General features: G+C 60.6%; 53 protein-coding genes and 4 tRNA genes (2 of these 57 cut by a window edge). 34 read left to right on the forward strand and 23 right to left on the reverse strand.

The annotated features are described in order from the left end of the window. From ACW9UO_RS03800 to pdxH, 5 genes are all read right to left on the reverse strand, one after another. Positions 1-544, reverse strand: partial view of a vitamin B12-dependent ribonucleotide reductase gene (locus ACW9UO_RS03800; RefSeq protein WP_457087654.1) — the 5' portion only. It extends 3,122 nt beyond the left edge of the window; only the first 544 of its 3,666 coding nucleotides appear in the window; it begins with the start codon at positions 542-544; its stop codon lies off the left edge, out of view. 595 nt (positions 545-1,139) lie between these two features. After that, positions 1,140-1,216 (reverse strand) — tRNA-Pro (locus ACW9UO_RS03805). Positions 1,217-1,343: 127 nt separating this feature from the next. Further along, a complete protein-coding gene (locus ACW9UO_RS03810) occupies positions 1,344-1,724 on the reverse strand; it encodes a DUF192 domain-containing protein (RefSeq protein ID WP_457087655.1) in 381 nt (126 codons plus the stop codon). Positions 1,725-1,795: 71 nt separating this feature from the next. Next, positions 1,796-2,326 carry a cold-shock protein gene (locus ACW9UO_RS03815; RefSeq protein WP_457087656.1) on the reverse strand — a complete coding sequence of 177 codons (531 nt, stop codon included), beginning with the start codon at positions 2,324-2,326 and terminating at the stop codon, positions 1,796-1,798. 111 nt (positions 2,327-2,437) lie between these two features. Beyond that, positions 2,438-3,043: a pyridoxamine 5'-phosphate oxidase gene (gene pdxH, locus ACW9UO_RS03820; protein WP_457087657.1), complete on the reverse strand. Its 606-nt coding sequence runs from the start codon at positions 3,041-3,043 to the stop codon at positions 2,438-2,440. Between the two features lie 130 nt (positions 3,044-3,173). Here pdxH and fabI point away from each other — a divergent pair, with 130 nt between their 5' ends. From fabI to ACW9UO_RS03860, 8 genes are all read left to right on the forward strand, one after another. Beyond that, on the forward strand, positions 3,174-3,980 hold the full coding sequence (gene fabI / locus ACW9UO_RS03825) for an enoyl-ACP reductase FabI (protein WP_457087658.1): 807 nt from the start codon (positions 3,174-3,176) through the stop codon (positions 3,978-3,980). Between the two features lie 17 nt (positions 3,981-3,997). Continuing rightward, the gene (locus ACW9UO_RS03830) at positions 3,998-4,603 is read left to right on the forward strand and encodes a LysE family translocator (RefSeq protein ID WP_457087659.1); all 606 of its coding nucleotides are present in this window, start codon (positions 3,998-4,000) and stop codon (positions 4,601-4,603) included. A gap of 90 nt (positions 4,604-4,693) precedes the next feature. Next, complete coding sequence (gpt, locus tag ACW9UO_RS03835; RefSeq protein ID WP_457087660.1) at positions 4,694-5,197, forward strand: xanthine phosphoribosyltransferase; 504 nt, start codon at positions 4,694-4,696, stop codon at positions 5,195-5,197. A gap of 130 nt (positions 5,198-5,327) precedes the next feature. Next, positions 5,328-7,172: a SurA N-terminal domain-containing protein gene (locus ACW9UO_RS03840; RefSeq protein ID WP_457087661.1), complete on the forward strand. Its 1,845-nt coding sequence runs from the start codon at positions 5,328-5,330 to the stop codon at positions 7,170-7,172. A gap of 9 nt (positions 7,173-7,181) precedes the next feature. After that, complete coding sequence (gene trpE, locus ACW9UO_RS03845) at positions 7,182-8,693, forward strand: anthranilate synthase component I (RefSeq protein ID WP_457087662.1); 1,512 nt, start codon at positions 7,182-7,184, stop codon at positions 8,691-8,693. A 591-nt stretch (positions 8,694-9,284) separates the two neighbouring features. Then, a tRNA-Asp gene (locus ACW9UO_RS03850) sits at positions 9,285-9,361 on the forward strand. 459 nt (positions 9,362-9,820) lie between these two features. Beyond that, positions 9,821-9,895 (forward strand) — tRNA-Val (locus ACW9UO_RS03855). Positions 9,896-10,037: 142 nt separating this feature from the next. Beyond that, positions 10,038-10,113, forward strand: a tRNA-Val gene (locus ACW9UO_RS03860). Positions 10,114-10,402: 289 nt separating this feature from the next. On the opposite strand, the gene lon is transcribed toward ACW9UO_RS03860, so the two are convergent. Then, entirely contained in the window at positions 10,403-12,811 is a 2,409-nt protein-coding gene (gene lon, locus ACW9UO_RS03865; RefSeq protein WP_457087663.1) for an endopeptidase La, read from the reverse strand. Positions 12,812-13,168: 357 nt separating this feature from the next. Between lon and ACW9UO_RS03870 the strand changes: the two genes are divergently transcribed. From ACW9UO_RS03870 to ACW9UO_RS03920, 11 genes are all read left to right on the forward strand, one after another. After that, positions 13,169-14,035 carry a hypothetical protein gene (locus ACW9UO_RS03870; protein ID WP_457087664.1) on the forward strand — a complete coding sequence of 289 codons (867 nt, stop codon included), beginning with the start codon at positions 13,169-13,171 and terminating at the stop codon, positions 14,033-14,035. A 113-nt stretch (positions 14,036-14,148) separates the two neighbouring features. Further along, a complete protein-coding gene (locus ACW9UO_RS03875; protein WP_457087665.1) occupies positions 14,149-15,120 on the forward strand; it encodes a zinc-binding metallopeptidase family protein in 972 nt (323 codons plus the stop codon). A gap of 226 nt (positions 15,121-15,346) precedes the next feature. Beyond that, positions 15,347-16,927, forward strand: a complete 1,581-nt coding sequence (locus ACW9UO_RS03880) for an ABC transporter substrate-binding protein (RefSeq protein WP_457087666.1) — start codon at positions 15,347-15,349, stop codon at positions 16,925-16,927. 249 nt (positions 16,928-17,176) lie between these two features. Next, a complete protein-coding gene (locus ACW9UO_RS03885) occupies positions 17,177-18,742 on the forward strand; it encodes an ABC transporter substrate-binding protein (RefSeq protein WP_457087667.1) in 1,566 nt (521 codons plus the stop codon). Between the two features lie 308 nt (positions 18,743-19,050). Beyond that, the gene (locus tag ACW9UO_RS03890; RefSeq protein WP_457087668.1) at positions 19,051-20,031 is read left to right on the forward strand and encodes an ABC transporter permease; all 981 of its coding nucleotides are present in this window, start codon (positions 19,051-19,053) and stop codon (positions 20,029-20,031) included. Position 20,032: 1 nt separating this feature from the next. Then, positions 20,033-20,989, forward strand: a complete 957-nt coding sequence (locus ACW9UO_RS03895) for an ABC transporter permease (RefSeq protein WP_457087669.1) — start codon at positions 20,033-20,035, stop codon at positions 20,987-20,989. 169 nt (positions 20,990-21,158) lie between these two features. Further along, positions 21,159-21,509 (forward strand): hypothetical protein, encoded by a 351-nt coding sequence (locus tag ACW9UO_RS03900; protein ID WP_457087670.1) that lies wholly within the window; start codon positions 21,159-21,161, stop codon positions 21,507-21,509. Then, positions 21,506-22,495, forward strand: a complete 990-nt coding sequence (locus ACW9UO_RS03905) for an ABC transporter ATP-binding protein (protein ID WP_457087671.1) — start codon at positions 21,506-21,508, stop codon at positions 22,493-22,495. Before ACW9UO_RS03900 ends, ACW9UO_RS03905 begins: the two co-directional genes overlap by 4 nt. After that, the gene (locus tag ACW9UO_RS03910; RefSeq protein ID WP_457087672.1) at positions 22,495-23,457 is read left to right on the forward strand and encodes an ABC transporter ATP-binding protein; all 963 of its coding nucleotides are present in this window, start codon (positions 22,495-22,497) and stop codon (positions 23,455-23,457) included. Before ACW9UO_RS03905 ends, ACW9UO_RS03910 begins: the two co-directional genes overlap by 1 nt. 100 nt (positions 23,458-23,557) lie before the next feature. Further along, on the forward strand, positions 23,558-24,499 hold the full coding sequence (locus ACW9UO_RS03915) for an HlyD family secretion protein (RefSeq protein WP_457087673.1): 942 nt from the start codon (positions 23,558-23,560) through the stop codon (positions 24,497-24,499). Positions 24,500-24,580: 81 nt separating this feature from the next. After that, positions 24,581-26,470 carry an OmpA family protein gene (locus ACW9UO_RS03920; RefSeq protein WP_457087674.1) on the forward strand — a complete coding sequence of 630 codons (1,890 nt, stop codon included), beginning with the start codon at positions 24,581-24,583 and terminating at the stop codon, positions 26,468-26,470. A gap of 84 nt (positions 26,471-26,554) precedes the next feature. On the opposite strand, the gene tgt is transcribed toward ACW9UO_RS03920, so the two are convergent. Beyond that, a complete protein-coding gene (gene tgt, locus ACW9UO_RS03925) occupies positions 26,555-27,682 on the reverse strand; it encodes a tRNA guanosine(34) transglycosylase Tgt (protein ID WP_457087675.1) in 1,128 nt (375 codons plus the stop codon). Positions 27,683-27,848: 166 nt separating this feature from the next. Here tgt and rimK point away from each other — a divergent pair, with 166 nt between their 5' ends. The 3 genes from rimK to ACW9UO_RS03940 all read left to right on the forward strand — a co-directional run bounded on the left by rimK (position 27,849) and on the right by ACW9UO_RS03940 (position 30,478). Next, on the forward strand, positions 27,849-29,240 hold the full coding sequence (gene rimK / locus ACW9UO_RS03930) for a 30S ribosomal protein S6--L-glutamate ligase (RefSeq protein WP_457087676.1): 1,392 nt from the start codon (positions 27,849-27,851) through the stop codon (positions 29,238-29,240). A gap of 75 nt (positions 29,241-29,315) precedes the next feature. Then, positions 29,316-30,203 carry an SPFH domain-containing protein gene (locus ACW9UO_RS03935; protein ID WP_457087677.1) on the forward strand — a complete coding sequence of 296 codons (888 nt, stop codon included), beginning with the start codon at positions 29,316-29,318 and terminating at the stop codon, positions 30,201-30,203. Beyond that, complete coding sequence (locus ACW9UO_RS03940; protein WP_457087678.1) at positions 30,203-30,478, forward strand: NfeD family protein; 276 nt, start codon at positions 30,203-30,205, stop codon at positions 30,476-30,478. Before ACW9UO_RS03935 ends, ACW9UO_RS03940 begins: the two co-directional genes overlap by 1 nt. A gap of 31 nt (positions 30,479-30,509) precedes the next feature. Here ACW9UO_RS03940 and ACW9UO_RS03945 read toward each other — a convergent pair whose 3' ends face one another. Then, a complete protein-coding gene (locus ACW9UO_RS03945; protein WP_457087679.1) occupies positions 30,510-31,166 on the reverse strand; it encodes a site-2 protease family protein in 657 nt (218 codons plus the stop codon). Between the two features lie 223 nt (positions 31,167-31,389). Here ACW9UO_RS03945 and ACW9UO_RS03950 point away from each other — a divergent pair, with 223 nt between their 5' ends. From ACW9UO_RS03950 to ACW9UO_RS03960, 3 genes are read left to right on the forward strand one after another with little or no spacing between them, the layout of a single operon-like run. Beyond that, positions 31,390-31,752 (forward strand): SUF system Fe-S cluster assembly protein, encoded by a 363-nt coding sequence (locus ACW9UO_RS03950; RefSeq protein ID WP_457087680.1) that lies wholly within the window; start codon positions 31,390-31,392, stop codon positions 31,750-31,752. Between the two features lie 7 nt (positions 31,753-31,759). Further along, positions 31,760-32,326 carry a sugar O-acetyltransferase gene (locus ACW9UO_RS03955; protein ID WP_457087681.1) on the forward strand — a complete coding sequence of 189 codons (567 nt, stop codon included), beginning with the start codon at positions 31,760-31,762 and terminating at the stop codon, positions 32,324-32,326. 24 nt (positions 32,327-32,350) lie between these two features. Further along, positions 32,351-32,746, forward strand: coding sequence for a HesB/IscA family protein (locus ACW9UO_RS03960; protein WP_457087682.1), 396 nt, complete (start codon positions 32,351-32,353; stop codon positions 32,744-32,746). 104 nt (positions 32,747-32,850) lie between these two features. On the opposite strand, the gene ACW9UO_RS03965 is transcribed toward ACW9UO_RS03960, so the two are convergent. Then, entirely contained in the window at positions 32,851-33,759 is a 909-nt protein-coding gene (locus tag ACW9UO_RS03965; RefSeq protein ID WP_457087683.1) for an isopenicillin N synthase family dioxygenase, read from the reverse strand. Between the two features lie 115 nt (positions 33,760-33,874). Here ACW9UO_RS03965 and tpiA point away from each other — a divergent pair, with 115 nt between their 5' ends. Next, positions 33,875-34,630 (forward strand): triose-phosphate isomerase, encoded by a 756-nt coding sequence (gene tpiA / locus ACW9UO_RS03970; protein WP_457087684.1) that lies wholly within the window; start codon positions 33,875-33,877, stop codon positions 34,628-34,630. Positions 34,631-34,705: 75 nt separating this feature from the next. Here the strand turns inward: tpiA and ACW9UO_RS03975 are convergent, their stop codons facing one another. The 8 genes from ACW9UO_RS03975 to ACW9UO_RS04010 form a co-directional block, all read right to left on the reverse strand. Beyond that, positions 34,706-36,082 carry a TRAP transporter large permease gene (locus ACW9UO_RS03975; protein ID WP_457087685.1) on the reverse strand — a complete coding sequence of 459 codons (1,377 nt, stop codon included), beginning with the start codon at positions 36,080-36,082 and terminating at the stop codon, positions 34,706-34,708. 4 nt (positions 36,083-36,086) lie between these two features. Then, positions 36,087-36,776 (reverse strand): TRAP transporter small permease, encoded by a 690-nt coding sequence (locus tag ACW9UO_RS03980; protein ID WP_457087686.1) that lies wholly within the window; start codon positions 36,774-36,776, stop codon positions 36,087-36,089. Between the two features lie 161 nt (positions 36,777-36,937). Then, positions 36,938-37,945, reverse strand: a complete 1,008-nt coding sequence (locus ACW9UO_RS03985) for a DctP family TRAP transporter solute-binding subunit (protein WP_457087687.1) — start codon at positions 37,943-37,945, stop codon at positions 36,938-36,940. Positions 37,946-38,327: 382 nt separating this feature from the next. Then, positions 38,328-38,771, reverse strand: a complete 444-nt coding sequence (gene ccmE / locus ACW9UO_RS03990; protein WP_457087688.1) for a cytochrome c maturation protein CcmE — start codon at positions 38,769-38,771, stop codon at positions 38,328-38,330. Between the two features lie 10 nt (positions 38,772-38,781). Continuing rightward, positions 38,782-39,810 carry an N-acetyl-gamma-glutamyl-phosphate reductase gene (argC, locus tag ACW9UO_RS03995; RefSeq protein WP_457087689.1) on the reverse strand — a complete coding sequence of 343 codons (1,029 nt, stop codon included), beginning with the start codon at positions 39,808-39,810 and terminating at the stop codon, positions 38,782-38,784. Between the two features lie 84 nt (positions 39,811-39,894). Beyond that, positions 39,895-40,707 carry a glutamate racemase gene (locus ACW9UO_RS04000; protein WP_457087690.1) on the reverse strand — a complete coding sequence of 271 codons (813 nt, stop codon included), beginning with the start codon at positions 40,705-40,707 and terminating at the stop codon, positions 39,895-39,897. A 6-nt stretch (positions 40,708-40,713) separates the two neighbouring features. Continuing rightward, positions 40,714-41,592, reverse strand: coding sequence for a lysophospholipid acyltransferase family protein (locus ACW9UO_RS04005; RefSeq protein WP_457087691.1), 879 nt, complete (start codon positions 41,590-41,592; stop codon positions 40,714-40,716). A gap of 73 nt (positions 41,593-41,665) precedes the next feature. Next, positions 41,666-45,085, reverse strand: a complete 3,420-nt coding sequence (locus tag ACW9UO_RS04010) for an indolepyruvate ferredoxin oxidoreductase family protein (RefSeq protein WP_457087692.1) — start codon at positions 45,083-45,085, stop codon at positions 41,666-41,668. Positions 45,086-45,252: 167 nt separating this feature from the next. Between ACW9UO_RS04010 and ACW9UO_RS04015 the strand changes: the two genes are divergently transcribed. After that, complete coding sequence (locus ACW9UO_RS04015; protein WP_457087693.1) at positions 45,253-46,152, forward strand: LysR family transcriptional regulator; 900 nt, start codon at positions 45,253-45,255, stop codon at positions 46,150-46,152. Between the two features lie 227 nt (positions 46,153-46,379). Here ACW9UO_RS04015 and ACW9UO_RS04020 read toward each other — a convergent pair whose 3' ends face one another. Further along, complete coding sequence (locus tag ACW9UO_RS04020; RefSeq protein WP_457087694.1) at positions 46,380-47,129, reverse strand: maleate cis-trans isomerase family protein; 750 nt, start codon at positions 47,127-47,129, stop codon at positions 46,380-46,382. Between the two features lie 141 nt (positions 47,130-47,270). Here ACW9UO_RS04020 and purL point away from each other — a divergent pair, with 141 nt between their 5' ends. From purL to grxD, 5 genes are all read left to right on the forward strand, one after another. Next, positions 47,271-49,430 carry a phosphoribosylformylglycinamidine synthase subunit PurL gene (gene purL, locus ACW9UO_RS04025; protein WP_457087695.1) on the forward strand — a complete coding sequence of 720 codons (2,160 nt, stop codon included), beginning with the start codon at positions 47,271-47,273 and terminating at the stop codon, positions 49,428-49,430. Between the two features lie 5 nt (positions 49,431-49,435). Next, positions 49,436-50,305: a hypothetical protein gene (locus ACW9UO_RS04030; protein ID WP_457087696.1), complete on the forward strand. Its 870-nt coding sequence runs from the start codon at positions 49,436-49,438 to the stop codon at positions 50,303-50,305. A 70-nt stretch (positions 50,306-50,375) separates the two neighbouring features. Beyond that, complete coding sequence (locus ACW9UO_RS04035; protein ID WP_457087697.1) at positions 50,376-50,606, forward strand: BolA/IbaG family iron-sulfur metabolism protein; 231 nt, start codon at positions 50,376-50,378, stop codon at positions 50,604-50,606. Between the two features lie 2 nt (positions 50,607-50,608). Continuing rightward, positions 50,609-50,848 carry a hypothetical protein gene (locus ACW9UO_RS04040; RefSeq protein ID WP_457087698.1) on the forward strand — a complete coding sequence of 80 codons (240 nt, stop codon included), beginning with the start codon at positions 50,609-50,611 and terminating at the stop codon, positions 50,846-50,848. After that, positions 50,845-51,207 carry a Grx4 family monothiol glutaredoxin gene (gene grxD / locus ACW9UO_RS04045; RefSeq protein ID WP_457087699.1) on the forward strand — a complete coding sequence of 121 codons (363 nt, stop codon included), beginning with the start codon at positions 50,845-50,847 and terminating at the stop codon, positions 51,205-51,207. Before ACW9UO_RS04040 ends, grxD begins: the two co-directional genes overlap by 4 nt. Before the next feature lie 77 nt (positions 51,208-51,284). On the opposite strand, the gene ACW9UO_RS04050 is transcribed toward grxD, so the two are convergent. Then, the gene (locus tag ACW9UO_RS04050) at positions 51,285-51,683 is read right to left on the reverse strand and encodes a cell division protein ZapA (RefSeq protein ID WP_457087700.1); all 399 of its coding nucleotides are present in this window, start codon (positions 51,681-51,683) and stop codon (positions 51,285-51,287) included. Continuing rightward, complete coding sequence (locus ACW9UO_RS04055) at positions 51,683-52,201, reverse strand: hypothetical protein (protein ID WP_457087701.1); 519 nt, start codon at positions 52,199-52,201, stop codon at positions 51,683-51,685. Before ACW9UO_RS04055 ends, ACW9UO_RS04050 begins: the two co-directional genes overlap by 1 nt. Positions 52,202-52,420: 219 nt before the next feature. On the opposite strand from ACW9UO_RS04055, the gene tkt reads away from it, so the two are divergent. Beyond that, on the forward strand, positions 52,421-54,442 hold the full coding sequence (tkt, locus tag ACW9UO_RS04060; RefSeq protein WP_457087702.1) for a transketolase: 2,022 nt from the start codon (positions 52,421-52,423) through the stop codon (positions 54,440-54,442). Between the two features lie 49 nt (positions 54,443-54,491). On the opposite strand, the gene ACW9UO_RS04065 is transcribed toward tkt, so the two are convergent. The 3 genes from ACW9UO_RS04065 to ACW9UO_RS04075 are packed head-to-tail and all read right to left on the reverse strand — an operon-like array spanning position 54,492 to position 56,248. After that, positions 54,492-54,803 (reverse strand): N-(5'-phosphoribosyl)anthranilate isomerase, encoded by a 312-nt coding sequence (locus tag ACW9UO_RS04065; protein WP_457087703.1) that lies wholly within the window; start codon positions 54,801-54,803, stop codon positions 54,492-54,494. A gap of 56 nt (positions 54,804-54,859) precedes the next feature. Then, on the reverse strand, positions 54,860-55,831 hold the full coding sequence (locus ACW9UO_RS04070; protein ID WP_457087704.1) for a DUF808 domain-containing protein: 972 nt from the start codon (positions 55,829-55,831) through the stop codon (positions 54,860-54,862). Positions 55,832-55,867: 36 nt separating this feature from the next. Next, entirely contained in the window at positions 55,868-56,248 is a 381-nt protein-coding gene (locus tag ACW9UO_RS04075; protein WP_457087705.1) for a DoxX family protein, read from the reverse strand. A 204-nt stretch (positions 56,249-56,452) separates the two neighbouring features. On the opposite strand from ACW9UO_RS04075, the gene gap reads away from it, so the two are divergent. After that, positions 56,453-57,177, forward strand: partial view of a type I glyceraldehyde-3-phosphate dehydrogenase gene (gene gap, locus ACW9UO_RS04080; RefSeq protein ID WP_457087706.1) — the 5' portion only. 280 nt of this gene lie beyond the right edge of the window; 725 of the gene's 1,005 nt are visible here — the first part of the coding sequence; it begins with the start codon at positions 56,453-56,455; the stop codon falls past the right edge of the window.

A 57,177-nucleotide genomic window follows, 5' to 3' on the forward strand; every position in this document is an offset into this window, starting at 1 on the left:
AGGTCGAACGGGTCAGCTTGCCCGTCTTGAAATCCACGTAATGGTGGCCCTGACCGGGGCCATCGATGCCGTAGGCCCAGTGCAGACCGGTGTTGAACCACTGCGGGCTGTTGGGCGCGGCGCGCTGGGTCGCCAGCATATTGCGCATCTCGTCGTAATAGGCTTGGGCGTCTTCCTCGGTGGTGAAATAGCCACCCTTCCAACCCCAATAGGCCCAGGCGCCGGCCAGACGGTCAAACACCTGCTTGGACGAGGTTTCGCCAGTGCGCGGGGTATCGTCGGACGCCGGAACCGAGCGCCACAGAAACTCGGGCACATCTTTTTCGCGCACTTTTTTAAGCTCGGTGGGCACACCGGCCTTGCGGAAGTATTTCTGAGCGATGACATCGCTCGCCACTTGCGACCACGACGCAGGCACTTCGACGCCATCGAGGCGGAAGACGATAGTGCCATCAGGATTGCGGATCTCGGACGCGGTCGTCACGAATTCAATCTCTGCATAGGCATCGCGCCCTGCCTTGGTGAAGCGTCTATCGATTTTCATTGTCTTACCTTGCCTCTTCAAGCTTGTTTCCGGCCTGCGGCCGAGGCGGCCGTGCCACCCTATTTCCGTGCAAAACGCAATCTGCTGCGATGCCGAAAGCACCGCGCAGCATGCAGGCCCTGATCTGGGCAGAATCTCGTGGGCAGCAGATGCCCCTGTTGGTGATGGTTGTCGTCTGTCCCCGTTACCGTTGCGTCACTATATGTAGTGTTTTTCGCAGCGGTGACCACAATCTGACGTATATCACCATACACCGTCAACATCGATTTTTTGCTAAAATGCCAGAAAAATACCTTGACCGTCTCGGGGTGAAAACTGTCCCTGATTCAGCCGCGTCTAACCCACAGGATTGCCCACAGGGCAGGCCGCCAAGTTTTTCTGTGATTTACAGCACATTTAGCCGCTGCTCACACCCTGCCGGGCCGACTTATCCCCTGCTGTGATGCCGCCAAACGGCCCTGCCCCTCTCGCAGCTGCAGAAAAATCAACTTGTCTGAAGAATGTGTGAAAAAGCCACATGCAACCACAGTCTGCGTAGAATAGCAGCAGGGTCCGCACGGAGGCGGACCACTATATCTGGTGTATGTAGGAAAGTTGGTCGGGACGGCAAGATTCGAACTTGCGACCTACGGTACCCAAAACCGTCGCGCTACCAGGCTGCGCTACGCCCCGAAACCTCAGGCTTCTTAATCGGACTGCGCGGTAATGAAAAGCACGAAAAGCATCCTTTTTGCGTCAAAGCCGGATCCATTGATGGATCCGTCCCGATCTGAAGACAGATCGGCCCGCGCGCGACAGATCAGCAGGGCCAAGCGGCGTTGGTTTGGGGCAATTCCGCGTGTCGCACCACGGTTCCGGGGCGAATGCCCAACCGCGCGGCAAGTCCGCCGTTGATTTCAAGCACGCTGCGAATCGGATAATCGCTGGGAATGCTGGTGGTGTCATGCGGCACCGCCTTGGCATGCACCTTCTTCACCACGCCGCGCGCGTCGATAAACACCATGTCGAGCGGAATGAAGGTGTTTTTCATCCAGAACGAGACTTTGCGCGTTTCACCATAGATGAACAGCATGCCCTGGTTGTCCGCCATGTCCTTGACGTACATAAGGCCGCGCGATTGCTCCATAAAGTCATCGGCCACGGCAACGCCAAAGTTCACCTTGCCCTGATCGGTTGCCACTTCCAACTGGCCGGGCCGGCACGCAGCCTGCGCAGATGTCGCGGCCCAGAGGCCGCACAGAGCCGCAGCAATTACTCGAATTTCGACGCGCTTTCCCATGGACACACCTCTACAGCCATCCTGCCGCGCTTGCCATCAATGGCGCGCAAACCAAGCGCCTCGCCCGATTGCACATCGGCCAAACCGGCACGGCGCAGCACCTCAACATGCAAGAACACATCCTCAGGCAAGCCAAAGACATTGGCAAACCCAAATCCCTTGGCCTTATCGAACCACTTCACCCGAGCAGGCGTAAGTTCTGCCGCGGCAATCACCTCTGGATCGACCACTTCGAAATCCGCCAAGGGCGGCGAGCCGTCATCCTCGGGCGGGAAAATTTCGGCCACTGCCACGGCCTGAATGCCGCGTGGCGTTTCCTGAATGTCGATAATGATCCGCGCGCCGTCCGCAACCGAGCTTTGCCCGTAGTTGCGCAACACGTTGGAATGCAACAGGATATCGGGCCCGCCTTCATCAGCGAGCACAAAGCCGAAGCCTTTGAGCGGATCGAACCATTTTACTCGGCCTTCAACCCGCCTGGGTTGGTGTTCTGCTTGTTCCAAGTCGCACTCTGTTTTCTTCTCATCCCAAATAACACTTGCATGGAACGGGGTCTGAAATGCAAGCGCATATACCTGTTTTTTTTACATATTGCATTTCACGATGCGGGAAATTCAGGGGTTTAAGCGCTCAATTTTCCACGCATTATCAATATCAGAGCGCCGCCATACAATCCTGTCGTGCAATCGAAACGCGCCATCGGCCCAGAACTCGATTTCGACGGGTGTGATCCGCCAGCCCCCCCAAAACGGCGGCCGCGCGGGGTTTGGCCCCTTCTGCGCTGTGACCTTGGCCACCTCTGCCATCAGTACACTGCGCGACGACAAGGGCCGCGATTGCGCCGAAGCCCAGGCCCCCAACCGGCTTTTGAGCGAGCGCGACGCATAATAGTCATCCGCCTGCGGCCCGTCCTCGCGGGTGACATGGCCACGCACACGCACCTGACGGCGCAGGCTTTTCCAATGCATCACAAAAGCAGCGGTGCCGGTCGCGGCAATCTCCTGGCTCTTGGCGCTGTCGTAATTGGTGTAAAACACAAAGGCATCGTCTTCGATGTCCTTGAGCAGCACCATACGCACATTCGGCAAGCCGTCGCCGTCCACCGTGGCCAGCGCAATGGCGTTGGGATCGTTGATCTCTTGCGTTTCGGCCTCGGCCAGCCAGCGCTGGGTGATTTCGAACGGGGAGTCGCCAGCAAAAATGCCGCTACGGTCTGACATGATGATCTCCTTTGGTCTTTTTTCCCCTGCCGGCGCGCAACAGGCAAGCCCGCAATGCCTCACGCTGACTTGATGCGCCGTTCCGGATACCCTAAGCGTCTGTTTCAAGACACTTGGTGGAGGTTTCGGGATGTCAAATTCATTAATGGCCGGTAAGCGAGGCCTGATCATGGGTCTTGCCAACGACAAGTCAATTGCTTGGGGCATTGCAAAGGCATTGGCCGACGCGGGCGCAGAGCTTGCGTTTTCCTATCAGGGCGAAGCTCTGAAAAAGCGGGTCGGCCCACTGGCCGCACAGTTGGGCAGCGACATTGTTCTGCCCTGCGATGTGGGTGATGAGGCCTCGGTGGATGAACTGTTCGCCGCGCTGCAAGAAAAGTGGGGCAAGCTTGACTTCCTCGTGCATGCGATTGGCTTTTCCGACAAGAACGAACTGCGCGGGCGGTACGTTGATACCAGCCGCAACAATTTCACCATGTCGATGGATATCTCGGTCTACAGCTTCACCTCGGTGATGCAGCGCGCCGAAAAGATGATGGCCCCCGGCTCCTCGGCCTTGACGCTGACGTATTACGGTGCCGAACGTGTCATGCCGCATTACAATGTGATGGGCGTGGCCAAAGCGGCGCTGGAAGCCTCGGTGCGCTATCTGGCCGAAGACCTTGGCAAGGACGGCATCCGCGTCAATTCCATCTCCGCCGGCCCGATCAAGACGCTGGCGGCCTCCGGTATTGGCGATTTCCGCTACATCATGAAGTGGAACGAGTACAATTCGCCGCTGCGCCGCAATGTGACCATCGACGATGTCGGCGGCTCGGCGCTGTATCTGCTGTCTGATCTCGGCTCGGGTGTGACCGGCGAGAACCTGCATGTGGACGCGGGCTATCATGTTGTCGGCATGAAGGCGGTCGACGCGCCTGACATGTCTAAAACCTAACATGTTCAACACCTAAGATGGGCTGGGAGCATATCCTTGCGTTCAACCTGACGCTCCTCGCAGCGCTGGCCTCACCGGGTCCGGCGCTGCTTTTGGCTCTGCGCACCTCGCTGGTCTCTGGTCCGCGCGCCGGGATTGCCACCGGGCTGGGCCTTGGCACGATGGCCGCGCTCTGGACCTTGCTGGCGCTGGCCGGGCTGGATGCGGTGTTTGCGCTGGTCCCTTGGGCCTATCTCGGGATCAAGATCACCGGCGCGCTTTACCTTATGTATATTGCTTGGGGCATGTGGCGCGACGCGCGCAAACCGCTGGCCCCCGGCACCGTACAGCCCGGAAAACAGGCGTTTCGCAGCGGGTTTCTGGTCAACATGAGCAATCCCAAGTCGGTGCTCTTCGCCTCGGCGGTGCTTTTGGTGATCTTCCCCCCCGATCTGAGCCTTGCTGAGCGCGCCCTTATCATTGCCAACCACCTGATGGTGGAATTCGCCGCCTACACCGCCTTTGCGATGGCACTGTCGACCCGCCCGGCGCGCGACGGATACCTACGGCTTAAACATGTGTTTGACCGGGTGGCGGCGGTTGTCTTGGGCCTGCTCGGACTGCGACTGATCTTTGGGCGCTAAACCGAAACAGCCCAAACCCCGGAAATTCGTACACAGACTTTCTTTTGTGCCGCACTTGGGCTAGACGCGAAAAAAAACGGAGTTCCGGACATGAGCGATCGTCTGCCACACGAAAAAGGCTTTCACGTCAGCTGGGATCAGCTGCACCGCGACGCGCGCGCTTTGGCGTGGCGGCTCGATGGCCACGGGCCAGACAATGGCGCATGGCGCGCGGTTGTCGCGATCACCCGTGGCGGCATGGCCCCGGCGATGATCGTCGCGCGCGAGCTTGATATTCGCATCGTCGATACGATTTCGGTCAAAAGCTACAACCATCAGAACCAGACCGAACCGCAGGTGATTAAATCGCCTGACATGGAGGTGATTGGCGACGGCACCGGCGTTCTGGTGATTGACGATCTGGTCGACACCGGCAAAACCATCGAAGCCGTGCGCGCCCATATGCCGAATGCCCATATCGCGACTGTTTATGCCAAACCGATGGGCCGTCCGCAGGTGCAAAGCTTTATCACCGAGGTCAGCCAGGACACCTGGATCTTCTTCCCTTGGGATATGGCGCTGCAATATGTCGAGCCCTATCGCGGCAAGGACTAAGCGCGCCCCTCTTTTGGGCAGGTCAATCGCACCGAAACGCACCGCCTGACGGTGCCCAAGTGCTCTTGCTCCTGCCCTGCCCTGCGCGTAGACACATCTCGCAACACGAACAAACTTCCCAGGAGCGGTCATGGCCAAAGGCAACAGCATTTCCAAGACATTGGTCTGGATCCTCATGGGGCTTCTCTTTGTCGGCCTCGCGGGGTTCGGCGCGTCAAACTTGTCTGGCACCATCCGCACCGTCGGCACAGTCGGAGATGAGACGATCTCGGTTGATGACTATGCCCGTGGGCTGCAACAGGAAATGCGCAGCATGGAGGCCGCGACCCGACAAACGCTGACCTTCCAACAGGCCCAAGCGCTTGGCCTGCCGCAGCGCGTGCTGGGCCGGCTGATTTCGTCCAACGCCCTCGACACCGAGGCCAAACGGCTTGGGATTTCGGTCGGGGATGAGGTTGTCGCGCAGGAACTGATGGCGATTTCGGCATTTCAGGGACCGGGCGGCGCCTTTGACCGCGAAACCTATCGCTTTGCTCTGGAGAACGCCGGGCTCGACGAAGGTGCGTTTGAGCAAAACCTGCGCCGCGAAACCGCGCGTACCTTGCTGCAAGCGGCGATCATCTCGGGCAATCCGATGCCCGATACATATGCCGAAACCCTGCTGGGATTCGTCGGCGAAACCCGCGATTTCACTTGGGCCGCGGTTGACGCCGCCACCCTCGACGCGCCTGTGGCCGAGCCGACAGAAGAAGAGCTTGTTGCTTTTCACGCCGATAATATCGCCCGCTACACCCTGCCCGAGAGCCGCAATATCACCTACGCGTGGCTCACGCCTGACATGCTGCTCGACACTGTTGAGGTTGACGAAGACAGCCTGCGCGCCTCGTATGACGACCAAAACGACCGTTTCAACCAGCCCGAGCGCCGCCTTGTCGAGCGTCTGGTGATGTCGAACCAAGAGGCCGCTGACGCCGCGAAAGCCCGGATCGACGCGGGCGAGACCAGCTTTGAAGACGAAGTCACCGCGCGCGGCCTTGAGCTGGCCGATATCGACCTTGGCGATGTCACGCGGGGCGATCTTGGCGATGCGGCCGACGATATCTTTGCCGCCGAGGTCAATGCCGTGGTTGGCCCGCTGAAGTCTGACTTCGGGCCTGCGCTGTTCCGCGTCAACGCCATCCTGACCGAGCAGGCAACCTCGTTTGAAGACGCCCAGCCGATCCTGCGCGAAGAGCTGGCCCAAGACCGGGCGCGCCGGGTGATCGACGCGCTGATCACCGATGTTGACGATCTTCTCGCCGGGGGCGCGACGCTCGAAGAGCTGTCCGCCGAGACCGAAATGGAGCTGGGCCAGATCGACTGGAGCACGTCCAACAGCACCGACATCGCTGGGTACGACGCCTTTCGCGCCGTCGCCAGCGACGTGACCACCGAAGATTTCCCCGAAGTCGCGCAACTCGGCGATGGTGGCATCTTTGCGATCCGCCTCAACGACATCAACCCGCCCCGCCCGCAAGAGCTTGACGAGGTGCGCGATGTTGTTGTTGCCGACTGGCAAACCGAACAGACCGAAATTCGCCTGCTGGAACAAGCCGATGCGCTGGCCGCAGAACTTGGCGAAGGCAAGACCTTTGAGGGCCTCGGCCTCACGCCGCAGATTCAGACTGGCCAAACCCGCAACGGTTTCCTGCCCGGCCTGCCGAGCAATATCCTGTCGCAGATCTTTGCGCTTGACGGCCCCGAAACGATCACCCTGCCCCACGATGGCCGCGCGGTGATCCTGCGGCTTGACGCGATCAACGCGCCTGACCTTGATACCGAGGAAAACAAGCTGATCCTGACCAACCTGCAACAGCAGGTCAGCGGCGGCCTGTCGACCGATCTGTTTCAGGCGCTGGCCAACGATATTCAAGGTCGCGTCGGCATCTCAATCGATCAGCGCGCGCTTGACGCCGTGCACGTGAATTTCCAGTAAGGACGTCCCATGGCCCTGACGCCCGGTTTCGATGATTTCGCCCAAGGCTATGCCGCGGGCAAACATCAGGTGGTCTACACCCGGCTTGCCGCCGATCTCGACACGCCCGTGTCGCTTATGCTCAAACTCACCGGCGCGGCGCGTGACGCGTTTATGCTCGAGTCGGTGACGGGCGGCGAAGTGCGCGGGCGCTATTCGATCATCGGCATGAAGCCCGATCTGATCTGGCAATGTCATGACGGCAAGGCGCGGCTGAACCGTCAGGCGCGGTTCGATGGCGATGCCTTTACAGATGAGCCCGTCGATGCCTTGGCCTCGCTGCGCGCCCTGATCGAGGAAAGCCACATAGACCTGCCCACCGAACTGCCACAATCGGCGGCGGGGCTGTTTGGCTATCTCGGCTACGATATGATCCGGCTGGTCGAGCATCTGCCCAACATCAATCCCGATCCGCTCGGCCTGCCCGACGCGGTGATGATGCGGCCCTCGGTTGTGGCCGTTTTGGATGGCGTCAAAGGCGAGGTGACGGTGGTGTCGCCCGCGTGGGTCAACGAAGGGCAATCGGCCAAGGCGGCCTATGCGCAGGCGGCAGAACGGGTGATGGACGCGGTGCGCGATCTTGAACGCGCCCTGCCCTCGGAAAGCCGCGACCTTGGCGATGCCGCCGAAATCGGCGCGCCGCAGTCCAATTTCGCCAAAGCCGACTATCTTGCCGCGGTCGAAAAGGCCAAGGATTACATCCGCGCCGGTGACATCTTTCAGGTGGTGCCCTCGCAGCGCTGGACCCAGGATTTCCCGCTGCCGCCGTTTGCGCTTTATCGTTCGCTGCGCCGCACCAACCCCTCGCCGTTCATGTTCTATTTCAACTTCGGCGGCTTTCAGGTGATCGGCGCATCGCCCGAAATCCTCGTCCGGGTGTTTGGCCGCGAGGTCACCATTCGACCGATCGCTGGCACCCGCCCGCGTGGTGCCACCCCCGAGGAAGACAACGCGCTCGAAGCCGATCTCTTGGCCGACAAAAAAGAGCTGGCCGAACACCTCATGCTGCTCGATCTCGGCCGCAATGACACTGGCCGCGTGTCGAAAATTGGCACCGTGCGCCCGACCGAAGAGTTCAATGTTGAACGCTATTCCCACGTCATGCACATCGTGTCGAACGTGGTGGGCGAACTCAGCGAAGACCACGACGCGCTCTCGGCTCTGCTTGCCGGTATGCCCGCTGGCACCGTCTCTGGCGCGCCCAAGGTCCGCGCGATGGAGATCATCGACGAGCTCGAGCCAGAAAAGCGCGGCGTTTACGCCGGTGGCGTCGGCTATTTCAGCGCGGGCGGCGATATGGACATGTGCATCGCTCTGCGCACCGCAGTGGTGAAGGACGAAAAGCTGTATACTCAGGCGGGCGGCGGCGTTGTCTATGACAGCGACCCCGAGGCTGAGTTCATGGAAACCGTGAACAAATCCAAAGCCATGCAGAAAGCCGCAGAAGAAGCTGGACGGTTCACCGGGTTCGGCAACCGCTGAAGGCTTGGCCACGTAGCATTTGACCAACGTGAAGGCGTCGCACCTGCCAGCGGCGCCTTTTATTTTGTCTGGCCTTCCCTGTCTGATCTCGCTGTCTGCTTTCGCCCTGTCCGGTATGGCCCCGCCAAGTACGACACGCGTAAAGCCGTCGAGACCGCAGCAACCGTGCTGCTTAGTCCCTCAAGTCTCCCTTCCCTCTGTTACGGCGTCACAAAACCGCACCGCACTATTCCCATGATAGCCCTGCAACGCCAACGCACCGCTGAGCTCCATATCGGCCTCGCACGACCCTAACAGGCCTGTCACGGCGCACCTCTGGCGCGACCAACCGCACCTTGCCTATCCATTATCGCACAGCAGTCACCGCCCCGGCCTATGGGCAATGACGCAGCGTCGCTTCTGAAAGCTAAAACCTGCCTGCAACAGATTAAAATATCGTTAAAATTTCCCAGCTTACCTGGCCTTTTCGACTGGATGACGCTGGCTCATTGCGCTTTTCCAAACCAATTTGCGCGCATGTGCAGAAAAGCTGAAAAAACTGCCCTAACCTGCTTGACGCCGTCCGCCCCATATCCTAATCAGCCCAAACGCGCGGTTGTAGCTCAGCTGGTTAGAGTGCCGGCCTGTCACGCCGGAGGTCGCGGGTTCGAGCCCCGTCAACCGCGCCACTTACCCCCCGGTCAAATTCAGTAGAATTTGACCAATCTCCCCCTCGCATTTGCGCGCCACCCTGTACGCGCGATGGACCGGTACGCCCGTACCACGCGATGCAGTTTGCCTTGCGCCCTTGGCGAGGCCGCCCTTTGTCCGCGAGCCCCGGCCGGCCTTCTCAAAGCGCATTTCCACGCAGTCGACCGCCTCCGCCGCAAGGCGCGAAATCCCGCCCGGAACGCCTATAGGCTAAGCCGGACCACTGCGCCCCCTTCCTGCGTCGAAATCGACCGCCGCGACCAAGGTCGGTAAAAGGATCGCGCAGACAGGAACAGCAAAAGCTCAGCCCAATTTATCCTGCTTTCTCAGCAAATCTTGCTGCGGCCCTACATTTGAACTTCCGAGCGATAGAGGTCGATTTTCTCAACCTCCCCCCCTTGCATGGTCGGAAAAGTGCCGCTAAGAGACGCGCTACCGGGTGATTAGCTCAGTGGTAGAGCGCTTCGTTCACATCGAAGATGTCAGGAGTTCAAATCTCTTATCACCCACCATTTTCCCTCCTATCCAGCCGCCCGGTTGCAACCAAGATTGCCGGACAAATCTGCGCGCTTAAATCCCGCTGAACAGTCAATTTAACTTTGTTACGATTATGTCTTGAAGCTCCGGGCAGAGGCGATTAGAAGCTGCTCGCAAGGGTGATTAGCTCAGTTGGTAGAGCGCTTCGTTTACACCGAAGATGTCGGGAGTTCGAGCCTCTCATCACCCACCATACCTCAGATTTCGAGCCAGATGGACACTCAATCGGGGTGACCTGAAGTCAAGGGACATCCTCCCGAAACGTAGGGGGATTTCAGGACTGCCAAGCAGGCAGATCTGACCTGTTGGCCCGGTGGCCACGCCCCCTGTTCTTCCACCCAATTCCAGACCGCACAGAGGAAGACGGGAGGGTATTCCCATCGCGCCCAGTGGGTGCTTGCGGCCCGCTGTCCCCCTGCAAATGCGAAAGAGGCCGCCCGATTGGGCGGCCTCTTGCTGTCGATATAGGGGGGCCTGAGAGCTTAGTGCGCCACGGCGCTGGCGCTGTCGTCACCCTTTGAGATGGCCCGAGCTGCCGCCGCTTCTTCTGCGGCCTCGTCCCATTCAATCGGCTCCGGCTTGCGGATCAGCGCGGCCTCCAGAACTTCGGAGACGTGCTTCACCGGGATCAGCTTTAGCCCAGCCTTCACGTTGTCCGGAATCTCGGCGAGGTCTTTCTCATTCTCTTCCGGAATGAACACCGTCTTGATCCCGCCACGCAACGCCGCCAGCAGCTTTTCCTTCAGCCCGCCGATGGGCATCGCATTGCCGCGCAGAGACACCTCGCCAGTCATGGCGATGTCCTTGCGCACCGGGATGCCCGTGAGCACCGAGACGATCGACGTCACCATCGCAAGACCGGCCGAGGGGCCGTCTTTGGGCGTGGCACCGTCGGGCACGTGCACGTGGATATCCCACTTTTCAAACTTCGGCGGCTTGACCCCGATCTGCGGCGAGATCGAGCGGACATAGCTCGACGCCGCATCGATGGATTCCTTCATCACATCGCCCAGTTTCCCGGTGGTCTTCATCCGGCCCTTGCCCGGCAGGCGCAGCGCCTCGATCTGCAACAGGTCGCCGCCGACAGAGGTATAGGCCAGGCCGGTCACAACACCGACCTGATGCTCGTCTTCGGCCAGCCCATAGCGATGTTTGCGCACGCCAAGGAAATCCGACAGGTTTTCCGACGACACAACCACCTTATCCGTCTCGCCTTTGACGATCTGGGTCACGGCTTTACGCGCCGTCTTGGCGATCTCGCGCTCAAGGTTCCGAACGCCGGCCTCGCGGGTGTAATACCGCACCATGTCGGAAAGCGCCTCGTCGGCCAGCTCGAATTCGCCCTTTTTCAGACCGTGGTTCTTGATCTGTTTCTGGACGAGGTGGCGCTTGGCGATCTCGGTTTTTTCGTCTTCGGTATAGCCAGCGAGCGGGATGATCTCCATACGGTCAAGCAGCGGGCCGGGCATGTTATAGCTGTTCGAGGTGGTCAGGAACATCACGTTGCTGAGGTCATATTCGACCTCAAGGTAGTGATCGACAAATGTCGAGTTCTGTTCCGGATCAAGCACTTCGAGCATAGCCGACGCCGGATCGCCCCGGAAGTCCTGCCCCATCTTGTCGATCTCGTCGAGCAGGATGAGCGGGTTGGTGGTCTTGGCCTTTTTCAGCGCCTGAATGATCTTGCCGGGCATCGAACCGATATAGGTCCGACGGTGGCCGCGGATCTCAGACTCGTCGCGCACGCCGCCCAGCGAGATGCGGATAAACTCGCGCCCCGTGGCCTTGGCGACCGATTTGCCCAGCGAGGTTTTGCCGACACCCGGAGGGCCAACAAGGCACATGATCGGGCCTTTCAGCTTTTTCGAGCGCTGCTGCACGGCAAGGTATTCAACAATGCGTTCCTTGACCTTTTCCAGCCCGTAATGATCGTCATCCAGGATGGTTTCAGCCTTGGTCAGGTCCTTTTTGACGCGCGATTTCACGCCCCACGGGATCGACAGCATCCAATCGAGATAGTTGCGCACAACGGTGGCTTCGGCGGACATCGGGCTCATGTTCTTGAGCTTTTTCAGTTCCGCATCGGCCTTTTCCTTGGCCTCTTTCGAAAGCTTGGTGGCGTTGATTTTGCCCTCAAGTTCGGCAATCTCGTTTGCGCCGTCCTCGCCATCGCCCAATTCCTTCTGAATGGCCTTCATCTGCTCATTCAGGTAATATTCGCGCTGGGTGCGCTCCATTTGGGATTTGACGCGGGTCTTGATCTTTTTCTCGACCTGCAGGACCGACATTTCGCCCTGCATCAGGCCGTAGACCTTCTCGAGCCGCTCCGACACGGAGAGGGTTTCCAGAAGGTCCTGTTTCTGGTCAACTTCGATGCCCAGATGCCCGGCCACCAGATCGGCCAGCTTGGCCGGCTCTTCGGTCTCGGACACGGCGACAAGCGCCTCTTCGGGGATGTTTTTCTTGACCTTGGCATAGCGTTCAAACTCGCCCGCCACGGTGCGCAACAGCGCCTCGATCGAGGTTTGATCGCCCGGCATTTCGGTCAGATATTCGCAACGCGCTTCAAAGAAGTCGGCGTTTTCAAGGTATTCAACGATCCGCACCCGTGCCACGCCTTCAACAAGCACCTTAACGGTGCCATCGGGCAGCTTGAGCAATTGCAGGACGTTGGCCAGCACGCCAGCCTTATAGATGCCGCCAGCCTCGGGGTCATCGACGGCGGGATCGATCTGGCTCGACAGCAGGATTTGCTTGTCGTCAGCCATCACCTCTTCTAGCGCTTTCACAGACTTCTCGCGGCCCACAAACAGCGGCACGATCATATGCGGGAAGACCACGATATCGCGCAGCGGCAGCACCGGATAGCTTGAGTTGAGGGGGTCTTGCATGCTCTTTCCTTATTCTTGGCAAACTGGCACGGCCCCGCTTTGCGGCAGCGCTCACCAGCTCCTGTCAGGCGTTTTAGGTAGGGCTCGGCCCGGTCCCATTCAAGGTTGGGACAAATTGTTCTTGTTGAAACCAGAATGCCCGCAGCGCGCCACGGCGGCAAGCAGGTATCTGGGGTTAACAAGAGATTAAACACCCGGCCAAACGGTCAAATTGAACGCAAAATTGCCATTTTTCACCGATAAACCGCCGGATCGATGGGCCAAGTGTCTGGACAGTCACATCTTATCGCCAGAGGCCAAGGCCCGTCCGTGGGTATTTCCGTGGGTATTTATGACGTAGTATTAAAGGGTGGACCTATGAAGGCTTTGATCTCGGACCTGCTGTATTCGCGGGAATTTCGCAATTCGATGGCGGGTGCATTGACCCGCAAGCTGATCCGCGCCACCGCCCCCCGGATGAAATATTCGGTCGATTTTCAGGTCGACATGCTGGCGGTCGAGCGGCCGCACTATGCCTGGTGCATGCTCAATGCCGCCCGTTTGGGCCGCGCACTGGGCCATACCTCGATTTCCGCGATCGAGTTCGGCGTCGCGGGCGGCAACGGGCTGGCCTATATGTGCGACTTCGCCGAAGAGGTGCGCAAGGTGACGGGCGTGACGGTCGAGTGTTATGGCTTTGACACTGGCGCGGGCATGCCGGAACCCGAAGGGGCCTATGACCTGCCCTATTGGTTTGCCGCCAAGCAATACATCATGGACAAACCGGCGCTACAGGCGCGGGTGCCGCAGGCCAAGCTGGTGATCGGAGACATCCGCGAAACCATCGCAGGCTTCCTTGACACCCACAATCCCGCGCCGATTGGGGTGATGTTCAACGACACCGATTACCATTCCTCGACCCGCGAAAGCTTTCGCATCTTTGAGGAGGTCGCGGCCAAGCCCGGCCATTTCCTGCCGCGGGTTTTCATGTATTTCGACGATGTGCTCGGCTCCGAGCTTGAGATGTATGGCGCGCACAATGGCCAGTTGCGCGCGATTGCCGAGATGAACGCCGAGTCCGAGGCGATTGGCATTCACCGCAATCAGAACCTGATCCATCAGGATTACCTGCCCTACCGGCATCAGATCTATTACGGCCATCTGTTCGACCACCCCGATTACAACACCTACATCGGCGAGGGGCGGCAAGAGGCCATTGAGGGGCTGCTGAAGCTCAAGGCCTAGCCCCCGGCGCGGAAATTCGCAGCAGATGTATCGACAATGCGCCCCGGCCCGCTATGTGCCGCTTGCTGGGGCGACACATGTCGCGCCTGATGGTTTCAAAAGGTCTGCTCGTTATGCATCTGTTCGCCAATCCCGCCGCCTCTGGCGTGCTGTTTTTCGACAATCTCACCACCACCGGCGGCGTTGCTGTCGCCTATGATCCCGCCACGCGGGCGTTTCGCACCGATGGCGATTTCTGTGCCAACCGCGATGTGATCGGCTGCAACTGGGTTGCGCCCGCACCCGGTGCGCTGTGCCTGTCCTGCGCGATGACGGCGATGGCCCCTGATCCGTCGATGCCCGACGCCATCACCAATTGGTCACGGACCGAGGCCGCCAAACGCTGGGTGATCGACAACCTGCGGCGCTGGCAGTGGTTTGTGCCGCGCGACCCCGGCCCTGCCCCGATCTTCAATATGCTGGCCGAAGGCGTGCAACCGGTCGTCATGGGGCATGGCGACGGCGTTGTGACCATCAGCATCGAAGAATCCGATCCCGTGGTCGAGATCGAACGGCGCGAGCGGCTTGATGAGCGGTATCGCACGATGATCGGCCACATGCGCCACGAGATCGCGCATTATCTGTGGTGGCGCCTCAGCATTGTGCCGGGCTTCCTTGATGCCTTCCGCGACCTGTTTGGCGACGAACGGGCGGATTACGGCGAGGCGCTGGAAAAGCATTACAAGAATGGCCCGCCGTCGGATTGGCAGGGGCGTTTTCTGACCGCGTATGCTTCGGCCCACCCGCATGAGGACTGGGCGGAAACCTCGGCCCACCTGCTGCATCTGGTCGACATCACCGACAGTTTTCTGGCCACCGGCTTTACCCTGCCCAACCTGCCGGGGCCAAGCTGGGACCCCTACGCCGAAAGCGATTTCGCAGTGTTGGTGCGCATCGCGTCAACGGTTGCCGTGGGCGCAAACCACGTCAACCGGTCGATGGGGTTGCAGGATGTTTATCCGTTTGTCCTGTCGCAAACCACCCGGCAAAAGCTTGAATTCGTTCATAAATGGCTGCGCGAAAGCGGTCTTATGACGGTGGGCTGACGCGCGGAGTTCCCGCTCTCGAAATGCGCTGCGGTTTGTGCCAGACTGGCCCTATCGCCATCGTCTCGGCCCCCCGTACTGTGGGGGCCGCCGACCTTGTGCCGAGGATCGCGCCGGGCTGCACAGGCCTGACGTGAAGTCGGCACTTGCCATTCGCAACGCTCTGTCAAAGACTGCGGATATGGCGAACCATAAAAACGCTGCACAACAACAACAGGGAACTCCAATGAAAACGACACTTGCTCTTTCGATGATCGGTGCGCTGCTGGCGACCTCTGCGCCGCTCGCGGCCGAAACGCTGCGTTGGGCCCGCTCGGGCGACGCGCTGACGCTTGACCCGCATTCGCAAAACGAAGGCCCGACCCACACCATCCGTCACCAGATGTATGAGCCGCTGATCATCCGCGACACCACCGGTGCATTCGAGGCCGCCTTGGCCACCGATTGGGCCCCCAAGGCCGATGATCCCAACGTCTGGGTCTTTAACCTGCGCCAAGGTGTGAAATTCCACGATGGTGCCGATTTCACCGCCGAGGATGTGGTGTTTTCGTTCGAACGTGCGCAACAGGAAAACTCGGATATGAAAGAGCTGATCGGCTCGATCACCGAAGTGCGCGCCGTCGATGACCACACCGTCGAAATCGTGACAGACGGGCCCAACCCGATCCTGCCGTCCAACCTCACCAACCTGTTCATGATGGACAAGGGCTGGACCGAGTCCAACAACACCGTAAAGGTGCAGGATTTCGAGGGCGGCGAGATCACCTTTGCCACCACAAATGCCAACGGCACCGGCCCGTACACGCTGACAAGCCGCGAGCCTGACGTGAAAACCGTGATGACCCGCAACGAAGACTATTGGGGCATTGATCAGTTCCCGATGGAGGTGTCCGAGATCGTCTATACCCCGATCCAGAACGCCGCCACGCGGGTTGCTGCGATACTGTCGGGCGAGATCGATTTTCTGCAGGACATGCCGGTGCAGGATCTTGAGCGCGTCGGCAACTCGGATGGTCTGACCGTCAAGAAGGCACCGCAAAACCGGGTGATTTTCTTCGGGATGAACCAAGGCGCGGATGACATCGAGGCTGACAATATCGAGGGCAAAAACCCGCTCGCGGATGTGCGTGTGCGCAAGGCGATGTCGATGGCGATTAACCGCGATGCGATCCAACAGGTGGTGATGCGCGGCCAGTCGATCCCGGCGGGCATGATCGCGCCGCCTTTCGTCAACGGCTGGACCGAGGCGATGGACGCTGAGTCGTCGACCGATATCGAAGGTGCCAAGGCGCTGATGGAAGAGGCTGGCTACGGCGATGGCTTCTCTCTGCGGCTCGATTGCCCGAACGACCGCTACATCAACGATGAGGCGATTTGTCAGGCGGCTGTCGGCATGCTGGGCCAGATTGGCGTGACCGTGAACCTGGATGCCAAGCCCAAGGCGCAGCACTTCCCGCTGATCACCGACAGCCAGACCGATTTCTACATGCTGGGTTGGGGTGTTCCGACGTATGACTCGGAATACATCTTCAACTTCCTCGTGCATGGCCGCGAGTCTGACATCGGCACATGGAATGGCACTGGTTTCGACAACGACGAGATCGACGCCAAGATCAAAACGCTGGCCTCCAACACCGATCTGGATGCCCGCAACGCCGATATCGCTGCGATCTGGCGGGTGGTGCAGGATGAAGCGCTGTATATCCCGATCCACCACCAGGTGCTGAACTGGGGCATGGCTGACGGCGTCGGCATCGAGGTCGACCCCGAAGATCAGCCGAAGGTGAAATACATCACCATGAACTGAGACCGTTCAAAACGGTGTGACACGGTGCAAAAGGGGGCGGTTCCGCAAGGGGCCGCCCTCTCTTCATTCCGCCCGCCCTCACCATTCGGCAACCCGGAACCTTTCAAAGGTTCCGGCCCGATTTCTTCAAAAGAAATCGGCTGCTCCGCCGCCCGCCAACGCGCACCAATCCAACCGACCGACGCTTACCTATGGATGCCGTCGCCGTCTGTGCTAGGCTCATGGCAAAGCCACCAAGGAGACTTTGCCATGTCACGACACATATGCGCGCTGGCGCTCGGGGCCGTTCTTGCGGTTCCGGCAAGCGCCGAAGAGTTCAAATGGGCCGTCACCACTGACCCGCAAACCATGGACCCGCATGCCGTCAACTCCACGCCGGTTCTGGGCTTTCTCAACAACGTCTACGAAGGCCTCGTGCGGCGCGGCAAGGACATGTCGATCGAACCCGCACTGGCCACCGGATGGGAGCCGATCGGCGACGGCCAAGGCTGGCGCTTTACCCTGCGCGAAGGCGTGACCTTCCATGATGGCGCTACGTTTGACGCCGCCGATGTGCTGTTTTCTTATCAGCGCGCCTCCGACGAGGCCGCCGACACCCGCAGCTGGTTTGCGCCGATTTCCGAGGTCAAGGTGGTCGACGACTATACCGTCGATTTCATGACCTCTGCGCCCAACCCGCTGTTCCCCTCCTCCATCGCCAACTGGATGATGATGGACTCCGGCTGGGCCGAGGCCAACGCCACCGCCCTGCCCGACAAGGAAAACGGCAATTTTGCCACCATAAATGCCAACGGCACCGGCGCGTTCAAAGTGACCGCCCGCGAGCCGGGTTTGCGCACCGTGCTCGAACCGTTCGAAAGCTGGTGGGACACTGCCGAACACAACATCACCAAGGCCGAGCTGACCCCGATCCAGAACCCCGCCACCGCTCTGGCGGCCCTGCTGTCGGGCGATGTGGATTTCATCAACCCGGTGCCGATCCAGGATGTGGCGCGCCTGGCCTCATCTCCGGATGTGCGTGTGGTGCAAGGCATCGAAGCGCGGGTGATCATGCTCGGTTTCCCGCATGAGGCCGAAACGCTGAAATTCTCCTCCGAGACCAAGGATGCCAACCCCTTCGCCGATGCCCGCGTGCGCCGCGCGGTGGCCCATGCGGTCAACGTGCCTGCCATCTTGCAAACCATCATGCGCGGCAATGCCGAGCCGGTGAACCAATTGGTCAGCTCGGCGATGAACGGCTATTCCGAGGCGCTCCCCGACGCCCCCGCGTTTGATCAAGACAAGGCGCGCGCCCTTTTGGCCGAGGCTGGCTATCCCGACGGCTTTTCCTTTGGTCTGAAGTGCCCGAACGACCGATATCTCAACGACGAATCCGTCTGTCAGGCGATCACAGGCATGCTCGCACAGGTTGGCATGACGGCAACTCTGGATGCGATGCCAGTCAACAATTACTGGCCGGAATTGCGCGCCGACAACTACGATATGTACCTGCTGGGCTGGTCGCCGGGCACTCTGGACGCGGAACACCCGATCCGCTTTCTTGTCGCCACACCGAATGACGAAAAGAAGCTCGGCAGCTGGAACTTCGGCGGCTATTCCAACGCGCGCATCGACGAACTTCTGCCGATGATCCAGTCGGAAATCGACGAAGCCAAACGCCAGGAGATGGTCGATGAGGTGACACAGATCATGGCGGATGAGCAGGCTTATGTGCCGCTGTACGTGCAACCGCTGGTCTGGGGCACACGGTCGAATATCGAGCTGACTCAACGCCCCGACGACTTCTTTATCCTGCGCTGGGTCACGGTGAACTGATCGCCTGACCTTTGGTCAGATTGGAAACGACAAAGGCCTGGCCAACCCGGCTGGGCCTCTGTCACGGCGCTGGAATGTGTCGGTGACCTCCCCGCCGGATCACCCCCTCACAGCCGCAATCATTACAATCTTTGTCTGCGACCCGTCACCGCCTAATCTGGCGGGCCACGCGGTATCCGGTTGTGGGCAGACAGGTTTGTTACCTTGGCGCGAGAATGCCCCTCGCCGTCGCGTCACCCGCCGATGTCAGCGATAACTTCGCCGCTTTTGCACTTGACGCGTCACGCCCCCGCATATCTTTTCCTCCCATGCTCGCATTTATCATCCGCCGTGTCGGCCAATCCATCCTTGTCCTGTTGATCGTCGGCCTCGTCGCCTTCTCGATGTTCAATTTCGTGGGCGATCCCATCGACAACATGCTTGGACAAGAACGCACCGCAGAAGACATCGCCCGCCTGCGAAAACAGCTTGGGCTCGATCAGAACTTCTTCGTGCAATATTTCAAATTCCTGTCGGAGGCCGTGCAAGGCAACTTTGGCGTCAGTTATCGCCAAGGCCGCCCGGTCACCGCCATCCTGCTGGAACGTGCGCCCGCGACGCTGGAACTGGCCGCTGTGTCTGGCATCCTTGCCATCGCTTTTGGCATCGCCTTGGGCGTGTTCACCGCAATTCGGCGCGATGGGTTCCTGGCCAATATCATCATGTCCGGGTCACTGATCGGGGTGTCGCTGCCGACCTTCCTGATCGGTATCCTGCTGATCTATGTCTTCTCGGTCGAGCTTGGCTGGCTGCCCAGTTTCGGGCGCGGCGAAGTGGTCACGGTGGGCGGCTGGAAGACCGGGTTCCTCACGGCAAGCGGCCTCAAGGCGCTGATCCTGCCGTCGATCACGCTGGGGCTCTATCAGATGACGCTGATCATGCGGCTGGTGCGCTCCGAGATGCTCGAGGTGCTGCGGCAGGATTACATTCGCTTTGCCCGGGCCCGTGGCCTGAAAGACCGCGCGGTGAACTTTCACCATGCCCTGAAAAACACGATGGTGCCGGTGATCACGGTGATCGGCCTGCAATTGGGCGCGATCATCGCTTTCGCCATCATCACCGAAACCGTCTTTCAATGGCCCGGTGTCGGGCTGCTGTTCATCAACGCGGTGCAATTCGTCGATATTCCCGTCATGGCCGCCTATCTGATGCTGATTTCGGTGATGTTCGTCGGGATCAACCTGCTGGTGGATATCCTGTATTTCTTCATTGATCCGCGCCTGCGCGCCGACCGCTCGGGAGGGCACTGAGATGACCGAGACCCAAGTCACGCCTCCTGTCGCCCCGCCAGTAAAATCGCGCCTGCGCCTCGCGTTTGAAAGCGATGTGTTCTACACATTCCGCCGCTCGCCCGTCGCGATGATCTCGGCTTTCGTGGTGGCCTTTCTTGTGCTGTCGTCGTTGCTCGCGCCGCTGATTGCGCCGACAAACCCGTTTGATCCGTCCTCTCTCAACCTGATGAACGGCTTCACGCCGCCGTTGGAGCCCAACGCCTTTACCGGCGATGAATTCCTGCTCGGCACCGATGATCAGGGCCGCGATGTGTTTTCCACCATCCTGTATGGCATGCGGGTCTCGCTGTTTGTCGGCGTGGCGGCGGTGACGTTTGCGATGATCCTTGGCATCACGCTGGGGCTGATTTCGGGCTATGTTGGCGGCTGGACCGAGACCATCATCATGCGCACCGCTGACGTGCAGCTGACCTTTCCCTCGATCCTTGTCGCCATGCTGATCTTTGGCATCGCCAAGGGCATCACCCCAGTGGAATACCGCGATCAGATGGCGATCTGGGTGCTGATCCTTGCGATTGGCCTGTCGGATTGGGTGCAGTTTGCCCGTGTTGTGCGTGGCGCGACGCTGGTGGAAAAGAACAAGGAATATGTGCAGGCCGCGCGCCTGATCGGGCGCAAACCCGGCGCGATCATGCTGCGCCATATCTTGCCCAATGTGCTCTCACCGGTCCTGGTGATTGCCACCATTTCGCTGGCGCTGGCGATCATTGCCGAGGCGACCCTGTCGTTCCTAGGTGTCGGCGCGCCGCCAACCCAGCCGTCTCTGGGCACGTTGATCCGCATCGGTCAGGGCTTTTTGTTCTCTGGCGAGTGGTGGATCCTGTTCTTCCCGGCCTGCACGCTTCTGGCTTTGGCCCTCTCCGTCAACCTGCTGGGCGACTGGCTGCGTGACGCATTGAACCCGAGGCTCCGTTAATACCATGGTAGATGTACTGAGTACAATTGATCTCGTCAAAGGTGTCGCGGAATTGGCTAGTGCTGTTTCTACTCGAAGCGGCTCACGCAATATCGTTAGGGAATCTCGATCAAGGCAGCTCATGATAGACTCCTTGAGAAGCATATATTTTGCTCCAAGAGGTGTAATAGTGCTTCTCGAGGAAATAGCTAACGGAGGCTATCCTTCTGTAGATCAAGTTGCCGCAATACTTCCGAATTTCAATGACGGCGAACACATTGTTTGGCGCGCACGAGATATGCTCGGAGATGATAGGTCGGCTGAACGCGCTAATTTGACCTTGCGCGCAACTCGAGTCTTGCGGGAAATCGAAAGTGGAAAGGGAGGCTTGCGGAAGAGAATTCAGCACTTATTGAACTACTCACTGACCTATGGCGAACCAATTGCGGCAGATCACGCAAAGAAGCTTATTCACGAGATAGAATTACTCAACGAGGCTATTGAGTTAGCTGAAGAGAAATTGGCGGAGGCAAACCGGTGACCCAAACTGTTCTGTCGATCCGCAATCTGTCGGTCGAAATCCCCACCCGCCACGGCATTGTCAAACCCGTCGATGGCGTGAGCTATGACATCCGCAAGGGCGAAATCCTTGGCGTTGTTGGCGAAAGTGGCGCGGGCAAATCAATGGCGGGCAACGCGGTGATCGGCCTGCTCAACCCGCCGGCGCATATTGCCTCGGGCGAAATCTGGCTCAACGGTACGCGGATTGACGGGCTGAAGGGCGACGCAATGCGGCGGCTGCGCGGCAAGGAAATTGGCATGGTCTTTCAGGATCCGCTGACCTCGCTTAACCCGCTGTTGCAGATCGGCGATCAGCTGGTCGAAACCATGCGCACCCACCTCGACCTCTCGCAATCCCAAGCTGAAAAGCGTGCGGTTGCGGCGCTTGAAGAAGTCGGCATTCCTGGCGCATCGCAGCGGGTGAATTCCTATCCGCATGAATTTTCCGGCGGGATGCGGCAACGGGTGGTGATCGCCTTGGCGCTTTGTGCTGAACCCTCGCTGATCATCGCGGATGAGCCGACAACAGCGCTGGATGTCTCGGTACAGGCGCAGATCATTGCGCTTCTGAAACGGCTGTGTCGCGATCGCGGCACGGCGGTTATGCTGATCACTCACGACATGGGCGTGATTGCCGAGGCGACCGACCGTGTCGCGGTGATGTACGCGGGCCGTCTGGCCGAACTGGGGCCGGTGCGCGATGTGCTGACCCAGCCGCGGCATCCTTATACCGATGGGCTGATGGCCTCGACGCCGCTGGCCTCGGCCGGCAAATCGCGGCTGCACCAGATCCCCGGCGCGATGCCGCGACTGGATGCGGTGCCCGATGGCTGTGCCTTCAATCCGCGCTGCCCGCGGGCCACTGATATATGCCGCCAACCGCCGCCGCCAAAGGTGCAGGACGGCATGGCCGCCTGCTGGCATCCGCTGGTCGGGGACGGCATCGAGAAAGAAAAGGTGTCCTGATGGCGCTGGTCAAAGTCGAGAAACTCAGCCGTGTGTTCGATGTGTCGAAACCCTGGCTGAACCGGGTGATTGAACGGCGCGGCAAAGCGTTGCTGACCGCTGTGTCCGAGGTAGATTTCGAAGTTCCAGAACGCTCGACCTATGCGTTGGTCGGCGAAAGCGGCTCGGGCAAATCCACCATCGGCAAAATGCTGGTGGGGCTGCTGCGCCCATCCGAGGGCAAGGTCGAGATCGAAGGCGTAGACCTCGCCAACGAAACCGATGCGGCCAAGGTCGACGCGGTGCGCGCCGATATTCAGATGATTTTCCAAGACCCCTTCGCCTCGCTTAACCCGCGTTGGCGCGTGCGTGACATCATCGTCGAACCGGTGGCAGCGCGGGGTGGCAAAACCGACGGAATGGCCGAGAAGCTGCTGGAACAGGTCGGGCTGTCGGTCAAGGACGCGGGTAAGTTTCCGCATGAATTCTCGGGCGGTCAGCGCCAGCGGATCTGTATCGCGCGCGCCTTGGCCAGTGAGCCACGGTTGATTGTCTGTGATGAGCCGACCTCGGCTTTGGACGTCTCGGTGCAGGCGCAGGTGCTCAACCTGATGAGCGACTTGAAGGACGATTTCGGCCTCACCTATGTCTTCATCAGCCACGATCTGACCGTGGTGCGGCACATGGCCGACGTGATCGGCGTGCTGTATCTGGGCCGTCTGGTGGAAGAGGCCGCGCCCGACCAGCTGTTTGACAGCCCTAAGCACCCCTACACCCAGATGCTGCTTGAGGCCGCGCCCAAGATGGACGGCTTTGGCCGCGAGATTGTGCCGCCCGAGGGTGAGATCCCCGATCCGATCAACCCGCCGACCGGCTGTGCCTTTCACCCCCGCTGCCCGATTGCGCAGGACATCTGCAAACGCGACCGGCCCGAGCTGCGGCGGATCGGCGGCACCCGCGTTGCCTGTCACTTCGCAGAGTAACGCCTCGTTTCAGCCAAGCCCCTTGCCAGATCCGCCGCCATTGCGCACCATCCCCCACGACAGCCTGTGGCGGGGCGCGGCAATGTGAGGGTGCGACCGGATGCGGAATGCTTTGATCTTTGGACTGGCGGCAAGCGCCACTGTTCTCACCGTTGGCGCGGCCCCGGCGCAGCAGGCGGAATTTGCGCCCTCGACCTTTGCCGGAACGGTTGTGGCGCGCGATATCACCGGGCTGTCGTATGAAACCGGCGGCTGCATCATCGGCGTCTCCGAACCCGCCCGCCGCACCGGCAAAGCCGAGACCGGTCAGGTCTTGGTGGAGCTCGATGCCCGCGACGCAGAGCTGGCGCTGGCCACAGGCAAGGCGCGGCTCTCCGATCTTGATGCCGCCGTGGCCGAGACCCAGCTTGCCATTGATGCCGCCGAGGCCAATGTCGGGCGCCGGGCGCAAGAGCTTGAATTTGTTGGCAAGGAGTTCGCCCGCAATGAGCAGATGTTCCGCCGTGGGCTGATCAACGAAAGCACGATGGAGGGCGTCGAAAGCCGGATGATGAACGCCAATTTCGCCGCCGATCAAGCCAAAGAGACGCTGGCCAGCGCCAAATCCGCCAAGACCCGCGCCGAAATCGCGCTTGTAATCGGCGGGCTCGATCTGCGCGCGCAAGAGGATGACTTCGAAGCGCTGGAGTTGCGCGCGCCCTTTTCCGGCGTGCTCTTGGGGTTTGCCCCCAGCGTGGGCGATTGCGTCACAGCGGGCGCGCAAGCGGCGCAAATCTATGCCCCGGCCAGCAAATCGGTCGAGGTTTTCGTGCGCGTCGACCAACTGGTGGCGCAAGCGGCCTCGGGCGTGACCATCGGCGCGCCGGTGCGGATTGCTCGGCTGAATGGCGAGGCTTGCGGCGGCACCTTTACATGGATTGGCGCCGAGGCCGATCTGGAACACCAATACGTGAAATCCACCATCGCGGTTGACGAGGCCTGCGCACCGGCGCTTTTCCTCAACGAGGCGGTCGAAGTCGAGACATTGCCCAACCCGTCGTGATCTGGCCTGTGATCTAGCCTGAGGAACCAAAGACCCTTCCCCCGCGTTGACGCAGCAGCAGGGGAAGAGAGGAACCTCGACATGACTAAATCTATCCTATCGAACTCGACGGCGCTGGCGCTGTGCTTGTCACTCATCATGCCCGGCGCACTTGTCGCGCAAGAAAAGCGGATCTGCGCCGATGGCAGCAATCCGCCCTGCGCCGCCGTCGATCAGCAAGCCGCGCTGAACGATGTTGCCGCCACCATCAACAGCGGCGCGACCCCGACCGAACAGCAGATCGACGCCCTGAACTTTGAGGCCATGCTTCTCCTGTCACAAGAGCTGTCTGCCGAGCTTGGTCTTGGCCTGAGCGACATGGCAGGTCTGAAAGAAGAAGATCTTCGCGACCGGATCAAAGCCGCCTTGGGCGTCCAGCCGACGGTTGTTGAGATCACCCCGGAACCGGCCCCCGAAGTCACCGCCGAGGCCGAAGTGGTGGTTGAGCCCGCCCCCGAAGTCGCTGCTGACGCTGACGTGACCGTCGAACCCGCCGCTGAGCCGACGCTGAGCCAAGGTGAGGTCGTGATGGTCGAAGAGGCCCCCGCACCCGAGGTCGCACCTGCCCCTGAAGTGGTCGAAGTCGCGCCTGCGCCCGAGGTTGTTGAAGCTGTGCCCGCGCCGCAGCCCGATCCCGTTGTGCCCGGCCCCGGCTTGATCATCGACACCGATGTCGATGTGATGTCTCGAGGGGAGTTGTTGCAGTTGGTCTCCGACCTCGAGCTGCCGATCACTGCCCCCGACACCATGCCAGACCCCGAACTGCGCCGCGCCATGAAGGTGGCCTTGGGCCTGTCCCTGCCGACCGAAGAGCCGCCTGTCGTCGCCGTTGTCCCAACCGAGCCGCCAGCCGCTGCGGCACTTGAGGCCGGTGATGCCGACGCGGGCGAAGTGGAAATCACCACCGAGACCTTGACCGAAAGCGATGTGCGCTCGAGCAACGAAGAGTTCGACACCGAAGTGGTCGTGCCCGAGCTTGGCGGCGATGATGTCGCGCAACAAAAGCGCGATGACGACGACGATAAGAAAACCGGTCTGAACAACGCCGAAACCGCCGCTGTGCTTGGCCTCGGCGTCTTGGCCCTGAGCCAGATCCTTGGCGGCAACGACGAGGTTGTGTCGAACTCGGGCGACCGCGTGGTTGTGCGCCGTGACGGCGAACTTCAAGTGTTCCGCGACGACGATGTGCTGCTGCGCCAGCCCGGTACGCAGGTTGAGACCCGCCGCTTTGACGACGGCTCGACCCGGACCACCGTGACCCGTGACAACGGCGTGCAGGTGATCACCGTACGCGCTGCTGATGGCACCGTGCTGCGCCGCGTTCGCGTGCTCGAAGATGGCACCCGCGTCGTGATCTTTGACGACACCGCCAAAGAGGCCGAGCCGGTCGATGTGACCGTTCTGCCCGAGCGTGACCGCTCTGTGGTTGTCACCACCCAAAGCGACAGCGCCGCGCTGGAATCCGCGCTCAACGCCGAGCTGGCGGTGGACATTGATCGCCGCTTCACCCTGCGCCAGGTGCGCAGCATCCAGCAGGTGCGTCACCTGATGCCCGAGGTCACTTTGGACGCGATTAACTTCCGCACCGACAGCTCGGTGATCGTCGCTTCCGAGGCCGAGGAACTGGCCGATCTGGGCCGTCAGATGGCGGATTTCATCGCTGCCAATCCTGATGAGATTTTCCTTGTCGAGGGCCACACCGACACCGTCGGCAGCGCGGTTTACAACCTCGCCCTGTCTGACCGTCGTGCCGAATCCGTGGCACTGGCGCTGGTGGAATACTTCGATGTGCCGCCGGAAAACCTTGTGATCCAAGGCTATGGCGAAAGCGATCTTCTGATCCGCCGCGAAGGTGACATCCGCGAAAACCGCCGCGCCACCGTCCGCCGGATCACGCCGCTCTTGCGCCGAACCGCGGGCGGATTGCAGTAACTGACTGGTCCTTAGGCCAAACGTAAAAACGCCCCGTTGCAGAGATGCAGCGGGGCGTTTTCCTATGTGCTTGTTGCGGTCACGTCAGAGCGGGTCAATGTCGCCTTGCGCCCGCGCGGAGTGGAAGTCAGCCGCCCATTGAGCAAAGCGCCCTTCCCCGATGGCATCCCGCATCCCCTGCATAAGTTCTTGGTAATAATGCAGATTGTGCCATGTCAGCAGCATCGACGAGATCATCTCTTGGCTGCGGAACACATGGTGTAGATAGGCGCGCGAATAGCTGCTGCACGCCGGACATGTACAGGCCTCATCCAAGGGGCGCGGATCATCCTGATGCCGCGCGTTCTTGATGTTAAGCACGCCGTGGCGAGTGAACACCTGCCCCGTCCGCCCCGAGCGTGAGGGCAGAACGCAGTCCATCATATCGACGCCCCGCGCCACCGCGCCAACGATATCGTCGGGCTTGCCAACGCCCATGAGATAGCGCGGCTTGTCCTCGGGCAACTGCCCCGGCGCATAGTCGAGACAGCCAAACATCGCCTCCTGCCCCTCGCCGACGGCCAGCCCGCCGATGGCGTAACCGTCAAAGCCGATCTCTTGCAGCGCCTGAGCCGATTGCTCGCGCAGGTCCTGCTCCAACCCGCCCTGCTGGATGCCAAACAGCATATGCCGTGGCCGTTCGCCAAAGGCCTCTTTCGAGCGCGCAGCCCAGCGCATCGACATTTCCATGCTCTCGGCAATCCGGTCACGGTCGGCAGGCAGCGCCGGGCATTCATCGAAACACATCACGATATCCGAGCCCAGCAACCGCTGAATCTCCATCGAGCGTTCCGGGCTGAGCATGTGTTTCGAGCCGTCGATATGGCTTTTGAACGACACGCCTTCCTCGGTCAGCTTGCGCAATCCGGCGAGGCTCATCACCTGAAAGCCACCGCTGTCGGTCAGGATCGGGCGTTCCCAATTCATGAATTTGTGCAAGCCCCCAAGCCTGTCGATCCGCTCGGCAGTGGGGCGCAGCATCAGGTGATAGGTGTTGCCAAGCAGGATATCGGCGCCCGTGGCGCGCACATTTTCCGGCAGCATCGCCTTGACCGTGGCAGCAGTGCCGACGGGCATAAAGGCGGGGGTGCGGATCTCGCCCCGCGGCGTGGTGATCACACCGGTCCGGGCGCGGCCATCGCTGGCCGAAAGGGTAAAGGATGTCTGGGTCATAGGCCCGGATTTGCCCTGTTTCGCGGCATTTGTCGAGAGCGCGGATTTGACGCCGTAACGTTCCGCCTTATCTGGCCTGAGATGCAAATCATTCCCCACGTTCCGTCCTTGATCCCCCCGCCTGCACCCGTTACCGCTGACCACCGGAGCATGAAGGGGCCGCAATATGACCGATGAGATCAAGCTGGGGTGGGAAGAATGGGTGGCTTTGCCCGATCTGGGGCTGCCTGCGCTGCGTGCCAAGGTGGACACCGGTGCCCGCACTTCTGCGCTTCATGCCTATGATATCGAACGGTTTGGCCCCGCGTCCAAACCCAAGGTGCGCTTTGCCGTGCACCCCATTCCCGGGCGCGATGACCTGTCGATCCCCTGCTCCGCCGAGATCATCGACCGGCGCGAGGTGATAAGCTCGAACGGCGAGGCCGAGAGCCGCTATGTGATCAAGACCGACATCACCGTGGGCAATAAATCCTGGCCGATTGAAGTCACCCTGACCGACCGGCGCGGCATGTCCAACCACATGTTGCTGGGCCGTCAGGCGCTTGCCGATCAGGTGACGGTGGTGCCCAGCGAGAAATTCCAGCAGCCCGAGCTGAGCTTTGACGTCTATCACTCGACCCGCGTGCGCAAGATGGCCCCGAACCGGGCGCTGCGTGTCGCGGTGCTGAGCCGCGAGCAGAACTATTCCACCGCGCGGCTGGTGGCCGAGGGCGAAGAACGTGGCCATGTGGTTGAAACCATTGACACAACCCGGTGTTACATGGCGATCAACGCGCTGGCCCCGGATGTGTATTACGATGGCAAACGCCTGCCGCGTTATGATGCGGTGATCCCGCGGATTGGCGCCACTGTCACCAGCTATGGCACCGCCGTTGTGCGCCAGTTTGAAACCATCGGCACCTATTGCGTGAACGGCTCGCAGGGCATCACCCAGAGCCGTGACAAGCTTTGTGCGCATCAGCTTATGGCGCGCCACAAGATCGGCATGCCCAACACTGCCTTTGCGGCCTCGCCCAAGGACACCGACAGCCTGATCGGCCTGGTTGGCACCGCGCCGTTGATCGTGAAACTGCTGGAATCGACCCAAGGCAAAGGCGTTGTGCTGGCCGAAACCAAGAAAGCCGCGCAATCGGTGATCGACGCGTTTCGCGGGCTGAAGGCCAACTTTCTGGTGCAGGATTTCGTCAAGGAAGCCTCGGGCGAAGACATCCGCTGTCTTGTGGTCGGCGGCAAGGTTGTCGCGGCGATGAAACGCACCGGGGCAGACGGCGATTTCCGCTCCAATCTGCACCGGGGCGGCAGCGCGCAGGTGGTGCGGATTTCCAAGGAAGAGCGCGAAGCGGCGGTCAAGGCGGCGCGGGTGTTCGGGCTTAAACTGGCCGGTGTCGATCTGCTGCGCTCGGAAAACGGGCCCAAGGTGCTGGAGGTGAACTCTTCGCCCGGTCTTGAGGGCATCGAAAAGGCCAGCGGCAAGAATATCGCCGGTCTTCTGTATGACCACATCGAAGCCCATGTGCGCCCGCAACCGGTGCGCAAACGCAAGGCGTCTGAAACCTGACAGAGCCATCAAAGTATTGTAAGCGTGGGCCATTGTGCCCACGTATGGGGTGATTTTTTACCAAGGAATACTTTGATGGAACAAGTTGTGTTGGACGTGCTCGAGAGCAATGCCGTCATTCTTTTGGCGGCGCTTTTTCTGATTATCGTCGTCTTTCGCGGGGTCAAGATTGTGCCCCAGTCAGACAAATTCGTGGTCGAGCGCTTTGGCCGGCTGCGCGCGGTTCTGGGGCCGGGGATCAATTTCATCGTGCCGTTTCTGGACCGGGTGGCGCATAAAATCTCGATCCTTGAACGCCAGCTCCCAACCCATTCGCAAGACGCGATCACCTCGGACAACGTCTTGGTACAAGTCGATACCTCGGTGTTTTACCGGATCATCGAACCGGAAAAAACCGTGTACCGCATCCGCGACATCGACGCCGCGATTGAGACCACAGTTGCCGGGATTGTCCGGGCCGAGATTGGCCGGATGGAGCTCGATCAGGTGCAATCCAATCGCTCGTCGTTGATCGACACCATCAAGCACAGCGTCGAGGACGCGGTGGACAATTGGGGGATCGAGGTGACGCGCGCCGAAATCCTAGACGTTAACCTTGATCAGGCGACGCGCGAGGCGATGCTGCAACAGCTTAACGCCGAGCGTGAACGGCGCGCTCAGGTGACGCGGGCCGAGGGCTCAAAACGCGCGGTCGAACTGAACGCCGATGCCGAGCTTTATGCCGCCGAACAGACCGCCAAGGCGCGGCGCATTCAGGCCGACGCCGAGGCCTATGCAACCGAAGTGGTGGCGCGGGCGATCTCGGATCACGGGATCGAAGCGGCGCAGTATCAAGTGGCGCTGAAACAGGTCGAGGCGATGGGCAATCTTGGCCGCGGCGAGGGCAACCAGACAATTGTGGTGCCCGCTCAGGCGCTTGAGGCCTTTGGCGATGCGTTCAAATTGCTGAAAGGGCGCGGCTGATGGGCGACATCCTGACCGTTTGGTGGGTCTGGCTCGCAGCGGCGCTGGTGTTTGCCATCGCCGAGGTGCTGCTGCCGGGCTTTGTGTTTCTGGGCTTTGCCATCGGTGCGGCGCTGGTCGGCCTCGCGATGCTGGGGCCGCTGTCGCTGTTGTCGCCTGCGATGGTGGTGCTGGTCTTTGCCGCCCTGTCGCTGGCGGCCTGGCTGGTGTTGCGGCGGGTCTATTCCCTGCCGCGTGGCCAAGTGAAACACTTTGACCACGACATCAACGACTAACCACCCTGCCCTTCAGAGCGCTTCGAAACCCTCAGGCAGTGCCCCGCGCCATGTCGAAATTGGCCCGGAAAGAGGGCAGGAAAAACAGCATGATCGAGAAATAATAGAACCCGCCGATCAACAAAGGTGCCCAAGCAAGGATCAACGCCAGCCCGACCCATCCGGCGATACGGCTTGCTGCACTGGCCCCAAGGAAACGCGCCAGAAGCAGGTTCAAAAGCTTGCCACCATCGAGCGGCTGAACCGGCATCAGATTGAAAATCGCGAGGTAAAAGTTGATCCAGGCCAGCGTCGACAGCGCCCAAGCGAGCACACCCGCAGGCAGATGCGGCCAGATCAACGAGGACACCGCCCAGATTGTCAGGTTCACGATCGGACCCATGGCCACGATCAGCTCTTTCTGCCGGTCTGTCACATCCTGATCACGTTCACACAGTCCGCCGCCGCAATGCAGCAAAATGCGGCGCACCGGCACCCCCTGAATGATACAGCCCCAAGCATGGCCCAGCTCGTGCAACAGGATCGACAGCACCAAAAGCACGACAAAGGCCAGATCATAGGCCAGATCCGTCAGCGAATTGAAGAACGACAGGTAAATCATCACCAGCACGATGCTGCTGGCCCCGATTTGAACCGGCACGCCAAAGGGACCGCGATACTGGGCTATGGGCGTGTCTTTATGAAACATGGTATATCCTGCATTAATGAATATGCCGTGGATAATGCGCTATCAGGGCAAGAATTAGACCGGGACAGAGCATTTTCAGGATGCACACTCGGTATTCTTTTACCTAGATTGAAAACGCAATGCACGCATTCTCTTGCAAAAAACACCTAGCCGCCCTGCCCCCACTGGACCCTGCCGGGCCTAATCCCTATATGTTTGGTAAGAAATGATATGAGGCCCCGTGATGAATGATGCCACCGCGCCAATGGAAGGCGCGCCGCTGATCAAGCCGTCCAGCACCGAACACACGCTTTACGACACTGTGGTCGAGGCGTGCCGTACGGTCTATGACCCTGAAATCCCGGTGAATATCTATGATCTCGGTCTGGTTTACACCATCGAGATCGATACCGAAAACAAGGTTAATATCATCATGACGCTGACGGCCCCCGGCTGTCCGGTGGCGGGTGAGATGCCCGGCTGGCTGATCGATGCGGTCGGTCCGGTGGATGGCGTGCAATCGGTTGACGTTGAAATGACGTGGGATCCGCCCTGGGGCATGGATATGATGAGCGATGAGGCCCGGCTCGAACTGGGGTTCATGTAGCGCCGTCATGCTGTCGGAAAAACAGCGGATGTGCGCGGGCGACCTTTATGATGCGGGCAACCCCGAACTGGTTGCCGCCCGCCAACGCGCACAATCGCTGATGCGCGCCTACAACGCCACGATCTATGGCGAGACCGAAGAGCGCGAGCGCATCCTGAGCGCGCTTTTGGGCGGCTACGGCTCTGGCTGTGCACTGCGCGCGCCTCTCTACGTCGACTACGGCGACAACGTCTTTCTCGGAGACGGCGTTTTCCTAAACTACGGCTGTGTCCTGCTTGATGTCTGCCAGATCCGCATTGGCGACAACACGCAGATCGGCCCCTACGTCCAGATCCTGACCGCCGACCACCCACGCGATCCGGCGGTGCGCGACCAAGGGCTGGAATTTGGCCGCGCCATCACCATCGGGCGCAACGTCTGGATCGGTGGCGGCGCGCTTATCCTGCCCGGCGTTACCGTGGGCGACGATGCGGTGATCGGGGCCGGCGCGGTCGTCACCCGCGATGTGGCCGCCGCAACAACGGTCGGCGGAAATCCCGCCCGCCCGCTTGTCCCAAAGCAGACGCGCCCTTAGATAAGGCGCAAAGGAGACTTCACCATGTTCGGCATTCCCGGCAAACAAGCCGTCACCATGACCCCCGCCGCGATCCGCCAGATCGTGAAGCTGATGCACAAAGAGGGCCACGCGGGCCTGCGCATCGGCGTCAAGAAAGGCGGCTGTGCGGGGATGGAATACACGATGGATTTCGCCGGCGAAGTTGGCGAACACGATGAGGTGGTGGAAGAAAACGGCGCGCGGGTGATGATTGCCCCGATGGCGCAGATGTTCCTGTTCGGCACCGAAATCGACTACCAGACCTCGCTGCTCGAAAGCGGCTTTAAGTTCAACAACCCCAACGTCGAAGACGCCTGCGGTTGCGGCGAATCGATCAAGTTCAAAGACGTCGAGGAACTGACCGAAGAATTCCCCAACGGCGTCCCAAAGCTTAACTGACGCAAGCCACTTAGATCTTCTTCAGGCTTCTTCTGTTTAAAAATACCTCGGGGGGCTGGGGGCAGCGCCCCCAGCCTGTCGACACGCGCAGGCGTGGCGAAAACTCAGGCCTTCAGATGCAGATAAGTCTCATTAAACCGCCGTGCCAGATGCTCCCCGGCCAGCACAGGCGCATCCGCGCCGGGCGGGGCCACATTGGCATCATGGTTGGGATTGAAGAACATCGGCACCGAGATCCGCTCGCGGTCTGAGCCGCGCACCCGGTGCGGCGTGGCAATCACCCTGCCCTCGGTCCACATCTCCAGCATCTCACCAAAATTGATGATGAAGGTGCACGGCTGCGCCGCAACCGGCAGCCAGCCGCCATCGCGGGTCTGCACCTCAAGCCCCGGCACGCCGTCGGTGGCCAGCAAAGTGAGGCAGCCGTAATCGGTATGCGCCGCGATGCCGAAATCCTTGTCCCCCGCCCATTCGGGGCGCTCGGGGTAATAATTGCCGCGCAGCAAAGCCATCGGGCGGGTGAACTTGTCGTCGAAATAATCCGCAGGCGCGCCAATCGCGCGGGCGATGCCGTGCAGCACATCCTTCGCCACGGCCAAAGCCTCACCGTAATACGACTGCACGATCTGGCGGAACTCGGGCGGATAGGCAGGCCAGAGGTTATCGGCATAGACCGACAGGCCCAATGCGCGCACCGGATCGTCCGCAGGCAGCTCAAACCCGCAATCAAACACCTGTTTGTAATCGGGGTTGGCGTTGGGATCGACCTGCTCGCTCTGCGGCGCGCCCCAGCCACGGTTTGATCCGGTGCGCGCCATATCAACCGCGCGCTTCTCGGCCTCGGACAGCCGGAAAAATGCGCGATAGGCGGCGATCACCTCGCGCACCCGGTCAGGGCCAAGCGCTGTTCCGGTCAGGGTCAGAAACCCCACATCCTGCGCCGCCACTTTCAGCGCATCCAGCGCCAGCGGGTCGCCTTGGCGCAGCGAACAGGCATCAATCCTCGGTATCATCGGCACTCTCCTGTGACGCTCGGGTTGTCCCAGAACCGGCAGCGCGGTGCAACCGGGCTTGACCTTTGGGCGATTGCCGCAATGATGCGCGCCAAACCTGCACAAAGGAATGAACATGCGACGCAAACTTGCCGCCGGCAATTGGAAGATGAACGGAACCTCGGCCGAGCTGCCCCGCCTGACCACCCTGGCCAAAAGCCACGGCAGCGCGGGCTGCGAGGTTCTGATCTGCCCGCCCGCGACGCTTGTCAGCCGCGCGGTCGAGGCCGTCTCGGGCAGCGACATTGCCATTGGCGGTCAAGATTGCCACGCCGCCGCCTCTGGCGCGCACACCGGCGATACCTCGGCCGAGATGCTCAAGGATGCGGGCGCGACTTTTGTGATTGTCGGCCACTCCGAGCGGCGCGAAGACCATGGCGAGAGTGACGAGGCAATCCGCGCCAAAGCCGAAGCCGCGATGGCGGCGGGTCTGACGGCGGTGATCTGTGTCGGCGAAAGCCTTGCAGAGCGCGAGGCCGACAACACGCTCGACGTGATCGGCGGCCAACTCGCCGGATCGGTGCCGGACAGTGCCAAGGGCACCTCGGTTGTGATCGCCTATGAACCGGTCTGGGCCATCGGCACCGGCAAGGTCCCCACCACCGAGCAGATCGGCGAAGTGCATGAATTCATCCGCGCCGCGCTGTCCACCCGCTTTGGCGCAGAGACCGGCGACAGCTTTGCCATCCTCTATGGCGGCTCGGTCAAACCCGGCAATGCTGCCGAGATTTTCGCGGTCGAGAATGTTGACGGTGCCTTGGTTGGCGGCGCGAGCCTCAAGCCCGAAGACTTTGGCCCGATCATCGACGCCCTCGCCGCCAGCGCGGACTAACGCCACCCAAGCCTTCCAACGAAAAACGGCGCCCCGCAAGGAGCGCCGTTTTGCTTTGTGCATCAGCCTTGCAGCCTATTTGACGATGATCTCAGGCCCCATGAAGGTGGTCGGCAGCCATGTCGAGAGCACCGGAATATAGGTCACCATGATCAGGAACACGAAGAGCACCGCGAGGAATGGCAGCGACGCGCGCACCACCCGCATCATCGGCATGCCCGCCACGCCCGAGGTCACAAACAGGTTGAGCCCCACCGGCGGCGTGATCATCCCGATCTCCATATTGACCACCATGATGATGCCCAGATGGATCGGATCAATGCCAAGTTCTATGGCAATCGGGAACACCAGCGGTGCAACGATCACGATCAGGCCCGAGGGCTCCATGAATTGACCACCGATCAGCAGGATCACGTTGACGATCACCAGGAACATCACCGCGCCAAAACCCGCCGCCAGCATCGAACTTGCGATCTGTTGCGGGATTTGCTCATCGGTCAACACGTGCTTGAGGATCAGCGCGTTGGCGATGATGAACATCAGCGTGACCGTCAGCTTGCCCGCCTCGAACAGCGTATCGCGGGTGTCGCGGTGAAAGAACGCTGTGACCAGCGCGATGGGCTTCTGCATCAGCGACAGGTTGGGTTCGCCCTCGGGTTTCCTCAGCGGCCCCATGTCGCGATACACGAAGGTGGCGATAAAGAAGGCATAGACCGCCGCAACCGCCGCCGCTTCTGTCGGGGTAAAGATACCGCCGTAGATGCCGCCCAGGATGATGACGATCAGGAACAGGCCCCAACCGGCCTCAACACCCGAGCTGATAACCTCGCCCCAGCCCTTCCATTCGCCTTTCGGCAAATTGCGCACGCGGGCGATGATATAGATCGTCAGCATCAGCATAAAGCCCGCCATCAGGCCCGGAATGACCCCGGCAAGGAACATCCGCCCCACCGACACGTCAGTAGCCGAAGCATAGACCACCATGACGATGGACGGCGGGATCAGGATGCCCAGCGTGCCCGCCACAGCGATGATGCCAGCGGCGAAATCCTTGGTGTAGCCGACTTCGCGCATGCCGACGATAACGATCGAACCGATGGCCACCACGGTTGCAGGCGACGAGCCTGACAAAGCGGCGAACAACATGCAGGCAAAGACGCCCGCAATCGCCAAACCGCCCGGCAGGTGCCCGACCAGAGCAATCGAGAACCGGATGATCCGGCGCGCCACGCCGCCCGTTGACATAAACGCTGAGGCTAGGATGAAGAACGGAATGGCCAGCAGCGTGTAGTGCCCCGCCATCGCTTGGAAAAAGGTCTGTGCAACCGAGGCCAGCGAGGTGTCGCTGAGCACCAGCAGAAAGAAGATCGACGACATGCCAAGCGAGATCGCAATCGGCACCCCGATCAGCATCAGCCCGATGACCATGACAAAGAGGAAAATGACTTCCATATTCTTAATCCCCTGAATTCATGTGGCGGACTTCGTCGACCGCGTCTTCGGCTTCGTGGCTGACAATCAGCGTCTGCGCCTCGCCGGTGATCAGCCGCACGGTGGCCTGAATAAAGCGAAACAACAGCAGCGCCGCGCCAAAGGGCAGCATGGCATAGGGGATGAAGCGCGGGATTTTCTCATAAGCTTCGCCCTCGTTCATTGGCCCTTCGATCCAAGCCAGCCAGGACGGCATCGGGATGTCGTTGACCTCGTACCAGCCGCGGAAAGACGAGCGGCCCATCTCTTCAAACCCGGTCGGGAACCAGCGGCCCGACGTCTGGGGAAGGTTGGCGAAGTTGGCCCAGTAATCCCAAGATCCCTTAAGGATCAGAAAGGCATAGGCGATACAAACCGCCGCCGCCACCAGCGCCAGAACACGGCGCACCGGCTTGTCAAACAGGTTGATCACCGCATCGACGCCAAGGTGAGCCGTGACCTTGACCGCATAGCTCACGCCGAACAGCACCAGCCAGGCGAACAGAAAGGCGGTCATTTCCAGACCCCAGATCAGCCCGGTGTTAAAGCCATAGCGCAGCACGACATTGATGAAGGTGATGATGGTCATGGCCCCGAGGATCAGCGCGATGACGGTTTCTTCGAGCTCATGAACCATGCGGCCCAGGATGCCCTTGGGTTCGTAATGGGCTGACATCGCCCTTCCCCTTTTCGTCTTATTGTTGCCGGACCGGGCCAAATGGCCAATGGAACTCCGGGTATGAAACGGGCCGGAATCGTTGTCGATCCCGGCCCTTGTCCCCCGCACGTTGGCGGCTCCGGCCCACGTTTCGCGGACCGGGTGACTGTATTAACAGATCAGTTCATCATGTTGATTTCTTGGGCGGCGTCGATGTTCTCTTGACCGACGTCTTCCTTGAACTCTTCCCAAACTGGCTTCATCACGTCGACCCAGGCCTGACGTTGATCGGCGTCCAGCGTGCGCACAACACCGCCGGCATCGATGATCGCCTGCTTGGCGTCTGCGTTCACTTTGCTCGACTCTGCGTTGCGCGCTTCGGTCACTTCACCGATGATGGTGGTGAGCTGGTCCCGCACGTCTTCGGGCAGGCTGTCGATGAAATCGGTCGAGGTCACGAGCAGATAGTCGATGATGCCGTGGTTGGTTTCGGTGATACCGTCCTGAACTTCAAAGAACTTCTGGCCATAGATGTTGGACCATGTGTTTTCTTGGCCATCAACAACGCCGGTTTGCAGCGCGCCGTAGACTTCGGAAAACGCCATCGGCTGGGGCGAGCCACCGATTGCCGCCATCTGCGCCTTGAGCACGTCCGAGGACTGCACGCGGAACTTGAGGCCATTGGCGTCGGTCGGCGCCAGCAGCGGCTTGTTGGCCGACATCTGCTTCATGCCGTTGTGCCAGAACGCGAGGCCAAGCAGGCCACGGCGGGTCATCGATTCCTTCATCGCCTGACCGGTGTCCGAGTTCTGGAACGCGTCAACGGCGTTGATGTCGTTGAACATGAACGGCAGATCGAAGATGCGGAATTGCTTGGTGAAACGCTCGAACTTCGACAGCGACGGCGCGGCCAGTTGAACGTCGCCGTTCAGCATCGCCTCAAGCACCTGGTCATCGTTGTACAGGGTCGAGTTCGGGAACACTTCGAGGCAGGCTTTGCCGTTCATCTCGTCATTGACGCGCTGTTCAAGCAGCGAAGCGGCGATGCCTTTGGGGTGCTTGTCGGTGTTGGTGACGTGGGCAAACTTGATGACGATTTCGCCATCGTCGCAGGCAGCCAGCGCACCGGTGGTGGCGGTGACGGTCAGGGCCATCGCGGTGGCGGCGGTTGTCAGGAATGATTTCATTGGTTTCTCCTCCCGAGAAGTCATGATTTGCCGCAAGGTGTGTCCTCGGGCCTCATGGCGACACTAAACCCCGGCGTTCGTAGCCGCTCAAGTGGTCGTGAACAGAGGGGAGAAAATAGAATTAAGTACTTGATTCAAAAGTGATATAATCGGCTCACTTGGGAGCGCCGTTTTAAGATGTGCGGAAATCCGCACAAAGTTAGCGGCCATCAGTGCGAAAATCCGCACACCCTGCTGGTGCTGGCGAATCCTTCGCACTTGCGGCATCGCGCTCCCCTTGCCGGGCGGCGACAAGGTCCCCTCATCGCCGCACTGGCGTGCCACTTGCACGCCAAAAGCGCGCACAAGACCCAGCCCCCGCAAAGCGAAGACCGCCCTGCCCTTAGCCCTCAGGTTCTTTGTAAACACCCTGCGCTTTCAGAGCGTCGACCACTTCGCGCGGCATGTATGTTTCATCATGCTTGGCAAGGATTTCCGAGGCTTCAAAGGTGCCATCGATATATTTCCCAGTCCCCACCATGCCCTGATTTTCGGAAAACAGATCCGGCAGAAGCCCTTGATAGACCACCGGAACCGTCGCATTCCCGTCCGTCACCTTGAACTGGATGCGGTTGTCATTGCCCTGCGTGAGCGAACCTTCCTCGACCAGCCCGCCGATGCGAAACACCTCGGTCGCGCGCGGCGGCTCTTCAACCACCTGCGTCGGTGAGCGGAAAAAGTTGATGCCGTCGCGCATCGCATAGCCGATCAGCCCGGTGGCCAGCACCAGTGCCACCACCGCGACCGCGATCACTTGGATACGGCGTTGTTTCTTAAGGTTTTTCATCGATCCCCCCTTACGGAAACAGCGGTGCCAGCATCAGCCCGGCAGTTTCCTCAAGCCCAAGCATAAGATTGGCATTCTGCAGCGCTTGTCCAGAGGAGCCCTTGGTCAAATTATCGAGTGCGACAATGACGATCGCCCGCCCCGCGATCCTGTCGCCTGTCACACCGACATGCACAAAGTTCGATCCGCGCACATTATGGGTGCTCGGCGTTTCGCCAAACGGCAGCACCTCGATGAAGGGCTCATCGGCGTAAACGCTGGCAAAAGTGGCATGCACCTGCGCCGCATCGCCGCTGACATAACAGGTGGCAAGGATGCCGCGATTGACCGGCATCAGGTGCGGAGTAAACTGCACCTTCACGTCCCGGCCCGCCAGTTTCGAGAATTCCTGATCAAATTCGCCCAAGTGCCGGTGGGTGCCGCCGACGGCATAAGCGTTGTAACCTTCGGACAGCTCGGCATGCAGCAGGTTTTCCTTGAGGCTGCGCCCCGCGCCAGAGACCGCGCATTTCATATCCAGAATGATGTCGTCGAGCCCAATCACCCCCGCCGCAATCAACGGCCGCAGCGCAAACTGCCCGGTCGCGGCGTTACAGCCGGTGCCCGCCACCAGCCGCGCGCCACGGATCTCATCGCGGTAAAACTCGGTCAGACCGTAAACCGCCTCGCCCTGCATCTCGATGGCGGCATGGTCGTTGCCGTACCACTTTTTATAGGCCTCGGGATCGCGCAGCCGGAAATCCGCACTCAGATCAACGATCTTGAGGTCTCTCGGCAGTGCATTGATCACCTCTTGGCTGGTCTTGTGCGGCAAGGCGCAGAAGCACAGGTCGATGCCGCTGAAATCAATCTCCTCGATCTTCACCAGATCGGGCAGGTCCAGATGGCGCAGATGTGGGAACACATCGGCCATTTTCATCCCCGCCTTGCGCTCGGCGGCCAATGCGGCGATGTCCATATCCGGATGCGTCGAGATCAGCCGAACCAGCTCGGCACCGGTGTAGCCCGACGCGCCGAGGATTGCGATTTTCTTGGTCATTTTGCGGTCTCCCCAATGGGTTATATTGCCCCGCCAAAGCGGCCCGCTGTCCGGGCCCGTCCCTGGCGCATAAACTATCAGCCGTCAGGCTTTGACGAAATCGATCTTTCGTCGCAGGAATCGCGTCGCGCCCTGGCTTACCTTTTTCGGATCGCCCGAGGTTAGAAAGCGGGTCTCTGTCGCCTCGCCCAGCATCTTTGGATGCCGCGTCAGGTAATCGCCAAGGCTTTCGGCCACGATCTCGGCTTGGCTGAACACTTTCACCTCGGGGCCCAGCGCGTCCTGAAACACCTCTTCCATCAGCGGATAATGCGTGCAGCCCAGCACCGCGGCCTGCGGCATCGGCATCTTGCGTTTGAGCGCATCGACGTGGCTGCGCACCAGCGCCTCGGCCAAGATCAGATCGCCCTCCTCGATGGCATCGACAACCCCACCACAGGCCTGCGCCTCGACGTCTACCCCTATGGCGCGAAACGCCAATTCGCGCTGAAAGGCGCGGCTCGAAACGGTCGCGGGCGTGGCAAACAGCGCGACATGGCGCACCGCCACTTCGCGCGGCGGCGATTGATCGCCCCACTGCCGTTCGGTCAGCGCCTCGATCATCGGCACGAAAACCCCCAGCACCCGCTTGCCTGCAGGCACCCCGGCCTCTTGCATCCGGCGCAAAGACGCGGCGCTCGCAGTGTTGCACGCGAGGATCACCAGATCGCAGCCCTCGTCCCACAGCCGCGTCACCGCCGCCTTGGTCAGATCATGAATGTCATCCGCCGCGCGCACGCCATACGGCGCATTGGCGCTGTCGGCGTAATAGACAAACGGCACCTCGGGCAGCCGATTGGCCACCGCGTTCCAAACTGTGAGCCCGCCAAGGCCGCTATCGAAAATTCCAACTGCCATCGTCGTTTACGGCCTGTGCCGCTCCTCAAACTCATAGCCGTAATCATAGGATTTCAACGGCGTAGGGGAAAGCTCATACGTGGCTTTGCGCAGGAAATCCATCATTGCGCGGCTGTCTTTGGAGCGCGCGGTCAACTCCTGCGGATCAATCGGCGTGCCGATCGACACCCGCACCGGCGTATTCACCCGGCGGCGAAACTCTTGGATCAGCAGCCCCATGCGCAGAGTGCTGTGCAGGTGGCTGGCCAGTTGGAACAGCCGCGAGGTGTGGCCCTCAAAGTAAATCGGCACCACGGCGGCATCGGACTTGCCAATCATCCGGGCCGTAAACGTCCGCCAACCCGGATCCATCGGATGCTGAAACGGGGTGACAGCGGTCGACACCGTGCCGCCCGGAAAGATGCCGATTGCACCGCCATCGGCAAGGTAATCAAGCGCTACTTTGCGCGTCTCGATATTGGTTTTGATCGCCTCCTTGGTGCCGGCGAAATCAACCGGCAGGATGATCTTGTCCAGCTCCTCGGCCTTGCGGAAAATCTGATGCGCAAGGATGCGGAAATCGCCGCGCACCACCGACAGGATGTGCCCCAACATCAGCCCGTCAAGAATGCCATACGGATGGTTGGCAATGACAACCAGCGGCCCGGTTTTGGGGATATTGTCGAGCGATCCGCCAACAATCTCGAGCCCCAGACCATAGCGTTCGACGATGACCTGCCAAAAGTCCTGCCCCTCGGCCACAGCGGTTTCATAGCCATCGGCCCGCTTGATCAGCCCAAGCCGCCCGGTGGCGTTTTCCATCAGCCGGATCATTGCCCGCCCACCCCGCGTCTCGGCGGAATAGGCGTAGGAAATATCGCGGGCGACCTGCCGTTTGCTAGCCATAGCAAAACCTTTTCGCGTGGGTTTCGCCTTACTTACAATGCTTCGTCGCCCGCTTCAAAGCCTATCGCCCGCTTTATTCGGCGGCTTTTTTCATTTCCGGACCACCTGCGCGGATCACCGCCAGAAGCTCTTCACGTCGTTTGGCGGCCTTGGCCTCATTGGCCTGTTTCACCGGGCCAAATCCGCGGATATCCAGCGGCAGCCGCGCCAACGCAATCACCGCATCACGGGTGCCTACATCAAACTTGGCCAGCACCTCATCAAGGTCCCGCTCGTATTGCCCGATCAGCGCGCGCTCCATCTTGCGTTCGGTGGAGTAGCCGAACACATCCAAGGGTGTGCCACGCAAACCTTTCAACTTCGCTAACATCTTCATCGGCCCGAGCAGCCATTCGCCAAAAGTGCGCTTTTGCGGACGGCCATCCGACCCCATTTTGCTCAGCACCGGCGGGGCAAGATGGAAGGTCATTTTGAAGTCGCCCTCAAAGGTGCCCTTGGCCTTGTCACGGCTGTCGATCATAAGCCGCGCGACCTCGTATTCATCCTTGTAAGTCAACAGCTTATGATAGCCCAAAGCCACCGCTTCGCGCAGATCCTTGTCTTCAATCGCCTCGACCCGCGCGCGGTAGCGTTTCGCCAGCCGCTTGCCCTGATACGCCGTAAGATGGTTGGCGCGGAAGGCAATGCGATCGTCCAGCGTTTTCGGCAAATCGACCACCACAGGGCGGCTCATCGCGTCGGCGTCAGCCGGGTTAAGCGCCGCCCAACGGCCAATCTCAAACGCGCGTTTGTTGCGCTCGACCGCCTGGCCATTCATCTCGACCGCCTCAAGGATCGCCGCATGGCTCAGCGGGATCAGCCCGTTTTGCCAGGCCGCGCCAAACAGGATCATGTTGGAATAAATCGAGTCCCCCATGACAGCCCGCGCCAGATCGGAGGCATCGAACAGCGTTAACCGATCCTGAAGTCTTGCTTCAAGCGCAAGCTGCAACCTATCGGAAGGAATAGAGAATTCCGTGTTCTTGGTGAAGTCTCCGGTGATGATTTCATGGCTGTTGACCACGCCACCGGTGCGCCCGGTGCGCATCAGCCCGATGGTCTTGGCCCCGGCCGAAACCACAAGATCGCCGCCGATAAGCGCATCCATCTCACCCGTTGCAACGCGGATCGCGCTGATATCGCTTGGCTTTTCCGAGATGCGGCAATGGATGTGCACCGCGCCGCCCTTTTGCGCCAGCCCAGCCATCTCCATCATGCCCGCGCCTTTGCCATCAAGCTGTGCAGCCTGCGCCATCACCGCGCCGATGGTCACAACGCCGGTGCCACCGACGCCGGTGATCACCACGTTATAGGTGCCGTCAATCGCCGGAAGCGCCGGTTGTGGCAGATCAGGCAGCTCCAATTCGCGTGTTGCGCCTTTCTTGACCGCAGCCCCCTCTAACGTGAGGAACGACGGGCAAAATCCTTTGAGGCAAGAGAAATCTTTGTTACAGGCCGATTGGTCAATCGCCCGTTTGCGCCCCAATTCGGTTTCCTCGGGCACAATCGCCACACAGTTCGACTGCACACCGCAATCGCCGCAGCCTTCACAGATGTCCTTGTTGATGAACACCCGTTTGTCCGGATCTGGGAAGGACCCACGCTTGCGACGACGGCGTTTTTCGGCCGCACAGGTCTGGATATAGACAATCGCCGAGACGCCTTCGATGTCGCGGCAGGTTTTCTGCACGCTCTCCATCTCGGAACGTTCATTTATTTCAATGCCTTGCGGGAACTTCTTGAGGTCGACATCCTCCTTGTCGTCATAGACAACAAAGATCTTCTCCACCCCCATCGCCTTGATTTCATTGACAATCCGATACGGCGACAGACCGCCCTCGTTGGGCTGGCCGCCAGTCATGGCAACGGCGTCATTATAGAGGATTTTGTAGGTGATATTGGTGCCCGCCGCCAGCGCCGCGCGGATCGCGAGCGAGCCGGAGTGGTTGTAAGTACCGTCGCCAAGGTTCTGAAAAACATGCGAAGTTTTGGAGAACGGCGCTTCGCCGATCCAGTTCGCGCCCTCGGCCCCCATGTGGGTAAAGCCGGTGGTCTCGCGGTCCATCCACTGCACCATATAGTGACAGCCGATCCCAGCATAAGCCCGGCTGCCATCGGGCACCTTGGTCGAGCTATTGTGCGGGCAGCCCGCGCAGAAATACGGCAAACGCGCGGCGATTTCCTGTGCATTGTCGCCCGCGCGCGCCTCTTGCAGCGCATTCAGACCGGCGCGAATGCCATCGGTGCCACGGCCTTCTTCGATCAGGATGCCGCCGAGCTTTTCGGCAATCCAGATCGGATCGAGCGCGCCACGGGTCGGGAACAGCTCGTCGCGGTGCATGCCGCCCGCGCCGCCTTTGTACCAGCCATAAACCCGGCGGCCCTGACGGTCGTCAAAGATCGCCTCCTTGACCTGCACCTCGATCAGCTTGCGCTTTTCCTCGACAATCACAATCAGATCAAGGCCTTCTGCCCAGTCGTGAAAGCTTTGCATGTCTAGCGGGAAGGTCTGGCCAACTTTATACGTGGTGATGCCCAGCCGGTCGGCCTCGGCCTCGGTCACGTTCAGCAGGCTCATCGCATGTTGTAGATCGAGCCAGTTCTTGCCCGCCGCGACAAAGCCGATCTTGGCCCCCGGTTTGCCCCAAACGCGTTTGTCCATTTTGTTGGCACGGGAAAACGCCTCGGCGGCAAAGCGTTTATAGTCGATCATCCGCGCCTCTTGCGCGTGCGGCGTATCGCCAAGCCGGATGTTCAGCCCGCCTTCGGGCATGTCGAATTTCGGCAGCACAAAGTTCAAACGGTGCGGATCGCCATCGACCACTGCGGTGGTTTCGATGGTGTCCTTCATCGTCTTCAACCCGACCCAGAGGCCGGAAAACCGTGACAGCGCAAAGCCATAGAGGCCGTAGTCGAGGATTTCCTGCACCCCCGCCGGGCTGACCACCGGCATATAGGCATCGACCAGCGCCCATTCCGATTGGTGCAACACGGTCGAGCTTTCGCCGGTGTGATCGTCGCCCATCGCCATCAGCACGCCGCCCAAAGCCGAGGTGCCAGCCATATTGGCGTGGCGCATCACGTCGCCCGAGCGGTCCACCCCCGGCCCCTTGCCGTACCAAAGGCCAAAGACCCCGTCGAACTTGCCCTCGCCGCGCAGTTCAGCCTGCTGCGCGCCCCAAAGCGCGGTGGCGGCAAGGTCTTCGTTTAGACCGGGGTTAAAGGTCACGTCTGAGGGGGCCAGCCATTTGGCGGCCTTGGTCATCTGAAGGTCGACCGCACCCAAAGGCGAGCCGCGATACCCGGTGACATAACCCGCTGTATTATGGCCTGCGGCCGCGTCGCGCGCCTTTTGGGCGAGCATCAGTCGCACAAGCGCTTGGGTGCCGTTCAGCAACACTGGCGATTTCGTGAGATCGAAACGGTCGTTTAACGAGATTTTCTGCTGGCTCATGGACCCCTCCCAAGGTTACTGCCTCTAGTTCAGTATAGGGCAACAATAGGTCATAAAGACTGACCTTACGAGGGAAATTTTACGTGACTTTCCCATGTTAGCGTTATCTTTCCAATTTATATGTTTTTCTTGCAAAACAACGCTCCAGACTTCACGAAAGCGATCTTATGGATTGGGATAAACTCAGAATATTTCACGCAGTGGCGGACGCGGGCAGCCTTACGCACGCCGGTGACGTACTGCATCTCTCGCAATCGGCTGTCAGTCGACAGATCCGGGCGCTCGAAGAGAGCCTGAACACCACGCTGTTCCACCGACATGCGCGGGGGCTGATTCTCACCGAACAGGGGGAACTGCTGTTCGATGCGACCTCGTCGATGAACAAACGGCTTGAGGCGGCCTCGGCGCGCATTCGCGACAGCGAGGAAGAGGTGTTTGGCAGCCTTCGGGTCACCACCACCACCGGCTTTGGCTCGCTGTGGCTCGCACCGCGCCTGGCCAAGCTGTATGAAAAATACCCCGATCTCAACATCGACCTGATGCTTGAGGAACGGGTGCTTGACTTGCCAATGCGCGAGGCCGACGTCGCCATTCGGATGAAAGAGCCAAGCCAGGCTGATCTTGTGCGCAAGCGGTTGATGAGCGTCTGGATGCGGCTTTATGCGTCGCCGGAATACCTCGCGCAGAACGGCACGCCGAAATCGCTCGACGATCTCGCCAGCCACAGGTTGATCTGTCAGCGCACTGATTCTACCCAGGTCGGGGCCGGACAAAGCTTTGTCCAAATGCTTTTGACGCATGATTTGCGCTCTACCCTGACGGTGAACAACTATTTCGGCGTATTGCAGGCGGTGATCAACAATCTCGGCATCGGTGTGCTACCGCATTACGTGATCGAAGACTTCCCACGTGCTGTGCGGGTGCTGCACGACGAAGAAAGCGGAGAAGTCCCTGTTTTCCTTGCCTATCCCGAAGAACTGCGGCAATCTCGGCGCATCGCCGCATTCCGCGATTTTGTTCAAGAGGAAATCATTGCGCACCGCCGTCAAGTACGAGAACAGTCCTGAGGGCCGCGCCCTGACCTGATCCATCGCCCGGAAAATCAGCACTCTAAAAGTGAGGTATGCGCGCAACGCATATCAACTATGCTGCATGTGCGGCATGAATTTCCTTGCCCGACTCATACTCGCCTATTATTTCAACTTTATGAAGTCTGATTGCGCATCTGCGCATGACTTCATACCTCCCTGTTGGACTATGGCCGAGCTTAGTGCTCGGCCTTTTTTTTGGCCGCTCACAAGGTGAGCAGTTTGCCAAATCCTGCCAGCGGATCATGCACCCCCGACAGCCGTTGCATATGCCAGGCCAGCACCTGATTGCTTGACAGCACCGGCTTGCCGATTGCGGCCTCAATCTTGGCGATCACATCCAGCGTGCGCAGGTTGGTGCAGGACATAAACAGCGCCTCGCAATCTGATGACTCGGCCAGCGCGCAGGCCGCCTTGATCAATGAGGGTTCATCAATGCGCGCCACGCGGGTTTCTTCGGCCTCGTCAAAGCTGCCAAAGACCGGCGTGTCGATCCCGGCCGCCGCCAAAACTGCGCGCAAACCGTCGGAAACTGCCGCAACATAGGGCGACAGCAGCGCCAAGCGCGTGACCCCAAGGCTCTGACAGGCCGCGATAAGTGCGCTCACCGGCTCAGTCACGGCGCGGGTGGCACAGCCCGCCGCGATCAGTTCGGCCACCCGCCCCGCCCCGATCACCGAGGTCCCCGAAGTGCAGCCATATCCCACCGCATCAAACCGCACCGGGTGCGGCAGCATTCCGGCGGCGGCAGGCATCTGCGCCTCCATCGTCATCAAGGTTTCGCGGGTGACCTCGGGCGCGCTGGGAATGCGCGACACATATAAGGCCACGCCGCTGGCCGGCATCAGGCGGCGGAAATCATGCTCTATGGTTTCGTCCGCCTGCAACACAATCAGGCCAAGGCTCGCGCGATCGCCAATCGGCGGGCCAAGATCAAAGGGAAATATCCGCGTCACAGGTGCATCTCCGGTGTTGAAGCGACTGGCCCCAGACAACGCCCATCGTCGCACCCCGTCAATAGGGCGCGAAACCCGCATTGCCCCGCGCCTGCCCATGTCGTAAACGGTGCCCAAACCGGACCTGGGGACCAAACACCGATGCAAGAGCCAGAAATCACGCCCGATCTGATCGCCTCCCACGGGCTGAGCCCCGATGAATACGAGCGGATCCTCGAAATCATCGGTCGTGAGCCGAGCTTTACCGAATTGGGTATCTTTTCGGCGATGTGGAACGAACACTGTTCCTATAAATCCTCGAAGAAGTGGTTGCGCACGCTGCCCACCGAGGGCCCGCAAGTGATCTGTGGCCCCGGCGAAAACGCCGGCATCGTCGATATCGGTGATGGCCAATGCGTGGTTTTCAAAATGGAGAGCCACAACCACCCCTCGTATATCGAGCCTTACCAAGGCGCGGCGACCGGCGTTGGCGGTATCCTGCGCGATGTCTTTACCATGGGCGCGCGCCCGATTGCGGCGATGAACTCGCTGAGCTTTGGCGAAGTCAGCCACCCCAAGACCAAGCAGTTGGTCAATGGCGTGGTTGCAGGCGTTGGCGGCTATGGCAACTGTTTCGGCGTGCCCACCGTGGGCGGCGAACTGCGATTTGATCCGGCGTACAACGGCAACTGCCTTGTGAATGCCTTTGCCGCCGGTCTGGCCGACACCAATGCGATTTTCTACTCGGCGGCCTCGGGCGTCGGCATGCCGGTGGTCTACCTCGGCGCGAAAACCGGGCGTGACGGCGTTGGCGGCGCGACGATGGCCTCGGCTGAGTTTGACGACACCATCGAGGAAAAGCGCCCCACTGTTCAGGTTGGCGACCCCTTCACCGAGAAACGCCTGATGGAAGCGACGCTCGAGCTGATGCAGACCGGTGCCGTGATCTCGATCCAGGATATGGGCGCGGCGGGCCTGACCTGCTCTGCCGTCGAAATGGGTGACAAGGGCAAGCTGGGCATCCGGCTTGACCTCGAACTGGTGCCGGTGCGCGAAGAGAGCATGACAGCCTACGAGATGATGCTGTCGGAATCGCAGGAACGCATGCTGATGGTGCTGCGCCCCGAGAAAGAGGCCGAGGCCAAAGCGGTGTTCGACAAATGGGACCTCGACTTTGCCATCGTCGGGGAAACCATCGCCGAAGACCGTTTTCTGATCATGCACCACGGCGACTGCAAAGCCGATTTGCCGCTGTCGCAGCTGGCCTCGACCGCGCCGGAATATGACCGCCCCTGGGTGGAAACCCCCGCGCCAGAAGAGCTGACTGCGGTGCCGGAAATCGACGGCATCGACGGGCTCAAGGCGCTGTTGGCCTCACCGAACTATTCGGCCCGCAACTGGGTGTTTGAGCAATACGACAGCCAAGTGATGGCCGACACCATCCGCATTCCGGGCCTCGGCGCCGGCATCATCCGCGTGCACGGCACCAAAAAGGCGCTGGCCTTCACCTCTGACGTGACCCCGCGTTATGTCTTTGCCAACCCGGTTGAGGGCGGCAAACAGGCGGTGGCCGAAGCCTATCGCAACCTGACCGCTGTGGGGGCCAAGCCCTTGGCAACCACCGACAATCTCAACTTTGGCAATCCCGAAAAGCCCGAGATCATGGGCCAGTTTGTTGGCGCGATCAAAGGCATCGGCGAAGCCGTCGCGGCGCTGGATGTGCCGATCGTGTCGGGCAACGTCTCGCTTTACAACGAGACCGACGGCACCGGCATCCTGCCCACCCCGACCATTGGCGCGGTGGGTCTGATCGAAGACGCCGACCATGCGATCACCGGCACCGCCCGCGAGGGTCATATACTGTTGATGCTGGGCGCGGGCGAAGGCCACTTGGGCTGTTCCGCCCTGCTCGCCGAAGTGTTCAACCGCACCGATGGCGATGCGCCGCATGTGGATCTGGCCGCTGAAAAGGCCGCTGGCGATTTCATCCGCGACAACCGCGACTGGATCACCGCCTGCACCGATATCGGCGATGGCGGGCTGGCTTTGGCGGCCTATGAGCTAGCCGATGCCGGTGATGTTGGCGTGGTTCTGGACGTCACCGACACGCCGGGGCTGTTTGGCGAGGATCAGGCGCGTTACCTGATTGCCTGCAACTTTGATCAGGCCGAGGCGCTGATTGTGAACGCAGGTCAGGCCGATATCCCGTTGGCCACCGTCGGCAAATTCCACGGCTCCGACGTGGTTATCGGCTCAAGCTCCGCCCCGCTGGAAGAGCTGCGCAGCATATCGCGCGCCACCCTGCCCGACCTGTTCGGATAAAGGCGATGCGGCGGCGGCTGACCTTCCTGATCGGCGCGCACAAGACCGCCTCGACCCATCTGCAACGCGCGCTGGTGGCCCAGCGCGCGGTTTTGGCCGAGGCCGGTCACGGTGTGATCGGCCCGATGCCCATCGGCGGCGATATCCTGCCGCTCTCGGGCTTGCTGCATGGCCGGGCTGATCCCGCGCTTTTGGCGCTGGCCGCGGAGGGGTTCCTGCACAAACATGTCGGCGCTGCCGAGGATGTGCTTCTGCTCAATGAAAACATCCTCAGCGCCTCGCTTGCCCCCGATATGGCGTTCAAAGACAACCAACTGTACAAATTTGCGCCGGGCCGGGTGAAACGGGTTCTGGCGCTGTTTCCCGACCATGACATCCGCATCGGTCTGGCCATTCGCAACCCGGCGGGCTTTCTGGTGTCGGCGTGGCAGGAACACATGAAAGGCCACGCCTTTCAGCCCTTCCGCAGCTATCTGGGACAGGCCGATGTGGCCGAACTGAGCTGGCTGAAACTGGTGAAGTCCCTGCGGCAAGCCATTGGCGACAGAGAGATTTTCCTCTGGCGTTACGAAGATTATCCCGCCGTCGTGCCCAACGTTATGCGCCATTGCCTTGGCGCTGCGGGGGAGCGGATCGAGCTGACCCAGAGCGCCGCCAACCCCGGCTTTTCCGCCGATGCGCTGGCCTATCTGGAAAAAATCGGCCAAGTGACACCCGACACCAGCGCCGAGGCGCTGTGCCGCTTTCCCAAAGGCCCCGACCATCCGCCGTTTCAACCGTGGTCAGAAGCCGAAACAACCGCAATGTCAGAGCGTTACGCACAGGACGTGCGACAGATCGAGGCCAAGGAACTGGCCCAGATACTGCGCCCCTAACCGCGCACTGCCACTTGCCATCCCGCCGCACCAACCTTACCTTTTGCGACAAAGGACCAAAGGACATTCCATGCCCATCGACGCCACCGAAATCAAAACCCTGATCCGCCAATCCTTCCCCGACGCCGAGATCATCGTTCAGGGCGATGACGGCCAGCATTTTGCCGCCGAAGTCATCGACGAAAGCTTTCGCGGCATGAACCGGGTGCAACAGCAGCGTGCTGTCAACGCCGCGATCCGCGCCAAGCTCGACAGTGGCGAGCTGCACGCGCTCGCGCTCACAACCCGCGCGCCGGACTAGCCATGGACGCGGTCCTCATCCTGCTGCTCTGCCTGGCCATTTTGGGGGTGACCCTGATCCTGGCACGGCGGGCCCTGCGCGAGGATCAGGACAAAAGCCGCGGCGCAGAGCCCGGCGAAGGATACCACACCCTGCACTCGCATTACTCCTCGGGACTTGGCGGTCAAAGCCAGTCTTACAAGGTGCCCCGCGACCCGCAGGAATACGCTAAACGATTTGTTCCGAAGGGAAAAACCAAATGACCGATGCCAAAGATACCATCCAGACGACCGTAAAAGAAAATGACGTTGTGCTGTTCATGAAAGGCACCAAAGAGATGCCGCAGTGTGGCTTTTCCAGCCGCGTGGCGGGCGTGCTGAACTACATGGGCGTCGATTTCAAAGACGTGAACGTGCTGGCCGATGATGGCCTGCGTCAGGGGATCAAAGAGTTCTCGGACTGGCCGACAATCCCGCAGCTTTACATCAAGGGCGAGTTCGTCGGCGGCTGTGACATCATCACCGAGATGACGCTTTCGGGCGAGCTGGACACGATGTTTGCCGACAATGGCGTGACCTTCGACAAGGACGCCGCTGACAAGATCCGCGAAGCCAACGGCTAAGCCACCGGCTAAACCACTGTCGCACATGATTAAGGCCGGGCACTGGCCCGGCCTTTTCAATTCCGCAGCGGTACGAATTACTCCGCCTGCGCCTTTTCCTCGATTTCGCCCGCCAAAGATTCGGCCCGCGCCGCCAATTCGGCCAGCGTATCGATCACCGCCGCCGGCACCACCGGCACCTCGACCCGCTCTGCCTGCGGTTTGGGTTGATCGCGCAGAGTGTCGCGCTCGGCGCTCAACTCGGCAATCTGGTCCTGCAATTCGCGCACCTTATCCTCAAGCCCCGCCGTCTTGTCCGCCAGCATCAGCCCGGCCATCAACAACATCCGCCCCTCGGGCAACCGCCCGATCTGATCCGAGAGCACCTTGGCCTCGGTATCAAGCATTGCCGCCGCAGAGTGCAGGAAATGCTCTTCGCCCGGCTGACAGGCCACATCAAAGCTCCGGCCCCCGATCGAGATTGAAACTTCGGGCATCACACATCCTCCCTTGGGGCGTCACTTGGCAAAAGCTGTTTGAGCGCGGCGGCAATTGCCTCGGCCTCGGCCGTTTCGGCGGCGCGCGCAGCGTTCAGCGCTTCCAGCTCGGCGGACAGGCCCGCATTGATCAACTGTGCATCGGCTATGCCCGCGCCGTTGGCCTCGCGCAGGGCGCGGTTGTTGTCGCGCAGTTGGGTGTTGGCTTTGCGCAGGCGCTGAAGCTCAAGGTCGATCTGGGCGGTGGCCTCGGATTGCGCCTCGAGGCGTGATTTCGTCGTGTCTTCGACGTCTTCAAGCTTGGCATGCAGCGCCTTAATCCGCTCTTCGCGTTGCTGCCCGGCGAGGCGTTCATCCTCAAGCGCGGCCTCTGTCGAGGCCAGCTTGGCCTGAAGCGCGTCCACATCCACCTTGTCGTTTTCCGAGTCCTGGGCGGCCGCATCCAGCCGCTCTACCCCTTTCCCGATCCGTTCGATCGCAGCCGTAATCCTGCGCTGCAACTCCTCGATGTCGGCCATTTGCCTTGCCTTTCCAACTTGTCACGGCCGTCGCGCCGCGCCTGTCCTCAATCGCCCGCGAATCGCTTAACGCCAGCCTTTGACAAGAGTTTAACCAACCCTGTGGAAAAATGCGCCCCCATTGATTCAAGCACTTACACGACACTGTTCACCCCGCCTTGAACTCTGCGGCCCGGCTGTTATTGAGCAGGGAACACCAGCTCTATAAGGAACGCTCCCTTGGACATCGACGCGCTGAAATCTGCCCACCCCGATCATTGGAACAAAGCGGCGGCCATCCGTGCCCTGACGCTGGATGCCGTGCACGCCGCCAACTCCGGGCACTCGGGCATGCCGATGGGCATGGCAGATGTGGCCACGGTGCTGTTTGAAAAGCACCTGAAGTTCGACGCGGCCAACCCGCAATGGCCCGACCGCGACCGGTTTATCCTGTCGGCGGGCCACGGCTCGATGCTGCTGTATTCGCTGCTGTACCTCGTTGGCGACGCCGAAATCACCCTCGATCAGGTCAAGAATTTCCGCCAACTGGGCGCCAAGACTGCTGGCCACCCGGAAAACTTCATGGCGCGGGCGATTGAAACCACCACTGGCCCGCTGGGTCAGGGCATCGCCAATTCGGTCGGCTTCGCGATGGCCGAAGAGGTGCAGCGCGCGCGGTTCGGGTCCAAGATCGTGGATCACCACACCTATGTCATCGCCGGTGACGGCTGCCTGATGGAGGGCATCAGCCACGAGGCGATTGGTCTGGCCGGGCGTCACAAGCTGTCTAAGCTGGTGGTGTTCTGGGACGACAACAACATCACCATCGACGGCAAGGTTGATCTGTCGGACCGCACCGATCAGGTGGCGCGCTTCAAGGCAGCGGGCTGGCATGTGCAGGAAATCGACGGCCACAACCCCGATGAGATCGACGCCGCGATTGCCGAGGCGAAGTCGTCGGACCTGCCCTCGATGATCGCTTGCAAAACCCACATCGCGCTGGGCCACGCGGCGCAGGACACCTCGAAAGGTCACGGTGCCCTGACAGACCCCGAGCAGCTTGCCGCGGCGAAACAGGTCTATGGCTGGACAACCGGCCCGTTCGAAGTGCCCGCCGACATCAAAACCGCCTGGGAGGCCATCGGCCAACGCGGCGTTGCGGCCCGCAAAGAGTGGGATGCCCGTCTCGCGGCGGCTTCGGGATCGAAGCAAAAGGAATTCGAACGCCAGTTGGCCGGCGAAGCGCCCAAGAAGCTGTCGGCGACGATCAAAGCCCTGAAGAAGCAGATCAGCGAAGAGGCCCCCAAGGTCGCGACGCGGAAATCTTCGGAAATGGTTTTGGAAGTGATCAACCCGCTGATGCCCGAAACCATGGGCGGCTCGGCCGACCTGACCGGGTCGAACAACACCAAGACCGGCGATCTGGGCGTGTTTGACATCGACAATCGCGAAGGGCGCTACATCTATTTCGGCATCCGCGAACATGGCATGGCCTCGGCGATGAACGGTATGGCGCTGCACGGCGGCGTGCGCCCTTATGGCGGCACGTTCATGTGTTTCACCGATTACGCCCGGCCCGCGATGCGACTGTCGGCGCTGATGAAACAGCCGGTGGTCTATGTGATGACGCATGATTCCATCGGCCTTGGCGAAGACGGCCCGACCCACCAGCCGGTGGAACATCTGGCGATTTCGCGCGCGACGCCGAACACTTTGGTGTTCCGCCCCGCAGATACGGTTGAAACCGCAGAAGCCTGGGAAATCGCGCTGACGCAAGAGAGCACGCCGTCGGTTCTGTCGCTGACCCGTCAAGGGGTGCCGACGGTGCGGACCGAGCACAAGACCAAGAACATGGTGTCGCAAGGCGGCTATGTCCTGGCCGATGCCGAGGGCAAGCGCGAGGCGATCCTGATCGCCACCGGTTCCGAGGTTGGTCTGGCGATGGCGGCACGTGAGCAGCTGCAAGCTGAGGGGATTGGCGTGCGCGTTGTGTCGATGCCCTGCATGGAGCTGTTTGCGGCGCAGGACGAAAGCTATCGCAAGCGGGTTCTGCCGGGTGGTCCGGTGCGTGTCGCCATCGAGGCGGGCGTGCGCGCAGCAGGCTGGGATCGCTGGCTGCTGGGCGAACGTGGCCGCGAGGCGAAAGCCGGGTTTATCGGCATGGACAGCTTCGGTGCCTCAGCTCCGGCAGAAGAGCTTTATGCGCATTTTGGCATCACGGTCGAAGCGACGGTTGCCAAGGTCAAGGAACTGCTGGCTTGAGTCGCAAACCGATCCGTCAACGGATCGGCTAAAATCCATTGATGGATTTTCAGCTATAAGGAGGCCGGTTCGCAAAGGACCGGCCTTTTTCGTGTGCGGGGGCCGCCTCCGATCTGTCAACAGATCGGCCCCGATCCATTGATGGATCGGCACGCACCAAGAGACGGGCGCGCGCTGCATTGCATAAAACGATGTAGGTGCCGTTGTTCTCGATAAGCTGAAAGCCGCGCCGCGCCACTTCTTCGCGAAACCGGTCCAGCCCGGCGTAGCGTTCAATATCCCGCATCCGGCGCTGGATCACCCCGCCCCGGTTGACCGCCTGCGCCGCGAAAACCGCGTGCAGCCATCTGTCGGGCGTCATGTAATCGGGCATCTCTGGCATAGGCCACAGCATGCCCGATCGCAGTTAAGCGCAGGTTAATGCCCGCTGTCGCCAAACACCCGCCCCCACAGCGGAGCCACAAGCTTGGTTCCCACAGGGATCAGCACAACCCCGAGGGTCAGCCCCAACACGCCGTCAATGCCAGCCTTGCCCAACCACTTGACCGCCGCCTGCCACGCTTCGGGCACCTGATAGGCCAGCGCCGAGGCCCAGCCGTAAATCACCTCTTCCGGCCCGTGCCAGCCCATCTCGGCCAGCCCGTGCACAATGATCGATCCACCGACCCAGAGCATCGCCGCCGTGCCCACCACGAGCAGCAGTTTCATAAACGTCGGCATCGCCGCCACGATCCCACGGCCCAACGCGCGCGTCAGCCCAAGCCGCCCGCGCGCCGCCATGAACAGCCCCAGATCATCAGCCTTCACAATCAGCGCCACCGCACCATAGACCGCAAGCGTGATGCCCACCGCCACCGTCGCCAAAGTCGCGGCCTCCATCCAGAAGCTGCTCTCGGGGATCGCGGCCAAGGAGATCGTCATGATCTCGGCCGACAGGATGAAATCGGTCTTGATCGCGCCCTTGACCTTTTCCTCTTCGAGATGCGCCGGATCGATATTAAGATGGCTGCCGTCCGGCCCGCCGTGATCGGCCCCGAAGCCCAGCGCATGCGCCACCTTCTCCGCCCCCTCGAAACACAAATACGCCCCGCCCAACATCAGCAGCGGCGCAATAAGCCAGGGCGCAAAATTCGCCAGCGCCAGCCCGATCGGCAACAGGAACACCAGCTTGTTGATCAGCGACCCGCGCGCAATCCGCCAGACAATCGGCAATTCACGCGCCGGTTCAAACCCGGTGAGGTATTTCGGCGTCACAGCGGCATCGTCGATCACCGCCCCCGCCGCCTTGGCCCCGGCCTTGGCCGCCTGCCCGGCGATATCGTCAATCGAAGCCGCCGCAACCTTGGCAATTCCGGCCACGTCATCCAGCAACGCCAGCAAACCGCTCATATCATTCTCCTGTCCCGATCCCGCGCAATGTAGATGTCATCGGCCCGGCTGCAAGGCCCAGCGCCCTGCCCCATGCGCGCCAAGCACCAGACAGCCGCCCGCAATCGCCCAATTCTTGACGAATATCGTCATTTGCCAGGGATCCTCGGGCAGATAATGAAACACCGACGTCACCGCGCAATACAGCGCCAGCAAAACCGCCAGCACCCGCACCTGTACCCCAAGGATAAGCCCCAGCACCGCCAGCGCATTAAACCCCAGCGCCGGCCAGATCAGCCACTCCGGCAGCCCCCTGTCCGCCAAAAGCCCCATTGCCCCCGCCGGGGTCATCGATTTTTGCACCGCGCCGCCAACAAACAACAGCGCGATCAAAATGCGGCCCGTGAACACCGCGATATCGTCAAAGTGATTCCTCATCCCATCCCACATAGTGCGCCCCGGCCAAAAACCCCGCTGCCGATGTTATCGCAACCGGTCGCAGATAGCGCAAACAGGTTAGCGCCACCATGCGCGCCCCTGCCACGGTTAACGCTATCATATTGGAAATGTTCGTATTTTTCTTGGACATGCTGCGCCTGCACGGTAACACCTCCCCCAAGGGAAACGCGCAGGAGAAAAGCGATGACGGTGACTGTCGGGATCAACGGATTTGGCCGAATTGGCCGTTGCACACTGGCGCATATCGCCGAAAGCGCGCGCAACGATGTGCAGGTGGTCAAAATCAACGCCACCGGCCCGCTGGAAACCTCGGCTCACCTCCTGCGCTATGACAGCATTCATGGCCGCTTTCCCGGCGACGTGAAAATTGCCGACAACACGATGGATCTTGGCCGCGGGCCGATGGAGATGTTCTCGACCTACAATCCCGAAGAGCTGGACTGGTCGGGCTGTGACGTGGTTCTGGAATGCACCGGCAACTTCAATGATGGGCACAAGGCCGATGTCCACCTCAAGCGCGGTGCGAAATCGGTGCTGATCTCGGCCCCTGCCAGCAATGTTGGAAAAACCATCGTTTACGGTGTCAACCACCGCGATCTGACACCCGGCGATACCTTGGTCTCCAACGGTTCCTGCACCACCAATTGCCTCGCGCCGCTGGCCAAAGTGCTGGACGAAGCGATTGGCATCGAGCACGGCATCATGACCACGATCCACAGCTACACCGGCGACCAGCCAACGCTGGACCGCCGCCACAGTGACCTGTACCGCGCGCGCGCCGCAGCTTTGGCGATGATCCCCACCTCGACCGGGGCCGCCAAGGCGCTGGGTGAGGTGCTGCCCAACCTCAAAGGCAAGCTTGACGGCACCGCGATGCGCGTGCCCACGCCCAACGTCTCGGCGGTCGA

It is taken from the genome of Marinovum sedimenti (assembly GCF_054052205.1).

Bases quoted from the DNA above. Each gene is read 5' to 3' on its own strand.
- pdxH (WP_457087657.1), bottom strand. From the start codon at position 3,043: ATGTCAGACCGTAGCGGCATTTTTGCTGGCGACTCCCCGTTCGAAATC.
- fabI (WP_457087658.1), top strand. From the start codon at position 3,174: ATGTCAAATTCATTAATGGCCGGTAAGCGAGGCCTGATCATGGGTCTT.
- ACW9UO_RS03830 (WP_457087659.1), top strand. From the start codon at position 3,998: ATGGGCTGGGAGCATATCCTTGCGTTCAACCTGACGCTCCTCGCAGCG.
- gpt (WP_457087660.1), top strand. From the start codon at position 4,694: ATGAGCGATCGTCTGCCACACGAAAAAGGCTTTCACGTCAGCTGGGAT.
- ACW9UO_RS03840 (WP_457087661.1), top strand. From the start codon at position 5,328: ATGGCCAAAGGCAACAGCATTTCCAAGACATTGGTCTGGATCCTCATG.
- trpE (WP_457087662.1), top strand. From the start codon at position 7,182: ATGGCCCTGACGCCCGGTTTCGATGATTTCGCCCAAGGCTATGCCGCG.
- lon (WP_457087663.1), bottom strand. From the start codon at position 12,811: ATGCAAGACCCCCTCAACTCAAGCTATCCGGTGCTGCCGCTGCGCGAT.
- ACW9UO_RS03870 (WP_457087664.1), top strand. From the start codon at position 13,169: ATGAAGGCTTTGATCTCGGACCTGCTGTATTCGCGGGAATTTCGCAAT.
- ACW9UO_RS03875 (WP_457087665.1), top strand. From the start codon at position 14,149: ATGCATCTGTTCGCCAATCCCGCCGCCTCTGGCGTGCTGTTTTTCGAC.
- ACW9UO_RS03880 (WP_457087666.1), top strand. From the start codon at position 15,347: ATGAAAACGACACTTGCTCTTTCGATGATCGGTGCGCTGCTGGCGACC.
- ACW9UO_RS03885 (WP_457087667.1), top strand. From the start codon at position 17,177: ATGTCACGACACATATGCGCGCTGGCGCTCGGGGCCGTTCTTGCGGTT.
- ACW9UO_RS03890 (WP_457087668.1), top strand. From the start codon at position 19,051: ATGCTCGCATTTATCATCCGCCGTGTCGGCCAATCCATCCTTGTCCTG.
- ACW9UO_RS03895 (WP_457087669.1), top strand. From the start codon at position 20,033: ATGACCGAGACCCAAGTCACGCCTCCTGTCGCCCCGCCAGTAAAATCG.
- ACW9UO_RS03910 (WP_457087672.1), top strand. From the start codon at position 22,495: ATGGCGCTGGTCAAAGTCGAGAAACTCAGCCGTGTGTTCGATGTGTCG.
- ACW9UO_RS03915 (WP_457087673.1), top strand. From the start codon at position 23,558: ATGCGGAATGCTTTGATCTTTGGACTGGCGGCAAGCGCCACTGTTCTC.
- ACW9UO_RS03920 (WP_457087674.1), top strand. From the start codon at position 24,581: ATGACTAAATCTATCCTATCGAACTCGACGGCGCTGGCGCTGTGCTTG.
- tgt (WP_457087675.1), bottom strand. From the start codon at position 27,682: ATGACCCAGACATCCTTTACCCTTTCGGCCAGCGATGGCCGCGCCCGG.
- rimK (WP_457087676.1), top strand. From the start codon at position 27,849: ATGACCGATGAGATCAAGCTGGGGTGGGAAGAATGGGTGGCTTTGCCC.
- ACW9UO_RS03935 (WP_457087677.1), top strand. From the start codon at position 29,316: ATGGAACAAGTTGTGTTGGACGTGCTCGAGAGCAATGCCGTCATTCTT.
- ACW9UO_RS03940 (WP_457087678.1), top strand. From the start codon at position 30,203: ATGGGCGACATCCTGACCGTTTGGTGGGTCTGGCTCGCAGCGGCGCTG.
- ACW9UO_RS03945 (WP_457087679.1), bottom strand. From the start codon at position 31,166: ATGTTTCATAAAGACACGCCCATAGCCCAGTATCGCGGTCCCTTTGGC.
- ACW9UO_RS03950 (WP_457087680.1), top strand. From the start codon at position 31,390: ATGAATGATGCCACCGCGCCAATGGAAGGCGCGCCGCTGATCAAGCCG.
- ACW9UO_RS03955 (WP_457087681.1), top strand. From the start codon at position 31,760: ATGCTGTCGGAAAAACAGCGGATGTGCGCGGGCGACCTTTATGATGCG.
- ACW9UO_RS03960 (WP_457087682.1), top strand. From the start codon at position 32,351: ATGTTCGGCATTCCCGGCAAACAAGCCGTCACCATGACCCCCGCCGCG.
- ACW9UO_RS03965 (WP_457087683.1), bottom strand. From the start codon at position 33,759: ATGATACCGAGGATTGATGCCTGTTCGCTGCGCCAAGGCGACCCGCTG.
- tpiA (WP_457087684.1), top strand. From the start codon at position 33,875: ATGCGACGCAAACTTGCCGCCGGCAATTGGAAGATGAACGGAACCTCG.
- ACW9UO_RS03975 (WP_457087685.1), bottom strand. From the start codon at position 36,082: ATGGAAGTCATTTTCCTCTTTGTCATGGTCATCGGGCTGATGCTGATC.
- ACW9UO_RS03980 (WP_457087686.1), bottom strand. From the start codon at position 36,776: ATGTCAGCCCATTACGAACCCAAGGGCATCCTGGGCCGCATGGTTCAT.
- ACW9UO_RS03985 (WP_457087687.1), bottom strand. From the start codon at position 37,945: ATGAAATCATTCCTGACAACCGCCGCCACCGCGATGGCCCTGACCGTC.
- ccmE (WP_457087688.1), bottom strand. From the start codon at position 38,771: ATGAAAAACCTTAAGAAACAACGCCGTATCCAAGTGATCGCGGTCGCG.
- argC (WP_457087689.1), bottom strand. From the start codon at position 39,810: ATGACCAAGAAAATCGCAATCCTCGGCGCGTCGGGCTACACCGGTGCC.
- ACW9UO_RS04000 (WP_457087690.1), bottom strand. From the start codon at position 40,707: ATGGCAGTTGGAATTTTCGATAGCGGCCTTGGCGGGCTCACAGTTTGG.
- ACW9UO_RS04005 (WP_457087691.1), bottom strand. From the start codon at position 41,592: ATGGCTAGCAAACGGCAGGTCGCCCGCGATATTTCCTACGCCTATTCC.
- ACW9UO_RS04010 (WP_457087692.1), bottom strand. From the start codon at position 45,085: ATGAGCCAGCAGAAAATCTCGTTAAACGACCGTTTCGATCTCACGAAA.
- ACW9UO_RS04015 (WP_457087693.1), top strand. From the start codon at position 45,253: ATGGATTGGGATAAACTCAGAATATTTCACGCAGTGGCGGACGCGGGC.
- purL (WP_457087695.1), top strand. From the start codon at position 47,271: ATGCAAGAGCCAGAAATCACGCCCGATCTGATCGCCTCCCACGGGCTG.
- ACW9UO_RS04030 (WP_457087696.1), top strand. From the start codon at position 49,436: ATGCGGCGGCGGCTGACCTTCCTGATCGGCGCGCACAAGACCGCCTCG.
- ACW9UO_RS04035 (WP_457087697.1), top strand. From the start codon at position 50,376: ATGCCCATCGACGCCACCGAAATCAAAACCCTGATCCGCCAATCCTTC.
- ACW9UO_RS04040 (WP_457087698.1), top strand. From the start codon at position 50,609: ATGGACGCGGTCCTCATCCTGCTGCTCTGCCTGGCCATTTTGGGGGTG.
- grxD (WP_457087699.1), top strand. From the start codon at position 50,845: ATGACCGATGCCAAAGATACCATCCAGACGACCGTAAAAGAAAATGAC.
- ACW9UO_RS04050 (WP_457087700.1), bottom strand. From the start codon at position 51,683: ATGCCCGAAGTTTCAATCTCGATCGGGGGCCGGAGCTTTGATGTGGCC.
- ACW9UO_RS04055 (WP_457087701.1), bottom strand. From the start codon at position 52,201: ATGGCCGACATCGAGGAGTTGCAGCGCAGGATTACGGCTGCGATCGAA.
- ACW9UO_RS04065 (WP_457087703.1), bottom strand. From the start codon at position 54,803: ATGACGCCCGACAGATGGCTGCACGCGGTTTTCGCGGCGCAGGCGGTC.
- ACW9UO_RS04070 (WP_457087704.1), bottom strand. From the start codon at position 55,831: ATGAGCGGTTTGCTGGCGTTGCTGGATGACGTGGCCGGAATTGCCAAG.
- ACW9UO_RS04075 (WP_457087705.1), bottom strand. From the start codon at position 56,248: ATGAGGAATCACTTTGACGATATCGCGGTGTTCACGGGCCGCATTTTG.